Source organism: Pseudoprevotella muciniphila (genome assembly GCF_003265305.2).
GTDB classification, from domain to species: Bacteria; Bacteroidota; Bacteroidia; order Bacteroidales; family Bacteroidaceae; genus Alloprevotella; species Alloprevotella muciniphila.
In genome coordinates, this window is the sequence record NZ_CP033459.1 from 1,614,803 (window position 1) to 1,672,473 (window position 57,671).

Genomic DNA, 57,671 nt, shown 5'->3' on the forward strand with positions numbered 1-57,671 from the left:
GAAAAAGAGCAAGATACGGAAACAAAACATAAAACGACCAATATGGAACATATCTAAGGCCTATAAACAAATGTCAGAATTAACAGAACATACCTAAAACAGAAACGATTATGATAACATATTCTTTTTTACAGCATTATTGGTGGTTCCTTATCGCCCTGCTTGGCGGATTGCTCGTGTTCCTGCTGTTCGTGCAGGGTGCCAACTCGCTCGTGTTCCGCATGGGGCGCGATGAGTCGGAACGCGAACTGATCATCAATTCCACAGGACGCAAGTGGGAGTTCACATTTACCACGCTCGTTACGTTCGGCGGTGCATTCTTCGCATCTTTCCCTTTGTTCTACAGTACGAGTTTCGGTGGAGCCTACTGGGTATGGATGCTTATCCTCGTCAGTTTTGTGCTTCAGGCTGTGTCCTACGAATACCAGGCGAAGAAGGGCAATGTGCTCGGCAAACAGACTTTCCGCTGGTTCCTGGTATTCAACGGCGTGTTCGGACCGTTCCTGCTCGGAGCAGCAGTAGCCACATTCTTTACCGGAAGTGCCTTCACCGTGGACCATGCAGCGATGGGAGAAACACAACTGTCGCCCGTAGTGAGCCAATGGGCATCACCATGGCACGGACTTGAAGCATTGGCGAATCCATGGAACTGGGTGCTGGGCTTTGCAGTACTCTTCCTCGCACGCATGAATGGCACGATGTATATGCTCAACAATATCAACGACGATGCACTGCGTCCCCGTCTGCGCCGACAGATTCTCGTGGATGCCGTACCTTTCCTGCTGTTCTTCCTCGCCTTTGTGGGCTATCTGCTCACGGCAGACGGCTTCGCAGTTGACGAACAGGGAGCGGTAACACTGGTGTCCGGCAAATACCTGCTGAACTTCCTCGACATGCCGCTCGTACTGGTGGTATTCCTCGTCGGTGTGGTGCTGGTCCTCTCGGGCATCACCATCCCGCTGCGCTGGAAAGAGTCGCGCAAAGGCATCTGGTTCACCGGCACAGGCACAGTACTCGCTGTATTGGCTCTCTTCCTCGTTGCAGGCTATAACGGCACGAGTTACTACCCCTCCACCGCCGACCTGCAGAGTTCACTCACCATCGAGAACAGTTGCTCAAGCGAGTTCACACTCTACACCATGGCTATCGTGAGCCTCCTCATCCCCTTCGTCCTCGCCTACATCTTCTACTGCTGGCGAGCCATCGACAAGAAAGAACTCGACAAGGAAGAACTTGCCACAGAGGAACATAAGTATTGATAAAACCAGCATATTCATAAACAAACTCGGGCGAAGTGCAAAACAAGGCACTCCGCCCGAGTTGTTTGAGCAGAGCCTACGACGGCTTACTTCTGTGGGAAGATGAGAAAAGATGAGGTTATAGCGAAGAAGATACTCTCTAAATTAGCCTTGTATCAACAGAAAAAACTCTTGCGAAATTTTTCGTTGCGAAATTTTTCGCATTGGGGCTCAGGTTTATTTTAGGGGCTGTGGCATCTGTCCGCTTTCTTTTACTACCAAAAATTTGGCATTTCCTGCAAGTTGGCGTAATTTTGCACCAGAATGAACCCCGACGGTTATACTGACCGGTTCGGGCTAAAAAGTCTTGAATATGAAGAAGTTGTTATTGAGTATATGTCTGCTGTGTCTGTCGCTGACGGCTATGGCGCAGGCGCAGACCAAATATGGCTATCTGAGTTACAATGCCCTGCTCCGTGCCATGCCGGAATACAAAGAGATGCGGCTGTATATGGACACGCTGCGGATGAAGTATGAGAAGGAGGCGCAGTATAATCAGCAGGAATTTGAGAAGATGTTTGGCGACTACCTGCAAGGACAGAAGGATTTCCCAAAAAATATCCTTGAGAAGCGCCAGCGCGATCTGCAGGAGGCTATGGAAAAGAACCTTGCCTTCCGCCACGATGCCGACAGTTTGCTAAAGGCAGCAGAGGAGGAAATGACCGAGCCCATACGCAAGAAACTGAATGCCGCCATACACGACGTGGGCATAGAGCGCGGCTACGAATGTATCATCAACACGGACATCAATGTCTATCCCTTCGTCCATCAGGCAGTGAGCGAGGATGCCACGCCGTTTGTGGAAGAAAAAATCATGCCTAAGAAATGACAGCACAACCGAGCGGTAAAATAGGAATCTTCGATTCGGGCTATGGCGGACTGACCATATTGCGCCAAATCAGGCAGCACATTCCCCAATACGACTTCCTGTATCTGGGCGACAATGCACGTGCACCTTACGGACCGCGATCGTTCGAGGTGGTGTACAACTATACACTCCAAGCCGTAGAGGCACTGTTCGAGCGTGGTTGCGAACTGGTCATCCTCGCCTGCAACACGGCATCTGCCAAGGCATTGCGCACCATTCAGAAGAACGACCTCAAAAGGTTGAGCAGCAGCAAGCGCGTGCTCGGTGTAATCCGACCCACAGTGGAATGTCTCGGCGAAATCACAAGAAGCCGGCACGTCGGACTGCTTGCCACACCAGGAACTGTCAATTCCCATTCCTACGAACTGGAAATCAAAAAGTTATATCCCGACATCCACCTCACGAGCGTGGCTTGCCCCATGTGGGTGGCACTCGTGGAATATGGCGAGTTCGATTCCCCCGGTGCCGACTACTTTATCAATAAGCGCATCGATACCATCATGCAGAAAGACCCCGAAGTGGACACACTCATTCTGGGTTGTACACACTTCCCGCTCCTTATGGAAAAAATCACGAAATACACACCGCCCGGTGTACGCCTCGTGTCACAAGGAGAATATGTGGCAAAAAGTCTCGTAGATTATCTGCAAAACCATCCTGAAATTGACAACCGCTGCACCAAGAACGGGTCATACAATTTCCTGACTACGGAAAATGCTGAAAGTTTCTGCCAGACTGCCAACATCTTCCTGTGGGAAAAGATTTCATGCGTTGAAAAAATAGAATTGTCTTAAGTCAGACACACAAAAGAAATAAAAATGAAAAAATATTTTATTCTTTTAGCCGCACTTGCAGTCACACTTTCTGCCTGCAAAGGCAAACCCACCGACATGTCAAAAGAAGGCATCGAAGAGGACTCGCTCCTCTATTCTGAAGATGCCGAAAAGCGCTTCCTGGAAGAGACGGGCGAAATCACCACTGAACCCCAGAATTACGACATGGAGGGAGAAGGCGAGGACACTTCCACCAACCAAGGGTATATCGACGGCGATGACTTCGGCTCAAAAGAAGGCCATACGCTTCCCGATGAGGTACCCGCACCCACACCGGCTGAAAAGCCTTGAGGCATCACCGCCACTACTCTTTTTCTCCCCTTTTATGGGGTGCTCTGTAAATTAGGACTAAATTCTATATTTTAGAACACCCTTTATATCTCGCATTTTTGTCCATGCCGCTTCCGTCAGAGCCTACAGCCCTGAACGTAGCAGCATCGGCACCTTCCACCAGTTTCCCATAGTACCACACATGACGGTTGTCCTTGGCATAGCCGCCATCCATTATGGTGTAAGTTGAGGGGTCGGCACCGTCGAGCGGCTTGCCGAAATAATAGACATGCATACGGTCTTTCGCCTCGTAGGGTTTGATGACCTGGAATGTGCCGACATCAGCACCGCTGATGGTCATGTTGTCAAAATAGACATTTTGCCTATCCTTTGCCCAAAGGTGGCTGTCGTCCATACGCAGGACCTGAAACGTGCCCATATCTGCCACATGGAGCGCCTCGCCTTTATAGTAATAGTCCTTGCTGTCAGCACAGAGGGGCTTTTTCTTTGCCTTCAGCGTTGCAGGGTCAGCACCTTCCACGAGTTTGTCCTCATAATAGACATGGTTCTTGTCGCGACCGAGCCAACTATTTACCTTTCTGAAAGACGAGGCATCGACATCAGGCAACTCATGGCGCACAGTACCAAAACTGAATGTCCAGTAACTGTGGTACACATTACTGCCGTCGTTAACGTATTTCGGACCGCTGCAACCTGTCGTCAAGGCGGCCGCCAGCAGCACGACTATGAGTTTCAGACCTTTCTTCATGGCTGATGTTCGTTTGATATATTCTGTTTGAAAATGCTGTCCATTATTACTGCAATGGCACCGTCGCCCGTAACGTTGCATGCCGTTCCGAAACTGTCCATCGCGATGTAGAGGGCTATCATCAGCGCCTGTTCCTGTTCTCCGAATCCCAATATGCTGCCCAACACCCCAAGTGCTGCCATTATGGCTCCGCCCGGCACTCCCGGTGCTGCCACCATGACAATGCCCAGCATCAGGATAAAACCTATAAAGAGTGGCATGCTGTACGGCATGCCCTGCATGATCATCAGCGCCAGCGCGCATGCCACGATTTTCAAGGTGCTGCCGCTCAGGTGGATGGTGGCACATAATGGTATTACAAATCCGGCTATGCCATGGCTTACACCGTTTTTCATGGTCTGTTTCAGGGTAACCGGAATCGTAGCAGCCGACGAAGACGTTCCCAGCGCCGTGAAATAGGCAGACATCATATTCCAGAGCAAACGGAAAGGATTCTTTCTGCTGATGAGTCCTGCTATTGTGAATTGCAGGATGAGCAGCAGAATATGAAGTCCGAAAATTACCCCGATGATACTGACGAAGGTGGTGAGCACGTGTGCCACTTGTCCCGTAAATGTCATATCGAGGAATATGCCGAAAATGTAAATCGGCAATAGCGGGATAATAGCAGATTCTATCGTCTTGGAAACGATGTCCTTAAACTCATCGCACAACATCTTGAGGCGTTCCTTTCTCAAGGAGGCAATGCCCAACCCAACGGTGAACGCCAGCACCAAAGCCGTCATAACGCCCATAAGTGGCGGAATTTCTACCTTGAAATAAGGCTCTGAAGCCTGAGTCTGCGCTATTTGAACAACAGAAGCCGTATCTAAGAGGTGAGGAAATATTGCCACACCTGTGAAATACGAAAGACAGCCTGCAAAAACGGTATCACCGTATGCTATCAGGGTTGTAATGACTAACAACTTGCCCGCATGCTTGCCTATTTCTGCTATGGCGGGTGTTACTAACCCTGCTATGATGATTGGGATAAGAAATTGCAAAAACTGACTGAAAAGGGCATTGAAGGTAATGAAAACCCTTACCACAGGGGCTGTGGCAAAATGTCCTGTCAGCACACCAAGCGATATGGCTATGATGACGCGGACTAACAAGGGTACTTTTATCTTCTTCATATCAACTTTTGCGCACTTTCGGTTGCTTTCCCGTGGTCAACAGACCATCAGTTCACGATTTTCTTACCACCCACGATATAGATGCCGCCTTTCTGCATCTTTGTTACACGGCGGCCCTGCAGGTCGAAGATTTCACTGCCGCGCTGTGTCTTGCCTTCAGTGGCGGCATTGATGTCAGTTGTGGTGCCTTCTTCTCCTACTGACAACAATAACCGCGAAACGCCTGCCGCTGCCAGAACCTCTGCCGACAGATAGGCCTTGAAGGGCGCAAGTTGGTCTGCCGTATATTTATAGAAGCCAGGAGTGTTGTTGTCGTTGTCCCAAACCACATATACATTGTTGGCGCCTACGGTTGTCAGCATGTCAGGAGTACCCTGAAGCAAGTTTGCTGCAGGTGCTGTGCCTTCGGTATCCGTAGCATTCAGCGTGAAGTCTCCGCCGCCCTTGGCATAAAGCACTACAGGGGTCGCTGCAGGCACCACCCCGCTTATTGCCGAGAGTGTGGCAATTCCGTCTTCTGATGTTGGTGGTGTAGCACTTTCGATGGCAAATACTTGCAAGCCACTTGAAGGAAGCGCATTGAACGGCAGGCAGGTCGTGGCAAAGCCTGAAGCAGAAACTGTTACGGGGAACTCATCCACCGGCAATATCTGCCAGCGGTCACTGGCATCGGCACCGGTCCAACCTGTCAATATGTTCGTTGCTGCCTTATAGTTCAGATAACTGCGGTTTGCTGTACTGGCATTCTGATCATGCAATAGCCATTGTGAGAGCGTTGTGCCGTAGTTTGTTATTAAATATGGATGTGTCGGGGCTGATGTCGTCAAATATATTTTGCCACCACTTGATGCGTCCAGGTATCCTCCTGCATAAGGACTTAACAGATAGTATTCTCCGCTGTTGCCGAGTTGCAAAATGCGCCAGTACTGGTTGGTGTTTGCCATATCTTTTGCCACACCGACAACTTGCGAAGCGCCTGTTCCCGATGGCCTGATTGATTTTCCGGAAGTGCCCACGGAGGCTATGACGTAGAGCCGGTCGTTGCGCAGTGTTACACGTTCGGCATTGTTCATGAAGTTGTTGTAAGCGGTCTGCAGGTTGCTGAACGTTGTTGCCGTTGGCGATGCTGTGGTGTATCCCGATGCCGCTGCAGTCAGAGTAGATGTGTAGTTGTTCTCCTTGAACATACCCACATAGTTTCCCATTTCGTTAGCATATAGTTCGGCATTCGTTTTCATCGTTTCACCAGCGGGTTCTATCGCAACATTTTTGTATGAAGAACTCTTATACAGGCTTACTTTTCCCTGTCCGTCGTTGCAGAGATAGAAGCCGTCTTCGGCAGTAGTGAGATAACAAGCACTTCCATTCTGCGAGACCACCCAGAGGTTTTCTTCATTGCCTGTGTAAGGCACATCGCCATTGACGAGGTTGGCTGTATAGGTCAAAGGCTGAACTGCCGCACCCGCCTTCTTGTTATACAGCACATATCCTGTGACGTTGTTACCGTCGAAGCACCATAAGTCGGCATCATTAAACGTTGCTTGCGCAGTACGGTTCAGTGTGTAGTAACGCGCTGTCTTCTCGTCATAGCACAGGAGTTTCCCGTTCACATAAATGCGGTACCACGTGGCATTGTCGGCAAAAGTGCCGTTGCTGACCGTTGTGGGAGTAACCAACGCTGCTGCATTGCTCGTATAGAGTGCTTTTACTGCCACTGATGATGTGTATGTATTACTGCTACTCACCGTTGCGCCTGTGGCAAGGTTTGTCATCGACGAAAGTGTTGCTCCGCTGAATGTGGGTGCAGAATAGGTATTGCTGTTGTTGAAAAGCACCTGTGCGCCCAGACTCTTTTCATTGGTGCCGTCTGTAAGATAACAGTCATAGACAGCACTATATACCGTACTTGAAGCAGTTATGGTTACGGGAATAAACTTATACAACGAATTTTCTTCAGAAGAACTCCAACCCACAGGCTTGTCGGGATTGGCATTGAGGTAGGTGCCGGATGTGGTGCTGTAGAGGTTGAAGCAATTTGCCGTTCCGGAACTGGCAGTAATGGTGAACGACCCTTCATTAGTACTGCTCGTATTCACTATAGTTCCATTCTGCAACGTGTAGATGTAATTGCCGGCACCCGACCTGAACGTATAGTTCGTACCATCTGTGCTGACAGTAAATACATACTTCATGGCATCGATATCATTCGTAGATGGTGTACTGCCAAAATAGAGATAACTGCCGTTGTCATAGGTGTATTTACCCTTGCCGTTGCTGTAGAGCAGAACTGTCGAACCGTCGGTGAGGGCAGACAGGTCGCTGATGGCACTGCCTATACTCGATATGACATTAACGGTTTCTCCGCCTGATTCATAGACGTACACTTTTGCGGCTACTGCATTTTGCTGTGCTGCTGTCAACGCTCCGCCTTCCGTGAAACTAAAGGCGGGTACCTCATAGTTGGCGATGGAGTTGGTCAGCAACACGGCATTTGCACCTGCCGCAGCATTCTGACCGATTACGTAACTTGCACTGTAGGCATACCACTCGCCCGCCGTTTCGCCCGGCAACAGAAAGACGGGCACTGCATCGCTCTGCAAAGGACAGGTCGATCCATTCGCTGTCATAAACTTACCGGTCGAGAGGTTATAGAAATAGTAGTTCCCGCTATTGGTTGATTTATATACAGCCCACTGGTGAGTGGTGCCGGAAGAGGCGGTGCCCATGGTGTACGAAGTGCTGCTGTTGGCATAGACATATTGATTGTCCGAAGCCTGCTGTATGTAGTAGTACTTCGTGTTGTCCAGTTCATCGAGCGAAGTTATGCCGTTAGCCATCCCCGCCAGAGAGATGAGCAGACTTACTATTGATAATAATATTCTTTTCATGATTTTCTTTGTTTACGGGGATTGCTGTCAGGGTTGATAAATGATTTCAGTAGAGTCGTCGTACCCCACAGCGCGGAGGTATGCCGGTGTTTCTGTGTCGCCGGAAAGTTTCCAGATGGCGTAGGTATAACGGTCGCTCGCCACGGCATCACCCAGTCCGAATGTTGTGGCGTGCAACACATTTCCTTCAGCATCGCAAGCCTCATAGCCTACGGCACCTTCCCAAACGTAATTGTCCACCTTGATGACACTGTGACCGTTGAGCGTCGTGGCAGTGCAGCCGGTGTTTACGGGGAGTTGGTTCGGGTTGATGACTACCTTGTCGCGGAAGCGCTTGTAATTGTAGTTGTTCATAAATACGAGCGAGGACGGCACTTTTTCATAATTGTATGCCTCTATCGTTGCCCTTACCTGATTGAGTTGCGACTGTGTGATGGTCATATAGCCGGAACTGTAGTCGTCGATGAACACGTTGTCAAGCGGTTCGAACATGTTGGCTTTCTCGAAGAACGGTATGAAGTTGAGTTGCGCCTGCTCACAGATAACACGGAAAAAGTTGAGTCGCTTCTCAGCAGCACTCAGCGCGTTGTATGTGGAGTAGTTCTGGCGCATATCCGTGTACATGCCCGGGAATGCGTCAGGAGCATACCCTGCGGCATCGCCCATGGTATAAAGAATCATTTGCCAAAGCGGAACGAGTGCCACGAAGTGGTCCGTATTGGCATTATTGTATTCCGTTTCGTTCTGCCAGTGATAGTTCTCTCCTGCCGCAGTGTGATACGCTTCGCTGTAGAGTGTCTTTACCGTCTTCGTTACGTCCATGTCCACGAAGTTCTGAATGCGACCGCCGCGCACTGAACCCACAGAACAGTTGATATATTCGTCCTCCAGACGGAAGGGCTGGTCCCTATTTTTCGGCAAGGCATATTGCACCCATGCCGAGCAGACATTGTTCGATACCTCCGTCATACCCGTCCAGGTGAAAGGACTGATCTGATTGTTGTGTCCCAACTCGTGGGCTATACCCCATGTAGGCAGGAAGACGGGTACTACCCATGCGCCGAAACCGCCCCAGTTCAGATAAGCACCTTCGCCACCGGCAAAGATACCGCTCGCAGCAGGACGACACACCTGATGGTTAGTGCTCACGTCAACACCTTGCTTGTAGTAGCCCAGAATTTCCCATTCACGATAGACTATACTGTCAAGTTTCTCTGCCAACTCGCTGCCGCGGGCAGGACACTGTGCTTTCAGTGCATACAGTGGTGCAAGCATGTGCATACGCGGTGTTACGATGTCGATGACTTCGCTCTTGGCATTGGCAAGGAGTTTTTTCCATTTTTCGTTGCTGTCGCTCTTTGCAGGGTCGTTGGGATAGGCAGGGTCGTACTTGAAATAGCCGTTCTGCTGACCATAGATTATATGCAGACCTACTGCAGGAGCATTCTTATAGTTATCAGAATAGTAGTCTATGTACACATTGCCTGCAACACTTGAAGTGAAGGTGTTTACACCATTTTTCAGTTGGATGTTTGATGTAGCACTACCTCCCGGATGACTGCCATCCAGCTGCAATACCTTTACCATTACAGGATAACTGCTACTGATGTTTTCTGCAAGAATTACCACTGTCTCGCCCTCGTCCATATAAATACCCGTGCTGTTTTCGTAGCGGTCGTACTGATGGGAGTTGTGCAACTCACTTTGCAGGTTGCTCAGGCTTCGGTGGCAGATGTAGTTGCCCACACGATACTCCGTGTCATAGTTGTTGTTCAGAATGTCGGTAGCCAGGCGCTTGGCAACGACATCTGTTGCTGCAGCAATTTCTGTCGCTCCTATGCCGCTTTTAAGTTGTGTACAAAGATTGTCTTTGAACAAGGTTGTATAGTCGCTTAAAACCTTTCCTTCATTAGGTTTTAAAAATTTCACTTCTGCTATCGAACAGAATGAACTGCTGTAAGAAGATTTTATCTTCAGAAGCACGGTACGCACCCCTCTGTATGTTTGTCCGAAATCATAAGTCTGTTCGTTCACATTATCTGCAAAGACGGTCGTACCTATTTTTGTATAACCTGAAGTGTTCAGGTTTGTCCTCGCTGAGGTGGAATACCACACTTCCACTTCTTTGAGGTGTCCGTTGGTGTTGTTGACGTAGCGCCCTTGATAGAGCATCTTATAAATGTCCGTTGCCTCTTCAAAGGTGAACAGCACATAAGTGGGGAAAGTGGTGGCAGAAGTCCATTTGCTGTGCCATACCGTACTGCCGTTGCCATCGAATGCTTGTGTTATAGGGTCGCCGCTTTCTGTACTCGCTGCCAATCCTGAAGCGATATTGACTTGATAATCGCCATAGTCGGCTGCCACATTGCTTTCCTGTACGATGTACACGTGCGAAGCGTTACTGGTTACTTTGTTGAACTTCAACTCAGCGGCACATACCCAGTTGCCCCACATGGATGTTACCACTGCCTTTATGCGCTTTGCAGAAACGGTGGAAGGGAAGTCGTATGTCTGGGATGATGTGAACTGCTCGGCAAGTTGGGTACTGCCTATCACCTGCCAGTCATCACCGCTTGCCGCCGCACTGTAATAGAACGTGATATCCTTAGGATTGCGCTGATATTCAATGGCTCTCGGAATATACACGAACTGATTGACTTGTGAAAGGTCGGTCAGTGTGAATTCCCACGTTATGGGCATCGACGTTGAGCCGCTCTGCCAGGGGCTGTGATAGTAGGTGCTTGTATTGCCGTCGATGGCAGCCGACGCAAAACCACTGACAGTGCCTTCGCCAGTAGTTTCCTCCTGATTGGCTGTAAGACTACTGATCTGGACACTGCTGGATGAAGTACTGGCTGCAAGGTCGTCATTTGTAAATGTCAATGTTGCTATGCGCTGCGAGCCGGTATTGTTCCTCGCTACATTGACATTCACACCACCTGTGGTTTTCTTAATGGTCGCCCAGTCTGTGTTGCTGCTCACAGAGTAGTTCGGTGTGCCTGCCACTCCGATGAAATCTGTCGTTCCGTCAACGCCTGCTGTGCGTGTTGCAGCGGAAGCCACGAACAGCGGAGCGTTTGCCGAAGGCAAGACAGTCTGTGCACAAACCGGCAGAATGCTGAAAATCAAGATTATGCCGATGACATATAAACTCCTTAATGCTGAATTCTTACTCATAATAGTTATGTTGTTTTCTATGGTATTATTTCAAAAGTACATGCTGAAAACCATAATATAAATACATAAAGCCTTCAAGTATGTCGCCGTCAAGTATGTCGCCGTCAAGTATGTTGCCGTCAAGTATGTTGCGACTGAGTCGCAACTCTCATCAAATATCAATGCCTAACACCAACTCCGAATGCGAAGCCTTCCCGGCATGTGCCTTCACGTTTATGCCTAAGAAGAGACCTGTCTTGCCGGGTATATTGTATTTCATGCCGATGCGCTCATAGAATTTTCTGGTTTCTTTTGCATCAGTGGGACCCATGTGCCGCAACGCATAAAAACCGAGCGCCAATGTCATCGCCACGTTGCCATAATGCACCTCGTGCTTGCCTGCTATACCGATCTGCCAGGGTATGTGGCGCGTGCCATGATAGCCGTGCATACGGTCGATGTAGTGCAGACGGAAGGCTTCTTCGGCAAAGAGCACGTCCACACCGATGCCGGAAGACCAACGCCGCGCATAACGGCACATCAGGTCAGTCTGCCAGCCATAGCACATATAGAACCTGTTCTTACCGCCATGGCTGTTTATTTCCGGCACACCGTCAGCACCCGTGCTTTCCATGATAGCCTTGAAGCCCATCACGCCGGAGAGTCTGAGATATAGCGGAGCACCGAACAGGGTCGGGCGGTGGAAGTTCTTGCGCGAATCTGCGGCATAACGTCCGCCACCGATGGTACGGCCACGGGGACGGTTGTGGTTGCTCCACGACAACTCATGCTCACGCATCCGCGTGTCTCGGTAAATCAAACCCACCATAGGGGAAAAGAAATTGATACCTTTGTTGGGCTTGTACATGGCGCCACAGGAGTTGTGGGTATATTCTGCACCTATGCGCGCACCCCATTCAGGCGCAAAGAAGAAAGTATAGTGAACACCTGCGCCGAAATAGAAATTCCAATTGGAACCTATCATCACGTTGTCAACGTTGTCTTCCGTGTTATAGGTCCGAAGGGCGTATGAAGCACCTATGTTGATGCGATAGTCCACCTGCCAATGGTTCTTACGCACGATAGGACGCTCAAAGAAACCATATACCGACACGATGTTGCCCAACTGCGACTTGTAGTCTGCCGCTTCCCATTTTTCACCCGCTTCAGGGGTTGGCATGCGGTGCAGCGTCACCGCATCATAGTCGCCCTTGCGAACACCCACACCGAAAGCAGGATAGTTGTAGTCCTTGGCGTAGGGGTCGTTGTCGCTGGGACTCGTCTGGTACCTCAATTCTCCGCCAAATGTTACTGCATTGTCGTGAATTACCCAGTCTTTCCCGTATTTCGATATGTGCATCACCTTGCCGGGGGCTATGTCGGCACCTATGCCCCAATGCCCGAAAGTAGAGTCGGGAGGAGTGGCACACACCGCGGAAGCCATGCCAAACAACATGACTGAAAGCACAAGAAGCGCCATGGCTGTACCGCTTTTCGGCAGGAGAGTCCTCTGAAATGTCATAAACCTCAAAAGGGAAACGTAATTCAAAGGGCAAAATTAACTTTTTTACTCAAAACAGCCAACACTGCCCGGACGATATTTGAAAAGTCGTCCGAAAAAAACTAACTTTGCACCACCATGATTCTTATAGACGAACACATCGACCGGATAGACATTTCCTCCTCGCTGGAACTACTTCCGCCAGAGCGCCGGGAAAAGGCTTTGGCATATCGCGACGAGTTGCAACAGCGACAGTGCATCGGTGCATGGCTGTTGCTCAGAAAGGCGTGCAGCGAAGTGTTCGGACTGAACGAAGTGCCGCCCGTAGCAGTAGGTCAGCATGGAAAGCCTTATTTCCCCGCCATGCCCCGGCTGCATTTCAACCTGAGCCATTGCCGCGTGGCGGTGGCTTGTGCAGCAGACCATGTACCGGTAGGCATCGACATAGAGTGCCCGCGAAATTTTTCAGACAACTTATTGTCATACGTCTGTTCGCCGGAGGAACGCAGCAAAGTGTTGGCAGCAGAAAATCCCCAGCTCAGTTTCGCAGAACTGTGGACAAAAAAGGAAAGCCTCTACAAACTTACCGGAGAAGGCATCCGCGACAATATAAAGACCATATTGGCAGAACGCACCGACATCTTTTTTGAAACACACACCCACACCGCAGGCAAATACGTCTGCACACTTGCCAGATACGACAGAAATAAAGTTGAGAGTTGAAAGTTCTCACCACTATCCGCGTCATCGCCGAGCGAAGCAATGGCATAAATTGGCGAAATAGAATTATTGGTGTCCGGTAAAAGTTTTATGGACATAGTCATAAGCCTTTCTGTTTGGGTGTTTTATGGGTGGTGTAATCTATGGGGGCTTACTCTTTGACTTTGTTGCGTCCGTTTTAGTGCTCTGAATTAGGCTGAAAGCCTTACTGCTCATAGCCCAAGGCAACGCCTTGGGTATATGGAAGTATGAGTATTTGCGTCCTGAAAGGACAAAAGCCATATTATTAAATAAATGCTAATCTCGTTTCTGCTTTTGCACTTACAGTGCGCCATTGCCATTGACCTTATCCCCCAGGGCGTTGCCCTGGGCTATGGGCTTTACGGACTTTCAGCCCGTTTTAGCGGACAACAATGAAATAGAATAATATGACCATAAGCGACTAAGCCTTCGCGTTCATTAGCGTCCTTCGCGTTTAAACCTCGCCACAACTTGTATTCACATGCCTCTATAAGAGTTCTTTCTCCGCTCCTATTTTTTTACCGGACACCCCTAAAAACAAAAGAACAGCGTTTCACAACGCCGCTCTTTCTGCGGGAAGTCCTCTGAAAACTTCCCTAAAAAAACATAACTTATTTAAACTAATAAACTAATTAACTAATTAAAAATATAGTAATAATTGAACTTCTTCATTTTTTACAACTTAAGGGGTGTTCTAAAAATTAGATTTTTGCATTTGATTGCTTTGATGCAAAGATAGGCTACGGTAAGTTAAAAGGCTGTAACATATGTTACATTTACGCTTTTTTAACAATTTTCCGGAGTTCTATGCCGTCTGTCGTACGTTCAATCATGCCTTCCGCCTTAAGTTCGGACAACACCCGCGAAAGCGAGGTGCGTGCCACACCCATAAACCTGGACAGCGCTTCCACGTTTTTGATCTTCTTGTGCACCTTCAGATACTCCGTCACCCGCTCTTTCAGCGAGAGAAGCGCCACGTCGTTGAGAAGCCTGCCAAGGTGCTGACAACGGTTGGATATCATGCTGATGTAGTTAAACATCAGTTGCTTGTCGTGGTGAAGCCAACCAATGAACGTGGCGCGGTCGATATACAGAACGGTACATTCCGACTGTGCAACCACATTGACGGGGAACTTGTTTACTTCTGAAAAAACAAAAGCGGCTGCAAGAATAGTTGGTCCGTCGTAGGTGTCAATAATCATCTCCTTGCCTTCCTGATTCGACATGGTGGTATGCACTGTGCCTTTAACAAGCATTGTGAGGTTTATGCAGTCGTCGCCTTTATGCGCAATAATGGCTCCTTTGCGGTGATTGCGCAACTGATATGGAGAGCCTGTCATGAATTCCTTCAGGTCGTCTAAATCAAAGCCCTCGAAAAGCGGAGTCGGCTTTATCTGTTCTATCAACTCTTCCTTCATTTCCTGATTGCTTTTTATTTACCCTTTCTTTACTCTATATCCTTGAGAAAAAGAATAAGCCCGCCCCGCATTTGAGGCGGGCTTATGAAAACCCCAACCGTTATAGCGCCTCACAAGATTAGACTGAAAAGTTATTGGTTATAAAACTATGACAAGTCTAAAAAAATGATTGGGGTTATTACCTTTTGTCTTATTTGTCTTCTACTAACAAAGGTTGAATCCTTTTTACTTGTTAATACTGAATTTCGAGAAATTCTTGCTTTGCAAGCGAGCAAACTCGGTTACGTGGTTTGTTTTTTCAGAACATATTCGTGGTTATTTTTTCAAAAGAGAAGGGCGTTTCACAACGCCCCCCTCCTGAGGGGAATCACTCTGAAAAATTCCCAGAATAAACATAACTCTAAAAAATATTTATATAGTAACTTATGAGAAATACTCGTTTCCTGTGAAAGGACTTTCCTGTTGTCAGTCCCAATAGCCGAAGCGATTGGGAGTATTGTCTTCTTCTTCTTCCCAGTCTGCTTCCTTCTTGCGGGAGAAGAAGTCGCCTGTGTCATAACTGAATGACAATACTTCGCTCGTCGTCATAGGAATGATGCGGATTGCAGGGCGCTGATATATCTTCTTTTTCATCGTATTACCTCCTTTCTGCCATTATGAATGTAAATACCTTTTTCTGTGGGACGACCGTTCAGACGGACACCATTGATGGTGTACCAACCGTCGTTCCTGTTTATTACTGCGGTGCGTATGTCGGTTGTGGTGTTCTCGTCGATGTCGTTGGTGAACGAGAAGAGCAGACCCGGGCTGTTGCTGTTTACACCGGCGTTTTCAAGTTCACCTATCGGAATGAACACACGGTGTGCGGGGATTACCGTACGGCTGGAGGGCCAGAAACCGATGCGCGACTGTGTGGTATAGCCTTCATCGCCAGAACCTGCGGGACGACCACGGCCGAGCGCAAGTACACTGTATTTTGTTACGGCAGAGTCGGTGAGCGCACCCTTGAAGATGTTGTCTGTAATCAGATGGCTGCCGTCTTCTGCCACACCGAGAGGTTGTGCCACACCGCCGTGGTTGTTGCGGTCGAAGGAGAACAGGCCGGTTTCTGTTGCACTCTTCACATATACGGGAGTATAGGCCGGGATGACTACTTCCGTGGCGCCTTCGCCAGGCACAAGGGGAACCAACTGCAACTGGTCTGCAACGACTTTCTCGTGTCCGCCGGAGGGCGTACTATAGATTTCTTCCTTCCTTATCTTTATTTTCTTGGCAATATAGACGGTCGTACCTTCGGGAACGATGGCATCATAGTCCAAATAGATCGTACCGGAGTAGAAAGGTGCATTACCTTCTCCAACAGAATGATTGTCTGCACTTGTCGGGTTCACGTACATCACGTAGGGGTAAGTCGTTACGGTTACGTTGTCCCTCTTCTTGCCGTTGGCAAGGCTGCCGCCGAGTGTTTCATCCCAGTTATCGCCGAAGAGCGCGTATTGGTATTTCATTTGTTTGCCGTAGAAATCCACATCCGCCTTGGTCTGTGCGCCGCCGCGGGCATCGTCGCTGATGTCGTGCAGTACCAGATAGGTCTTGCCGCCGCGCTTGATGACTTTATTGCGTGTCTTGTCGAAACCACTGCCGGTCCATGTGCCGAAGTAGTTGTCCATATCGGCATTGCTGATTGTGCTATTGTCTGTTATCGCTGGTGTTACACCATTGGGCAGTTCGATGCAGACTTTGTTGCGGTCGAACACTTTTACGTCCTTTACGGCACGCTGCATATAGGCTTTCACGCCGCTGGGCGTAAGGCTTGTGCAAGTGCTCAAATTCAAGGATGTCAAGGCATTGTTCTGACATTCGAGGGTTGTAAGAGCAGTACAGCCTGTGAGATTGAGTGTGTCGAGCAGACGGACGTTATCGCCACCTTGCGCGTTGCAGAGCAATTTCTTAACGCTTGAACATCCCGACATGTCAAGATTTGTCATCTTGTTGCGCGAGAGTTGGGCTTCCTGCAAATAGGTCAGGTTTGAGCAGTCAAGCGTGGTCAGGAGATTGTTGTTGGCATAGATTTCCTCTAACTTCCTGTTATTGGTCAAATCCAATGACTTTACCTTGTTGTTCGACATACGCAGACGCCACAGCTTCGTGCTTGCGGAAAGGTCGAGCGACGGAATTTTGTTGTTCCAGCAGTAGAGTTGCTTAAGTTCGTTTGCGTAAGGCAGTTCCAGATTAGTAATGATATTTTTTGAGCAATCAAGATAATTGAGAGACCGGATATTGTTGGTGCTGTTGTACGAAAGCGACGTGAGGTTGTTATTTTGACATTCTACACGTTCTAGACGTGAATAACTCGTATTCGAGTCGAATGTCAGGGTCTCCAACATATTATCGTTACAATATAGTTCTCTAAGAAGCGAACATCCCGTAAGGTCAAGTTCTGTGAGATTGCCACTATCGCAATTTAAGACTCTCAAATTCGAACAGTTCGTTACAAGCACGGCATCCAACTCCGGACAGCCTTTCGCTTCAAGAGTCTCTAACGTACGACTGCCTGTGGCATCTATTTCCTTTAAATTCGGGTTGCCTGTGCCATTCAACAGTAAAGTTTGAACAACATTGGAATTTCTTAAATACAAATATTCCAATGATGATGGCAAAGTAGGCATTTCTGTAGGTCTAAAGTGAACATAGGTATCTCTATACGAATTGTTATCAAATGAACCATTGATTCCTGACAAATCCAAAACCTTGAGTTTGGAAAAAGGGGTAAAATCCGGATAAAAAGAAGCAGTTCCATGATCGTTGTTTGTAAAATAATAATACATCATAGCAAAATGTCTGTTGTTTGCTAATATGAGTTCTTCTACATTCTGAAATATTTCAAGTCCGCGTATATTGCGGATACCAACGTAACTTGATGAAATTCCATATTCCTGAGGATCAAAATTGAGTGTTTTGGTGCTCAATACTTCGTCCTCAGTAAGAACAATCTTGTACAAATACCTGATTCTTTGCTGCAAAGTAACTGCATCCAGCGTACTAAAATACTCATGTTCTCTATTATATCCGTAACTCGAAATTCTTATTCTCGAAGAACAACTGAGTGCTGTTCTCATACTACCACCGTACGTGATGCGCAGATAATTATAGCCATAAATCCTCTCTGCAAGTCTCAAGCGGAGAGCATCATTATCAAAGTTTGGTATAATTATTAATCTGTTATATAAAGGAGTCAAATTCGGGTCACCAAAATCATAAGGACCATAAGAATAACCAGTATAAGTATTAATGTCTTTTATAGTACCTGAAAGAGAAGCATACATAGTAAAAACATGTTCATCACTGCTCCAAGCATTGACGTAAGGTTCATTTTCTAAAATTACTACTTGCTCATAGTTTGAATATCTATCCCTTTTAAGGCCACACATAATGCGCACAAACTTCGTCCCTGCAGGAATACGGACGGAGTCGTTGGGGTCACTTGGGTTGTTGGGATTGATGCGGTACTGCGTGCCGTCTGAGACCTCCCATTGCACGGCTTGCACACGTTTCGGCACAAAGAATAATGCTGAAAGCATTAATAGAGTAATGATTTTTTTCATATTGCTTTATTTTTTATTTGTTAATTTCTTCTATTTTTTTTCGCGCAGTTATGACTGTCGGAGCAGTTTGATTACTCCGAATTCCTGCAAATTATTAAGCGTTATGATACTTTTACCGCATACAAAAAGCTTTCTCTAATCCCTTGCGGAGCAACAGAGAACGGCGTGGCGGCAAGGGTAGCAGAGAATGCAACCTTGCAGGCGTTTTTATATCGCTGATAATCAGCGAGTTGTGTAAATTGGGGGGGGTAAATTTTGACCTTACCGGTTCAAAATAAACGCCGGAAACTTCAAAAGTGTCTTGATTTTGAAGCCTTTGTGCGCACAACTGTGGCGCAGCGGTCTGGTGGATGTAATTTGCGCGGGTCATAAGTATCTGCGGGGGTTGTAAGATGTCTGTTCAAGTCGTTGACGCATGGTGCAGTTTTCTAGAATGTGCAGCGGCTTCGTCTTGCAGCTCTCGTAAACCTTGTGGCTCTCGTATTTTTTTAGTTAATAATTATTCTGAATTCTCTTAAATCCTTTGATTTGTTTTACTGTTTGTTTTTTTAGTCTTTTTGTTACTATTTTGTTAAATTTTGGATTTCACGCTGCAAAATTAGATTGCCAAAAATTGAAAGTCCGTTACATATGTTACATTTAAGGTTTTTTAACACTTTTTAAGAAAACCAATTTACCGAGCATGCTAAGTTGCGTGGTTCTGAAATTCTTGCTTTGCAAGCGAGCAAGCTCGGTTACATGAAATTCGTGGCTGTTTTTTTAAAAAAAGAACAGCGTTTCACAACGCCATTCTGTCTGAGGGAATCACTCTGAAAAAATTCCCGGAAAAAAACATAACTCTCAAAATATTTATATAGTTTGCATCATGAGTCATGACAACTGATTAGTTTTACCGATGCAAAATTAGACCTTCATTTATTAACAGCGCGTAGCACATGTTACATTTACGCTTTTTTAACAAATTTTTTCTTTTGTTGCCCGGTAAAAAACAGGAACAGAGAAAGAAATTCCATAGAGGTATGTCGATACAGTTGTGAAGTTTTAAACGCGAAGGACGCTAATTTAACGAACATAGTCGCTTAGAAATAGAATAAATAATCATAAACGACTAATACTTCGCGTTCGCTCGAACGCTGTTCGCTTGCCTTGCAAAAATTCGCGTCCTTCGCGTTCCAAAATATTTGTATGATTTGAAAAGATTTGCAGGATTTCTCGCCTTTAGGCGACTTCTTTAATTATTGAGAATGGAGTGCGCTGTCGCGCAGAAATCACACAAATCTGCCCAAATCTGACAAATTGACTTTCAAACGATTTGTATGATTTGAAAAGATTTGAAGGATTTCTCGCCTTTAGGCGACTTCTTTAATTTTTTGATACACTTTCAACCCCAGTGCTACGGCAGTCCCGGAGGGACGTAACAAGTTAGGCAGGGGTGAAAGGAGCAAAGCGACTGAAACCCCTGTTATGGGTGTTGAGTGTCGTGAGCCCGGATATGGGCGGCACAGAGTATAGATAACGCCACGAATTGCATAAATCTTTGACGAGAGTGTATCAAAACGAATGGAGTGCGCTGTCGCGCAGAAATCACACAAATCTGCCCAAATCTGACAAATTGATTTTCATACGATTTGTATGATTTGAAAAGATTTGAAGGATTTCTCGCCTTTAGGCGACTTCTTTGATTATTGATACACTTTCCATGCTTGCGAGCAGAGTTATCTTTCAATCAGCACTATGCCCTCTGTCGTCCGTTCTATCATGCCTTCCGCCTTCATTTCAGACAACACACGTGAAAGCGAAGTGCGTGCCACACCCATAAACCTGGACAGTGCTTCCACGTTTTTAATCTTTTTATGCACCTTCAGATACTCCGTTACCCGTTCTTTAAGCGAGAGAAGGCCTACGTTATAGAGAAGACAGCCAAGGTGCTGGCAACGATTGGATATGATGTTAATGAAATTATACATCATTTGCTTGTCGCTGTGCAGCCAACCTATGAACGTAGCACGGTCAACATGAAGAATGGTACATTCTGTCTGTGCAACCGCATTGACAGGATATTTTGTTGTTTCTGAAAAAATAAGTCCCGCCACAAGAATAAACGGTCCGGTATAGGTGTCAATAATTATCTCCTTGCCATCCTGATTGGAAGTGCTGGTGCAAACTTGACCTTCAACAACCATTGTGAGGTTTGTGCAGTCGTCGCCTCGGCGGGCGATGTAGTCGTCTGCTTGCTTATGGCGAATCTGGTGTGGCGACTTTTTCAGGAACGCTGCGACGTCGTCCATGTTGCAACCATGGAAAAGCGGAGAGCATTTTAGTTTTTCGATTATCTCTATATTCATTTTTGTGTATTTATAATAATCATTTTAACCGGTTGAGAGTGGAGAGTTCGCCACGAATGACCATATAATTTGGAACGCGAAAGACGCTAATTCTTGCAAGGCAAGCGAACAGCGTTCGAGCGAACACGAAGGCTTAGTAGTTTTATGTTTAGGGGGAGCTATAAATTAGTTTTTTTCTTTTTTATCAGTCTTGATGCTTTCTTATTTATAGAACACCCTTTATTCTAAAATTTTTCGCATACGCTCAACAACACGTCTCAAATTCTTGAAAACTATATATAACTCATGCCATTGCGGCAATAACTGTACCGCTTCAGAAACCTGAATGAAACACCTGATTTTCAGAGCGCTTCGCCCAGGAGCGTAGCCGAACTGCTGTCTGTGATTCTCACGCGCACGATGTCTCCCGGGCGGTATGCCTTGTGGTCGAACACCACCATCTTGTTCTGCTCGGTGCGCCCGCAGAGTTGTTCCCTGCTGCGTTTTGACGGACCTTCTGCAAGCACTTCCACTATCTTACCCACATCCTTCCTGTTCGATGCTGCGGAGAGTTCGTTCTGCAGGGCGATGAGTTCGTTAAGCCGGCGTATCTTCGTCTCTTCCGGCACGTCGTCCTTCAGGTTTCGGGCAGCATACGTACCGGGGCGCTCACTGTATTTGAACATAAACGACGAGTCGTAGGCACATTCGCGCATCAGGCTGAGCGACTGCTGATGGTCCTCTTCCGTTTCGCCGCAGTAGCCGGCGAAGATGTCGGTGGAGAGTCCGCAGTCGGGTATGATGCGCCGTATGGCTGCCACACGCTCGAGATACCATTCACGCGTGTATTTCCTGTTCATGGCTTTCAGCACCGTGTTGCTGCCGCTCTGCACGGCGAGGTGGATGTGCCTGCACACATTGGGCTCTTCGGCTATGACATGGAGCGTATCGTCGCTCATGTCCTTCGGATGGCTCGACGTGAAACGGATGCGCAGTTCCGGCACTTCCCGAGCCACACGCCGCAACAGTTCAGGGAACTTGATGGCTTCGCCGTCTTCAGGCACGAAGTTGTAAGAATTCACATTCTGTCCGAGCAGCGTAACTTCCTTGTAGCCTTTGTCACGCAGGTCGCGCACTTCCTGCAATATACTCTGAATATCGCGCGAACGCTCTCTGCCGCGGGTGTAGGGCACTATGCAATAGTGGCAGAAATTGTTGCAGCCACGCATGATACTCACAAAACCGCTCAGATTCGAACCGCAGAAACGCTCCGGTATGATGTCGCGATAGGTCTCTGAGTTGGAGAGTTCGATGTTTATAGCCTTGTGCCCTGCCTCCACCTGTGCTATGAGGTCGGGCAGTGTGAGGTAGGCGTCGGGACCTGCCACGAGGTCGGCATAGTGTTCCTCAAGCAGACGCTCCTTCACACGCTCTGCCATGCAGCCCAGCACACCGAGAATAAGCCGCCTGCCCTGCTTCTGCTCTGCATGAAGCGCCTCAAGACGGTGGATGATGCGTTGCTCTGCCTTGTCGCGCACGGAGCACGTGTTGAGAAACACGGCATCAGCGTCCTTGATGTCATCACACAGTTCGTAGCCCGCCATCTTCATCACGCTTGCCACTACCTCCGAATCTGCCACATTCATCTGGCAGCCGTATGTCTCTATAAACAACAGTTTCATAGTGCAAAGTTAGACAAATCGGGGCATATCAGCAAATCATGCAAAAATAACAGACTGAAAATCAATTTGTCAGATTTGAACAGATTTGTGTAATTTCTGCGCGACAGCGCACTCCATTCGTTTTGATACACTCTCGTCAAAGATTTATGCAATTCTTGGCGTTATCTATACTCTGTGCCGCCCATATCCGGGCTCACGACACCCAACACCCATAACAGGGGTTTCAGTCGCTTTGCTCCTTTCACCCCTGCCTAACTTGTTACGTCCCTCCGGGACTGCCGTAGCACTGGGGTTGAAAGTGTATCAAAAAATTAAAGAAGTCGCCTAAAGGCGAGAAATCCTTCAAATCTTTTCAAATCATACAAATATAATCGTATGAAAATCAATTTGTCAGATTTTGGCAGATTTGTGTGATTTCTGCGCGACAGCGCACTCCATTCGTTTTGATACACTTTCTATTCAGAGCACTAAAACTGACGCAACAAAGTCAAAGCATAAGCCCCCATAGATTACCCCACCCATAAAACCCCATTTTTCGGTCTAATAACTGATTTGGGCTCAGGTGTTCACGCGTTCACGCTTTTGGAATGTGAACACCGTGAACACCTGAACACCGTGAACACCATGAACGCTGTGAACACCGTGAACACCATGAACGCTGTGAACACCGTGAACACCGTGAACACCGTGAACGCCATGGCTATAACAACTATAGTAACTACAGAAACTATAGCGGCTATAGATGCCATAGCGGCTGCAGCAAGGATGGTGCGCCGCAGGGCATTTCTCTATTTCAATTTCTTTTCCTACCTTTGCCCCAAATATGGCTTTTTGCGAAATATTCATAACTAAGCCATTTTAAATAAAAAGGAAATAAACTAAAAAAGGTACATACACTACTATGGAAGAAATGATTAACGGCACTCGCCGCCCCGACGTGACGATTGTCAAACCGAAGCCCTTGCCCGAAGAAGAAACACCCAGGCAAGAGCCCGAAAAGAAACCTAAGAAAGGTTGTCTGAAACGTATTTTCAAATTCCTGCTTATTCTGCTGCTGATGGCGGCATCTGCCGTTGGCGGTGGTTATGCCTACTATGCTTACGACAAGGGTCTCATCGACCTTCCCTTCCTCAAGCATGGCACAGCCGACGAGCAATACATAGCCGACCTAACACGCAAGGCAGAAAACGGCGATGTGGCAGCCATGACGGAACTTGGGCGCTGCTACCTCAACGGCGAGCGTGTGGAAAAGAACCCCGTACAAGCCTACACCTGGTGCAAGGCTGCAGCCGAAAAGGGTAACGCAGAAGCCATGTTCAACCTCTCCACCTGCTACGCAGAAGGCATCGGCATCACCAAGAATGCGGCAGAAGCCTTCAAGTGGTGCGAAAAGTCTGCCAACAAGAACTACGTCAAGGCACAGTCGCGCCTGGGCGATTGCTACTATGAAGGCTTAGGCACCGCTCAGGACTACAAGAAAGCCGTGGAATGGTACACCAAGGCAGCCCAGCGCGAAGATGCCCGTGCACAATACGGTTTAGGCATCTGCTACCTCAACGGACAGGGCACGGAGAAAGACGAGAGCCTTGCCATGGCATGGTTCAGCCGCTCCTCGAAACAAGGCTTCGGTCCTGCTTCGCGCAACATGGGCGACATCTACGTGGCACGCTCCACCTCCGACTCCCTGAAGACCGACTCCGCAAAACTCGACTCAGCCCTCTACTGGTATCAGATGGGTTCTGCACAGGGCGATGCCTTCTCGCAGAACTACGTGGGCGACTGGCGCTACAACAAGGGCGAATATGCCCAGGCAGTGGAACTCTACAAGAAAGCCGCCGCACAGGGCAACCACGAGGCAGAATTCTCGCTCGGCTACTGCTTTGAGAAAGGTCATGGTGTGGAGAAGAACGTGACGGAAGCCCTTGCTCATTACCGCGTGGCAGCCGACCACAACCACGCCAAAGCCTTCTTCAACATGGGCTGCGTGTATGAAGAACAGGGCAAGAAAGAAGAAGCCTTCAAGTGCTACCAGAAAGCTGCCGACCTGGGCAACGCCAATGCCAAGAACAACCTGGCGTACTGCTACCTCGACGGTGTCGGCACGGCACGCAATGCCGAGCGCGCACTGGCACTCTTCCGCGAAGCAGCAGCCGAGGGCAACGACCGTGCGCTCACTAATCTTGGCGACTGCTATCTGAACGGCAAGGGTGTTCCCCAGGACTACAAGCAGGCGCTCGAATGGTTCCTGAAAGCCGCAGAAGCCGGCAGCAGTGATGCCATGAACCGCATCGGCGACATGTACGACCATGGTCAGGGCGTACTGCGCGACGTAACTCAAGCCGCCCATTGGCACAACCGCGCCAACGGCATAGAATAACCTGCAACAACCGATACATTGCAATTCAAGTCAGAACTGAGGGGACGCGTGGTGCTCCCCTCTTCAAAAAGCATAACCAACCGTGTGCTGATGCTCTCTGCATTGGCAGATACACCTTGTACCTTGCTCAACGTGAGCGACTGCGACGATGCGCGCGTGATGTCCGCTGCCATGTCGGAACGCCCCGAGCGCATCGACATCGGCGCTGCCGGCACTGCCATGCGCTTTTCCACAGCCTTCTTTGCTGCCCAGCCGGGTCGCCACTACATTTTCGGCACCCCTCGCATGCACGAGCGCCCCATCAGTGTCCTGGCAGATGCGCTCAACAGCCTTGGCGCAGACGTGCGCTATGCCGACCGCACGGGCTATCCTCCCCTTGTGGTATTGGGCCGCACACTAACCGGCGGCAGTGTGGAAATATCTGCCAACGTGAGCTCACAATACATATCTGCCCTCTTGATGATTGGTCCCATCATGGAAAAAGGACTTCATCTGCGTCTTACGGGCGGTATTATTTCAAGACCCTACATCGACATGACCATCAGCCTGATGCAGGCTTTTGGTGCTGAGGTAACATGGATTGGCGACCAGACCATCTATGTGAAGCCCGGGCGTTACCACCACGAAGGTCCCTTCGCCATAGAATCCGACTGGAGTTCCGCCTCCTACTGGTATGAAATCATGGCACTCAGTGCAGACAGCGATGCCCGCATAGAACTGCCCGGGCTGCACCCCAAGAGTCTGCAGGGCGACAGCCGTGTGCGCGAATACTTCGAAATGTTCGGCATTCAGACCACGTTCGATGCCGAAGGTGCCGTCCTCACCAAGATGCACCGCCCTGTGCCCGAGACCATTCAGATGGACCTCAGCGAACAGCCCGACCTGGCTCAGACCCTCGTGGTTACATCCGCCATGCTCCACCGCCCGTTCCACTTCAAAGGGCTACAGACTCTGAAAATCAAAGAAACCGACCGCCTTGCCGCCATGCGCAACGAACTGCTGAAATTCGGCATAAAGGTGGAAGTGCGCAGCGACAGTGAACTCCTCTGGGACGGCAGTACTACAGCCATGCAGTTCCCCCTCACCATCGACACCTACGACGACCACCGCATGGCGATGGCATTTGCGCCGTGTGCCATGCGCTTCCCCGAAATCGTCATTAACCACCCCGAAGTGGTCAGCAAATCGTACCCCACTTTCTGGGAGACGCTGCGCCCCTTCGTGAGAAATTGAAGAAGTTAACGCTTCGCTCGAAGTTAACGAAGTTAGCGAAGTTAACGACGATACGGTGGTACGATAAATAACAAAAGAAGGAAGAAAGAAGACAAAGTCATCAGCATAACCTAATGTCGTTAACTTCGAGCGAAGCCATAACTTCAATAACTTCAAAGAGAAAGAGGTAACGTCGTTAACTTCAAGCGAAGCGATAACTTCAATAACTTCGATAACTTCAATAAATTAAGAAATACCATGCTTCCCCTGGCACTACTTCTCACAGGCCTGATTGCCGTAGCCGTCATTGCCCATTATGTGAGGCAATGGCTCTTTGGTGATGCACCGGAAGTCGATGGTAATGATACAGACAGCGGCACTGCCGAGCAGGCAAATGAAGCGGGAAAAGACATACCTGCGCCGGATGCCGCGTGCCGCGGTTGTGCTGTCGAGAGCGAAGCCTGCTATGCCGACAAGATGCTTGGCGAACATGCGCTCAACATCGTGTATTACGACGACGAGGAACTCGACCGCTACAAGGGTATGCCCGCCAGTGCCTACACACCCGAACAGACAGAAGAATTCCGCGAAGTGCTCACCACGATGCGCACCGGAGAAATCGCCGACTGGCTCCATTCGCTACAGTTACGGGGCATAGAACTCCCCGACGACCTCAAGGACGAGGCAATTATGCTGATGGGCGGTACGTGAATCATTTAACGCTTTCTATTTTTGGAACGCGTAATCGAACTTGTTCGCTTGCAAGGCAAAAATGGACGCGGATTTAACGGACATTATCACTCTGTCCTGAATTATGCCATTGCTTCGCTCGGTGAAGACACGAAGGTTTCGCCGTGATAATTGTTAAGGGTTTTTTTTATAAATTAGCGTTTTTTTCTAAAAAAATACGCCACACATTCTTTGAATATTACGCTTCCACTCAACCATAGTATAGTGCAATAGACGATGGCTACGGAGAAGAATTTCAGTACGAAAGCCAGATAGACATTGCTTATTCCGCTGAATGCAAAGAATGCTCCTGCACAGACTGCCATGCTCAGCAGTGCGTATGGCGCCATGTCGCGCAACATTTCAAAGAGTGAAATCCCTATCTCCCGTTTGGCGAAATAATGCCATACAAACATCCAGAGTATGTTGACGATGACGAATGCTACCAGCATATTCCACATGCCCGACTTCAGGTATGCCATGACGAGGACCGTAGCCAACGAGACGACTATCAGTCCTATCGTGCACCACATATAGGTGCCTGACCGCCCGCGACTGATGATAAGATTACTGAGCAGGCTATTGATGGGTATAAACGCGCCCCAGATGCAGAGCAGGCTGAGAATGGAAGCGCTGGTGAGCCATTTTTCTGTAATGGTAATGACTATAAGTTCGTTTGCTGTCAGGGAAAGACCGAACATGGCGGGAAACGCCAGCAGTGCCGTGAAACGTAGCAGTTTGCGGAACACTCGCTTCTGCCGCCCGCGTTCGTCGTCCACCTTGGTGAATACAGGCTGTGCCACCCCGTACAGCATGTTAGTAATCGTGCTGTGGCCAAGGTTGTTCCATTTGTTAGCCTGTGTGAAATTGCCCACGTCAGCACTTGTATAGAACTTACCGAGGATAACGGAGAAAAGATTATTGTTTACTACATTGCATATACTCGTAACGACGAGTTTCGACCCAAAGCCGAACATCTCCCTTATGGGTTGGAATGAGAACGTGAGTTTCGGTCGGAACCCACTGTAATAGTAACTCATTATAGTGATAACAAGAACGAAGACATTGCTCTGAGTGGCAAGTCCCCAGTAGGCAAACCCATTCGCTGCCATGACAATGCCCACAATGCCCGACACGATAAGCGCCACTAAGCCAAGTGTGGAATTCTCCTTTGCCTTGAGGTTGCGAAAGAGGTAGGCACGCGGTGCTATATTAAGGCTCGTGATAAAAAATCCGAGGAAACAATAGCGCGAGAGCCAAACGAGTTCCGGCTCACCATAGAAATCGGCTATCAGCGGTGCACAGAAGAACAGTATCCAATAACACACGAATGCCACCGTAACATTGAACCAGAACACAGAGTTATAGTCATCGAAGGTGATGTTTTTCCGTTTGTTGAGTGCTGAGACAAACCCACCGTCCTGCAGGCTGGCCGCTATGCCTGTAAAGACGGCAAGCATACCCACCATGCCATAGTCGTCCTGTGAGAGTTTGCGCGCCAAAAAGATGCCGAACACAAGGTTCAGCAGTTGCTGAAGGAAAGTGTTCAAACCGCCCCAGAGCAACCCTTTCGCCGTCTTATCCTTTAACGTATCTGCCATTCTACTTTTTGAGATATCCGTGTAGCCAAGATGCGCTACACTTTTCCCGACTTGCAAAAATAGGAAAAATCTTTTTGGCATGTCCTCCAAGTTGTACGTTTTTTTTCATACCTTTGTGCAAAAGGAGCGTAAATGGAACTACTTCTGCATTACGTATGGCAACATCAGTTGCTGCCTCCGGGCACTCTCTGCGCGACAGACGGCCGTGCGGTAGAGGTGATTGATGCGGGGCTTCACAACCTGAACTCAGGTCCCGACTTCTTCAACGCCAAGATAAAGATAGACGGTATGCTCTGGGTGGGCAATGTGGAAATCCACAAATTGGCAAGCGACTGGCACAGACATTCTCATGACGACGACGATGCTTACAACAACGTCATCCTCCATGTATGCGAGCGGGTAGATGCAGACATCCGCACACCCGACGGCAGGCTGCTGCCGCAGTTGGAAATCAGTGTGCCACAATACGTCTCCGACAACTACAGGGAACTACTTTTGGCCGACACTTATCCTCCCTGCTACCGTATCATTCCCAAACTGGCAGACCTGATGATTCACAGTTGGCTGAACGCCCTGACCATCGAGCGCCTGCAGCAGAAGACAGAGCGCATCGAGCGCTATCTCTCCCTGGCTAACGGCGATTGGGAATATGCCTTCTTCATCGCTCTGGCGCGAGGCATGGGTTTCGGTGTGAACAGTGATGCTTTTGAGCGTTGGGCTTTCAGTGTGCCTCTGAATCAGGTGGGGCACCACAGGGACGATGCGATGCAAGTGGAAGCCTTCTTCTTCGGTCAGGCCGGACTGCTCGATGACCATGCAGTAAAGCCCGAACAGAAAGACGACTATTTCTGCCGACTTCAACAAGAATACCACTTCCTGAAGCACAAATTCCACCTCACGCCTATCGACTCCTCTTCCTGGCGTTTCCTGCGCATGCGTCCCCAAAACTTCCCCACCATCCGCATGGCACAACTGGTGAACCTCTTCGTCTCCCGTCGACTTACGTTCCGCAAGATTGTAGAGACAAAGGATGTGAGGCATTTGCGCAAATTGTTCGACACGGGTGTTACAGACTATTGGGAGACGCACTACACCTTCGGTCGCATGGGAGAAAAGAAGACAAAGACCTTGCAGAAGAAGAGCATCGACCTGCTTCTGGTGAACGTTGTGGCTCCTGTGCTATTCGCCTACGGTCGCGAAACGATGGACGACGCCATCTGCGAACGCGCCTTCTCCCTTCTGGAAAGTCTGCCTGCTGAGAACGACAACATCACGCGCCACTGGCAGCATGCCGGTCTGGAAGTGGACAGTGCCGCCGACAGCCAGGCACTCATCCAGTTACGCACCCTCTACTGCGACCGAAAAGACTGCATCCACTGCCGCATCGGACGCATCTATCTGAAGGAGTGCTCTATAAAATAGGGTTTAGTCTTATAATTAGTCTTGATGACTATTACGAAGAATCATTAAGCCTGATTTATAGAACACCCCTAAAATCATCGGAAAGATAAAACATAATAATCCTATATGGAATACGTTTTCTCACTAAACATGAAAGTTCGCGACTACGAATGCGACTTGCAAGGCATCGTGAACAATGCCAACTACCAACACTACACGGAGCATACGCGCCACGAATTCCTTCGCTCGGAAGGCGTCAGTTTTGCAGAACTTCATGACCGTGGCATCGATGCCGTCGTTGCACGCCTTCAGATGTCGTTTAAGACCCCTTTGCGTTCGGGCGATGAATTTGTTTCTCGCCTTGCAGTACGCAAGGAAGGCATCAAAATAGTATTTGTGCAGGACATTTTCCGCCTGCCCGATGAGAAAGTGGTGCTACGCTCCACAGTGGAAACCGTCTGTCTGGTCAACGGACGGCTGCAGGACAGCGAAGAACTGAACAATATATTTTCCAAATATTGGCAATAAGAAGCGTCGCCTGCTACTCCCACAATAAAAACCACATCTCTCTCGTTTTAATAACAAGATAAAATCATGCCTCTATACACTCTCGCCTTGTCCCACCTGCCAGGCATCAGCCTTGCTAACGCTCTGTTGATCTACCGCACATACGGTTCGGCAGAGCCACTGCTCAGGGACAAGCAGTTACCCGAAGGCATGACACCGCGAGCGCTCCAAAGCCTGAAGTTAGCCCTTTCACATACCGATGAAGCCCTCGACTGGGCTAAGCGCGAGATGGACTGGTGTCAGGAGAAGAATATCCGCATCCTCACACTCAACGATGCAGACTATCCCTTCCTGCTCAGCCAATGCGACGATGCTCCATTGTCGTTGTTCTATCGCGGCACCACCAACCTGAACTCTCCCCACATTATTTCGATGGTCGGCACGCGTCACATCACTGAAAAAGGCAAGGACATCTGCCGCCAGTTTTGCATCGACTTGAAAAAACTTGTTCCCGATGCCGTGGTTGTTTCAGGTCTTGCTTACGGTGTGGACATCCATACCCATCGTGCCTGTCTGGAGCAGGGAATTGAGACAGTGGGTGTACTGGCACATGGTCTCGACAGCATCTATCCTTCCGTCCATCGCAGCACAGCATCGGAGATGGTCCGGTGTGGCGGTCTGCTCACGGAGTATCCGCGCCACACGCAGCCTAAGAAGGAAAACTTCGTCCGACGGAACCGTATCGTGGCTGGGCTGTCGTTTGCCACCATCGTTGTGGAGAGTGCCCATCGGGGAGGTGGTCTCATCACGGCGCGTCTTGCGCAGGATTACAACCGCAGTGTGTTTGCCTACCCAGGGCGAGTTTCCGACCAGTATTCCGAAGGATGCAACCGTATCATCAAGGAGAATGTGGCAGGTCTTGTTACCTGTGCCGAGGATGTGGTCAACGCCCTTGGCTGGGAACACCATTCTGCACCCGTTCAGCGCGAACTCTTTCCGGACCTGTCGGAAGAAGAATTGCTCATTTGCCATTCACTCATGGAGTTCGACCGCAAACCCATCAACCAGATAGTGGTGGAAACGGGTCTTCCCATACAGAAAGTGACAAGCCTGCTTTTTGAGTTGGAACTCAAGGGTGTGGTGAAGCCCCTTGCAGGCGGTTTTTACAGGATTATCAAATAAAACCCAACAATAAAGAAAGACTATTATGAAGAATTATTTTGATTTGACAGGCCATGTTGCCATCGTTACAGGCTGTTCCGGTGGTCTCGGCGTACAGATGGCAAGAGCCCTTGCCAATCAGGGTTGCAACATTGTTCCCATCGCCCGTCGCATGGAAAAACTCGAAGAAGTGGCAGCAGAAATCCGCAAGGACTTTGGTGTGGAAGTACTTCCCCTTCGCTGCGACGTTACTGACACGGCTATGGTAAACGACGTCGTTGCCAAGGCTCTGGAACACTTCGGCCGCATTGACATCGTCGTGAACAACGCTGGCACAGGCGCTGTGGCACCGGCAGAAGACATCACCGACGAGCAGTTTGACAACGAGATGCAGATCGACCTTTTCGGCACCTTCAAGGTGGCACGTGCTGCAGCAAAGCAAGCCATGATTCCTGCCGGCTACGGGCGTATCATCAACATTGCATCCATGTATGGCCTTGTGGGCAACAAGATAGCACCCTGCACTCCATATCATGCTGCCAAGGGCGGTGTGGTCAACCTTTCGCGCGGCCTGGCTGCAGAATGGGGTAAATACGGCATCACGGTGAACACCATTTGCCCGGGTTACTTCTGGACACCTCTCACCAAAGACACACTCGAGACAGACTGGTTCAGTGAATATGCAAAGGGTGCCATCCCGGTGGAGCGCTACGGTAAGGAAGGTGAACTCGACAGTACAGTGATTTTCCTTTCTTCGCCTGCGTCAGGCTATGTAAATGGTGTGGCTCTGGCTGTTGACGGGGGCTATACCTGCGTTTAGAGTTGAGAGTTTTCGGAATATTCGGAGTATTCAGAATTATCTGAGTACTCCGAGAATCCGACATATCTCGATATATTATTTTTCAATCGCAAATTAGTTGCTATCTTTGCGCGAAATTACGAAGACATGAAAACTTGTTCTCATTGCCATGCTTTGATAGAGGACGACTCTAAGGTCTGCTCACAGTGTGGTGTGCCCGTAGATGACATGCCTGCTGCTTTGGATGACCAGCCCTCTGAAGTTCCGCCCCCTGCTTCGCCTAAAAAGAAGAAAAAACGTAAGCCCATCAATCGTAAGGTATGGACAAGAAGGGTCATCCGCGGTTTGCTGCTGCTCATCTTGTTGGGCGGCTGCTATGCCATGGCCAAAATCATGATAGACAATGCGCGTACAGAAGGCAAGGAACTGAAAGACGCGCAAAACAAGATGCCAGAGGTGATTAAGTCGCTGGAAGACTCCCTTTGGCAGACCCGCCAGATAGAGATGCAACTGGCGGCAGAAAAAGCCGCTGAAGACTCGCTAAAAACCGCTACGGGCAAGAAAGAAGCAGACCATGTCATAGCCAAGAAAGCGGACCTCGTCAAACGCATCTATCGCGCTGTAACCAACCAACGCACCGACAACGGCAAATATGCTGTGTTCCATCGCAACGCAACAAAGCGCTTCCAGCAATATCTGGAGTCGCACCGCGAGTCGCTTCCCACAAGCATCTATCCGCCCGACAACAGTTTTGAAAGCATTAAGGTCTGGAACTATGAGGATGACTGGTATGCCGTAACCTTCAGCAATGGTAGCGGTCTGGCTTTTCGCGTGGTACCCGGTGGCAACTTTTATCAGATAGACGACGTTACCTTCTCAGTTTCTTCTGCTTCTGCGAACAATGCAGACGACGACGGCGATGCTTCATCTTACGAGAATTAAGTTTTACAGAACATTTCTCTAAACGGCGAACAATAACAAAAGTTCGCCGTTTTTTCTGCTTTTTTTGTTTTTTTTCTGTAATTTAGCGGCGAAAAAGGAATTAGGAACATAATTATTTGATTTTAAACACAATAAAACGCCTTCTGTGGTGTTTAAAAAAAACCGCGTTTTGTCGGCAGCAGTGCCGGCAGATTTGTAGGTCATTATTGTAGTTTAATATGATTTTCAGACGCTTCCGCATATTGCGCACACTTCTTCCTGCCGTATTACTATGGCTGGGAGCATGCTTTGTGTCTTACGCGCAGCAGGAACCTGATTACATCCATTACTACGAACTGGAGCCTCAATTCAACCCCGCCACTGTGGGCAAATCTTCGCAACTGCTCATCAATGCCGGTTTTCAGAGCCACCCGATGGGTGTAAAACAGGGCGGCAGCACACTCTTCACGGGTGCCAACACCGCTTTTGCGGTACAGAAGACGCGTCATGGTGTGGGTGCCTACTTCCAGAACGATGCCATAGGTCTCTTTACCAAGCAACACTTTGCCATTCAGTACAGTTATCAGTTCCGCCTCTTCGGCGGCACGCTGAACGTTGGTGCTGAGGCTGAGATGCTGAACGAAAAGGTTGACGGCTCGAAGGCCAACCTTGCCGAGGGCAACGATTTGGCATTCCCTTCTGGCGAAGTCAGCGGTTCGCGGTTCGATGCCGGCGTGGGCGTGTACTATCAGCGCAAGAACCTCTATGTGGGTCTCTCCGCTATCCACCTGATGGCTCCTACGATAAACTTGGGCGAGACCTACCAGATGGACGTGAAAAGACACTATTATCTGACAGGTGGATACAATATCAAACTGAAAAATCCGTTTTTTAAGATAGCACCTTCCTGTTTTGTGCGTTACGATGGTACAGACATTCGCGCCACAATTACCGGCAGGTTGTGCTACGAGAAAGAAGACAAGTTTATTCATGGCGGTGTGGCATACACTCCGCAGCGTTCGGTGGCTTTGATAGTGGGTGGCCGGTTTCATGGCGTAAACCTGAGTTACAGTTACGAAGCCTTCACTTCCGGTCTTGGTCTGGAACGTGGTCAGCACGAAGTAACCCTGGGCTACTCCATGGATCTGGACTTTGGCAAGAAAGGGCGCAACCTGCATAAGAGCGTCAGATGGTTGTAAACCTTATAAACAAAAGACATTCAGAAAAGAAAACAAACGAAATATGAAAAGAAAATCTATAATTTACCTTTCGATTGCTTTGATTTCAATGTACGTTTTGGCATCATGTGCATCCCTGAAAGGCGGTATGAGCAATGGTGGCGAGGTTACAGGTACACGCGGAGCCTCCGTTTCTGAACCAACTCCCTACGGCATGGTAGAAATAAAGCGCGGTTTCCTCAAGACCGGCCTTGAAAAGACCGACACGCTCTGGGGTAAGAACGTGCCTGCCCGTGCTATCAGTGTTGACGGTTTCTGGATGGACCAGACAGAGGTTACCAATTCGATGTACAGACAGTTTGTGAACTATGTCCGCGACTCCATCATCCGCGAGCGCCTTGCCGATCCCACCTACGGCGGCGACGAGACGTTCAAGGTTGAAGTGGATAAGAATGGCGACCCCATCACACCTCATCTTGACTGGTCGCGTGCCATCCCATGGCGCAAGCCCAACGAGGACCAGGAGCGTGCCATTGAGAGTGTGTATAAAATCCACCCCATCGACGGCACGAAGATGCTCGATGCAAGCCAGATGAACTATCGCTACGAAGTGTTCGACTACGAGAAGGCGGCACTACGCAAATACCGTCTCAATCCTGCTGAGCGCAACCTGAACACTGACATTCAGACCGACCCTAACGCTGTGGTGATGATATCAAAGGACACCGCCTACATTGACGACAATGGCACTATTGTCCGCGAAACCATAGAGCGCCCACTGTCGAGCCTCTACGACTTCGTGAACACCTACATCGTCAACATCTTCCCCGACACCACATGCTGGGTGAACGACTTCATAAATGCCAACAATGGTCCCTACATGAAACTCTATTTCTCCTCCTCGGCTTACAACGACTATCCCGTTGTGGGTGTGAGTTGGGAACAAGCCACGGCGTTCTGCAACTGGCGCACGGAATTCCTGCTGAAAGGTCTGGGCGGTCAGGCACGCTACATCCAACGTTTCCGCCTGCCCACAGAGATAGAATGGGAATATGCTGCCCGCGGCAAGGAAGGCAATCCTTTCCCCTGGGAAAACCAGGCGGACGGTGAGAACACCAAAAACAAGAACGGTTGCTTCTATGCCAACTTCAAGCCCGACCGCGGCAACTACACAGAAGACGGCAATCTCATCACGAGCCGTGTGGGCACATACGGCGCCAACAGCAACGGGCTTTTCGACATGGCAGGCAATGTGGCAGAATGGACCAACACGGTATATACAGAAGCCGGTGTGAATACCATGGCGGACATCAACCCGGAACTGGACTACAAGGCTGCCAAGGAAGACCCGTATGCCCTGAAGCGCAAGAGTGTGCGCGGTGGGTCGTGGAAAGACCCCATCAGTTACATCCGTTCGGCATGGCGCACATGGGAATACCAGAACCAACCCCGCTCGTTCATCGGGTTCCGTTGCGTACGTTCGAAAGCCACAACAGAAACGGGGAAACAAAAGAGAAAATAACATCATAAAGAAACAGAATCAGGCACTATACGCATCGGTCAACGCACGTATTGACAGCGGAAAAGCCTGCATACATCAATCCTGAGACTTAAAACAAAAACGATATGCCAAGAAAGATAAATTTCGTAGTCCGCCTGCAACACTGGATGGACAGCGTACCGGGTCAAACGTTCTTGAACTATGCCTACAGTTGGGGTGCTTCTATCGTCATCCTGGGTGCATTGTTCAAACTGACCCACTTGCCCGGCGGTAACCTGATGCTCTTCATAGGTATGGGTACTGAAGTTGTGGTATTCTTCATCTCCGCCTTCGACCGTCCGTTCGACAAGACGGAAGTGGGCAAGGAACTGCCACCTGACTACCAGACCGACGAGGAAATAGCCGAGTCGCTGCGCAAGGCAGAAGAGAAAAAATATGGCATCCGGCCCGTTGCTGTGGATGACGATGACGACGATGATGACTACGACGATGATGATGATGATGACGACGATGTTTCTTCGACCGAAGAAGTTGCCGCTTCCGCCGAGCAGACCCAGCAGCCTGTGCAAGTAGGCCCTGCCATTGTCGTTACGCCTGCAGCACCTCAGCCCGCCGCTCCTGCAACACCTGCAGCCATCAGCGGTCAGACTGTTACCGTTCAGGTTCCGCCTGCTCCTGCCGCAGAAGGCCCTGCTGCTCCTCAGGAACAGCCCGCACAGCCAGAATACCTGCCCAATACCGAAGAAGCCGGTCTGAGCATACCGAAGGACGCCAACGCGGAACAGTTGACTACCATCATCCGCGAAGCCAACAACGAGTTGCTGAAACGCGCACAAGCCGTGCTATCACCTGAAATGGAGGCTGTTACGAAGACCTATATCGAGCGTCTGCGGACTTTGACCGACACCCTATCGAAGGTTGACCAACAGAGTGCACGCCTCTCTCAAGACAACGAAGAGATGGAGCGCCTGAGTCGTACACTGACGAGCATCAACAGTATCTACGAACTGCAACTCAAGGGTGCCAGCGCCCAGATTGTAACCATCGACCAAATCAACGAACAGACCCACCATCTGGTGAAACAGATAGAAGAACTCAATGGTGTATATTCGCGTATGATCAAGGCGCTCACCATCAATGCTAACGCTGCCGGCGGCACCACTGCCCCGCAGGAATAAAAAAACTTTGACATTCCGGATGCGCTCTGCAACTAAGGCTTAGCATGACTGCAGGTGCGTCATCAAAGAAATACAAGCAATGGCTGTAAAGAAAAGACCGATTTCCCCACGTCAGAAGATGATCAACCTGATGTATATCGTGTTGATGGCTATGCTGGCGCTAAACGTCTCGAGCGATGTGCTCAAGGGCTTCACGCTGATGAGCGAGAGCCTGAAGCGCACCACTGAGAAGGCGGGTGAGGAAAACAAAAACATATACGACGACTTCCAGCGCGAATCGGGCAGCAATGCCAAGATGCAGGAAAACTTTGCTCACGCCAGAGAAGTGAAGAAACAGGCGGACGAACTGTACAACCTTATCAGCAACCTGCGCATTGACATAGCAAAGGAGGCTGACGGTGCTGACGGCGACCCTGACAACCTCGATGACAAGGAGACGTTGAGCGCTGCCGAAGCCGTGATGCTCGGTCCTACGAGTCAGAAAGGCAAGCAGTTGCGCGAAAAGATAGAACAGTTCCGCAATACGGTGAACAACTACATCAGCGACCCCCGCCAGAAAGTCATCGTCAATGCCATTCTGAGCACCGATGTGCCCAAAAATACGGAGGCTGTGGGTCAGAACTGGGAAGAATACATGTTCGAGCAGATGCCTGCCATCGCTGCCGTAACGATGCTCTCTAAACTTCAGAGCGACGTTCGCAAGGCAGAGAACAGTGCGCTTCGCGACCTGCGCTCAAATGCCAATGTGCAGGACATCCGTGTGAACGACGTGAGGGCTTATATGCTGCCCAACAAGACGGTGTTCCAGCCCGGTGAAGAGTTCGTTTCTTCTGTCATCATGGCTGCCATCGACACAACGAGCACTCCCGAGGTTTACGTCAACGGACAGCGTGTGGACAGCCACTACCGCTTCAGGGTGAGCAACGAGCCCGGCAACTATACCATCAACGGCTATGCCTTGATGCCCAATATCTTCGGCGACATGATTCGCCGTGAATTCACACAGCATTACACCGTGCTGCCACCGATGGTAGCCCAGAAGCCTAACGACAACACGACGAAGAACCCTGTTACTAACATTTCTCCGCACAATGCTCCTGAACTCGGTGCTGCCACACTTGCCGCCGACCTCATGCAAGTGCTCTATGCCGGTATCGACAACCCGCTGAGCATCAGTGTGAGCGGTGTAAGTCCGGAACATATCAACCTGACTATGACAGGAGGCTCACTGACGAACAAGGGTGGAGGCAAGTATTCTGCCCGCCCAAATGCTGTGGGACAGAACTGCGAATTCACGGTAACAGGTACGTACAAAGGTCAGCAGATGGAATTTGGCAGGTTCTCCTTCCGCGTTCGCAAGTTGCCCGACCCGACCGCCTACATCAGCCATGGCGCCGACCGTTTCAAGGGTGGAGCCGTGAGCAAGGGCGAAGCCATCGGATTCAGTGCGCTGAGTGCTGCTATAGATGACGGATTGCTCGACATACAATTCAAAGTTACGGGCTTTGACATCTCAAGTGTAACGGAAGCCGGTGTAACGACGCGCGTGTCCTCTTCCGGTTCGGGCTTCACCGATGCTCAGCGCAACATCTTCCGCAGTCTGGAACGCGGTCAGGGTTGCGAAATCAGGAATGTGCGATGCATCGGTCCGGACAATGTACCTCGTGTGCTGAAACAAAGAATGGGTATTGTCATCAGATAAGAAGCACCCTGATTAAACGACTATAATAAACAACAGTATTCAAGCAAATAAAGATATATGAAACCAACTTTTGCATCCCGCTTAACGAATATGCCCTCTTGCAGCCGCCTTGCAGCCCTGCTGTTCCTCTGCTGCACAGTAAGCATGGTAGCCCAACCTCCCAAGCGTCGTGCACAGCAAGAAGAGAAAGAGAAAAAGACACAGACCACCACGCAAACAAAACCCGGCGGATCTGTATATCGCGAGTTTCCTGCTGCACAAGTCATGCCCGATGATGCTGAATGGCGCAGAGATGTATACAGGGAAATCGACCTCACCAAAGATGAGAATGCACCACTCTACTACCCTGTTACACCGCAGGGCAACAAGATGAGCCTGTTCACCTATATCTTCAAACTCATCTTGCGTGGTCAGGTGCCTGCATATAAATACAACAACTCCGATATTGAAAACTTCTCAGAAAGCAACAAAGTGCGCATCATCGACGTGATGAAGGACTATGAGATTTACTACGAGGTGAAAGACAAGAAGATGCGTATCAACGATGCCGACATCCCAAGCCGCGAAGTGAAGTCGTACTACGTGAAAGAAAGTACGTATTACGACCAGCACACCGCCACCTTCCACTCGCGCATCACAGCACTCTGCCCACTGCTGCACCGCACAGATTTCGATGAGGAAGGCAATATCTACGGCGATGTGTCGAAATATGCACTCTTCTGGGTGAAATACGATGACTTGGCACCATACCTCGGAAAACTGATGTTTGCCTACAGCACACTGAACAATGCTGCTGAAATGTCTGCCGACGACTACTTCAACCAAAACCTCTACAAGGGCGACATCTACATGACAACCAACATGCAGAAGAAGGAAATCATCAGGACAAGAGGCCTCAAGAGCGACTCCACAGTCATCAATAAACGCAACATCATAGAAAAACAACTGACCGACTTTGAAGACCACGTCTGGCGCGGCGACACCGTTGCAACAGTTCCCGCTGACTCGGCAGCAGCCGCCACGGCAGCCCCGAAAGAAGAGAAGAAGGCCAGAACTTCGCCCAGCCGCCGCACAACTACCGCCAGCCGCCGCACATCATCAAACTCCGGCAAGCAAAAGACTACGAAAGTGCGCACAGGCAGCGCATCGAGAAGCGGCAGCGGATACAGCGTCCGCAGGCAACGACATTGAGAGTTGTGAGTGGATAGTTGTGAGTGGATAGTTGAGAGTGAACATTGGTCGCTCTTGTACGCTTATTCTGTAAAAAATCGCTATAACCAGCGGAAACACGCCAAAAAGCAGTCATTTCCGCTGGTTATAGCGTGTTTTTTGCCTTATTTTCAGCGGAAACATTGAAAAAAGTACATACTTCCGCTGGTTATAGCGCATTTTTTATATTTGCAGCGGAATTAACAAAGAAGAATTATCAAAAGATAAGCATACCCTTCACTTAGTTATGATAACGACAAACAGCGTTGCTCACAACAGTTACTATAACATTATCCAAAAGGAGATAACCATGGATAATTTGTTTGAATAAATGGGTGCTCAACAGCACTTTTTCCCTTCCTCCGCAGAGAATCTCAACAAAACATTTTGGTATTTTCGGAGGATTTTGTTGAAAACATTTCGGTATTTTCGGAGGATTTTGGTGAAAACATTTTGGTATTTTCGGAGAATTTTGGTGAAAACATTTTGGTAATTAAAATTAAATGGCAATCTTTGCAACCAAAATCATACATAATACTTAAAATATGGAACGCATATTCAAAAGAAAACTATATGCCCGGCTTCTTGAATGGAAAAGAGTACAAAACGGCAAAACTGCTATTCTGATAGAAGGGGCACGACGTGTGGGCAAATCTACACTTGTTGAACAGTTTGCAAAAAATGAATATGAATCCTATATACTAATAGACTTCAATGAAACTTCCGAAGAAGTTAAATCCCTGTTCAACAACCTAATGAATAAGGATTTTATCTTCCTTCAGTTACAAGCGCTCTATAACGTGGTGCTGAAAGAACGAAAGTCTGTTATCATTTTCGACGAAGTACAAAAATGCCCACTTGCCCGACAAGCTATAAAGTATTTGGTCAAGGACGGACGCTACGATTACATTGAAACGGGGTCTCTCATCAGCATCAAGAAGAACACGAAAGACATTACTATCCCAAGTGAAGAGGAACGTCTTACCATGTACCCGATGGATTATGAAGAATTCAGGTGGGCTTTAGGCGACGAGACCACAACCTCTTTACTTCGCACGTTCTACGAAAAACGACTTCCTTTGGATAAAGCTCATAGGAACGCCATGCGCGATTTCAGGCTATACATGCTGGTAGGTGGTATGCCGCAAGCAGTAAACACATATATTGAGACTAACAATTTCAGCTTAGTGGATCACGCGAAACGCGGTATTATTCAGGTTTATAAAGACGACTTTCAAAAACTCGATGAATCAGGGCGATTAGAGACTCTTTTTATGCAAATTCCGTCGCAACTCAATCAGACAAATAATAGATACAAGCCTTATAATGTGCTGGGCGATGTTGATGACGATAAGCTATTGGAACTTCTCAAAAACCTTGAAGACAGCAAAACAACTCTTTTTTCCTACCATTCTAACGACCCCAATGTTGGCATGTCGCTGACCAAGAATGTTTCCAAGTTTAAAATTTTCTGTGCTGACACAGGGATTTTTGTTACACTTGCTTTTTGGGATAAAGACCACACCGAGAACATCATCTACAAAAAGCTGTTGAATGACAAGCTTAACACTAATCTGGGGTATGTTTATGAGAATGTCATAGCGCAGATGCTGGCTGCCAATGGAAACAAACTATTTTATTACACATGGCCTAAGGACAAAAGCCACAACTATGAGATAGACTTCCTGCTGTCGCGGGGAACCAAGCTTCACCCCATTGAGGTTAAATCTTCCGGTTACAAAGCTCACAAATCGCTTGACGTCTTCTGTCAGAAGTTTTCTCATATAATAGAGAGGCGTTACCTGATTTACACAAAAGACCTAAAAAAGGAAAACGAAACTCTGTTGTTACCTGTGTATATGACACCTTTCTTGTAAACTTCGTGGGGATTTAAAATTAAAAGTGTATATTTGCAAAAAAAAGAATGAACTTTAATAAAAACTACTATATCATGAGAATACATCTTTTTTTGACGGCTACGCTAATTCTATCTTTCTTTTGTTGTGAGAGCGGGGCTAATGATAAAAAGAATAATACTATCTCTGAACAATCTGAAGAAAGAGCGCCAGCACCTGACGACTATATAGTTGATCGCTCAAAGCAAGCGTATTCATATAGTGAAATGCTTGAAGACTTAAAAGAGATGCAGAACAGATGGCCAGACTATATTAGTTTCGAAATGAGAGACAAGACTTGTCAAGGACGCGGCATTCCTTTGGTTTATTTTGGTAATAAAGAAGCAGAGCATTACGTTCTGATACAAGCATCCATTCATGCACGCGAATACATGTCGACCCTCATAGTTATGTCTATGTTAGAACACTATTTAGTAAACTTCAAGGATGGTAGTTTTCACGAACTTAAGTTGAGTGATATTTTTGAAAAAGTGTGTTTGGTCATTATGCCGATGGTCAATCCCGATGGTGTTGAAATAGCGCAACGCGGAGAGCAGGGTGCTGTGACGGAAGATGTTAAACAATGGGTAAGAGCAAATACAAAGGCAGGAACGAAACACGACCAAATAAAGTCGAACGCACGCGGCGTTGACCTCAACCGCAATTTCAACAATGGTTTCGGCAAAGACCGTAACAGGAAGTCTGTTAAAGGGTACTCACACTATCCTGGCGCTTCTCCGTTGTCTGAAGTGGAGTCAAAACTACTGATGAAAGTGGCTAAAGAGCGAAAGTATGCATGCTTCCTCAATTACCACACAAGCGGCAACCTTATTTATTATGGTTGCGGCAATGCCCCGCAAAATGTCAATGCTCGCGCACTCAAAATTGCAAATATCATAAAGAACCATACAAAATTTGAACCTCGTGGGTCTGGTCATTCTGCACCATGCGGCTCATGGGCTGATGAAGTTGAAGTGCGTTTCAACACTCCCAGTGTCACAATAGAATTGGGCACGCGAAATCCCGTTCCACTCTCTGAATTCAACCGTCTCTATCAGAAAAATCTTTGGGTATGGGCAGATTTGGCAATACAAATAATGAATAATAAGATTTCCTAACAAATAAACATCTTTAACTTTTTAATTTTTATATCATGAAAAAAATCATTCTTTCATTTATTTTGTGCATGGTAACAGGTTTCGCATTTGCACAATCTTACGTTACAGTTGCTGGTGATAACGTTTGTCTTCGCACTTGTGCTTCTGAAAGTTGTAAATGGACTGGACGTAACGCCCCTCATTTTGATACTGGAGACAAATTAACTTATTATGGACAAAGCGGTAATTACTACAGAGTAGGATGGAATGGTGGAACATACTATCTTCCTAAGAAATATGGCCGCTTAAGAGGACGTTATGAAAATACAGACGTATATTCAGGTAATTATAATGGTCGTCGGTCTGTGATTATTGCTGGTGATAACGTCTGTCTGCGTACTCGTCCAAATGAAAATTCCAAACTTGTAGGACCTGGATATTATCACCTCGACACAGGAGAAGTGGTCTCTTATTATGGTTCTGTAGGCAACTATTACAAAATAGGAGTTAATGGCGGAGTTTACTACATTCCAAAAAAATATGGAAGACTGAGATAAACCGTATTGCAAATTATATAAAAGCGTTTTTTAAGGATGTTGGTAAATGAAGTGGTTATCTTCATTTACCAACTTTTAAACAAAAATCACGATAATTTGACTTAATACAATAGTTCATAGAAAGAATAAAGTTATGATTAATCAAGTAGAGAAACCCATTCAACGAAGTCGCTTACGGCGTATGCTCGGACGGGAATACTATATTTTCCGCCGTTTCTTGAAATGGCATTTCTCTAATGTGCATTATGCAAAGATAGACAAGCGTTTTCCCGCTGTTCACTTGTGGAAGGAGCATCGTTCCACACTATTACGCAAACTCAAGGAGGTGGATATGCATCTACAATACAATAAGATAGAGAATCTGCGCCTTGCCATCGCGAAGATAGACGGTGTGGTTATTCATCCCGGAGAAACTTTTTCAGTATGGCGCATGGTGGGTCGTCCTTCTAAGAGAAAGGGCTATAAAACAGGCATGATGATACACAACGGCCGCGTATCTACTGCAACGGGGGGTGGACTTTGTCAACTTGGTAATTTACTATATTGGATGGCACTACATACCAATCTAACTATTCAAGAGCGTTGGCGCCATAGTTTCGATGTCTTTCCAGATGTAAACCGCACAGTCCCCTTTGCTTGCGGAGCAACTTTGGCATATAACTACATTGACCTACAACTCTACAATGCATCCGACATAACTTTCAAAATCAATCTCTGGCTCGACGATGAATATCTTCACGGCAAAATTACAGCAGATAAGAAACCTACTGCAAAATACGAAATTCTTGAGGACGATCATCGCATAGAACATCAATGGTGGGGTGGCTACACTCGCCACAACCGCATCTACAAGCGCATTACCGACCTTGCCACGGGTAGCGTCACAGAGGAACATGTGGCAGAAAACAATGCCATAATGATGTACAATCCCCTCTTACCAGAGTACAAACCTTCTAAGTATGAAGGCGATTGATTTAAATCATAAAATCCCTCGTTTGAGGAATTTTTTGGTAGTACAATAATTCTTTGAAAACTCAATCATAGCCATAACCCACACATTCTCTTTGAGTTAACCATGTTTTATGCAAATTTGAAGTTGAATTCTTAATTTGCATAAAATTGAATGTGTTATATAAACAGAGAATTAGAAATATGCTAAAAAGGTACACAAACTATTTATAGCCCGCTCCTTCGCAGTTTTTGCAAGGCATGTAGCCGTTTATACAGAAGATGGCAAGCTCCCCGTCACATTCCTCTCCATTGCAAAAAATCGCAAATGATTCCTGTGTGTCCTTTTCCTTTACATGTAGCGCATTTTTTGCAGGAGTTAAATATTTAAGACTAACCCAACCGATTTCCCCATCCTCCGAAAGGTCATCGTGAGCATAAGCAAAGCGAACTTTAACAAAACCTTTCTTGGGTGCAAACTTCGTGCAAACCACAGTTCCTTTTTGGAAAAAGTCTAACATGCCCTCGCCCCAGTCTTTCACCACACGATAATTTGTGCCAGGTCCTGTTCTTACATTCAATCTATCAGCGGTAACGCGATAATATGTTACTTTTTGAGCATTAGTGTACTCTACACTCATAATTAGGCAGAGTACAATAAGAATAAATCATTTCTTCATAATTTTATGATTTATACAGATTTGACATCGACTTTATCATATCTACTCAGATCGTTGCCCTGAACTATGGGATTTCTGGGCTTTAAGACCGTTTTACCAGACTCCAAATAATAAAATTCTATCTAAGTCTCCCATATTGTTGAGGGATATAATAACTTTCACCATAATAACTTATTTCGTAATAATCCCCAACAGTTCCTAAATAGTCATACATTTCACCTGTATTAAGATGAGGATTACTAGATCCCATCATTTTTCCACTCTCGTCAGGAATAGAACGTAAACAAACATTATCACCTGCTATAATAACTTTGCTGGCCATGTTACTATTTACAGAGTAGTCCCTTGATTCAACTTTCTTCACAACCGTCTTGGGCTTACTCTTTTCCTCTTCAAGTGCCTGTTTAAGAGAGTCGTTCGTCTCTTTGATTTTTTCTTGCTCTTGCTGTAATCTGTCCATTTGTACTTGCTGATTAACGGCAATTGTATCTCCTTTGTCATAAACGTCTTTGGCATCACTTTTTCCTACAAACATTCCCAACAGATAAACCAAGAGACCGATAATAGCAACGCCTAATACAGCAGCCAGAACAATAAGCGCTATCTTCAGACTAGAATTCCCATTTTTTTGAGTATAGGGCGACATGGTGCCATAATTACCTGGGGCTTGGCTGTTAGGCGGGTATTGCTGATAATTCGCCTGTTGCTGAACCGTTTGATTTGCTGGTGTACCACAATTTGGACACACGTTTTGATCTGGTTGGAGCGGAGTTCCACACGTTGTACAAAATTTTGACATGGTATTTAGGTTTTCTTGTTATTATATATCTTGTTGAATTGCAAACATACAAAATTCCCAAGATTTTCAATACAAAATTCCCAAGATTTTCAATTCAATTTCTTGCAAAATTAATATTTTGTGGCTTTTTTAGAATGTTTTTGAAACGCGAAGAGGCACAAACATTGTTGCTCTGGATTGGATTTATGCGCTTGCTTCGCTTGGCGATGATACGGATTTCGGCTGAAAACTTTATCTTCAACTTGCAGAAATCAAAGTTGCGTTATGAGTAACTATTTCGTACCTTCGCGTATCGTAAAAAGGCGAGAGGCATGAACATAGTACGTTTTCTGAAAGATTGGACGCTTCCGGTGTCAATGACCGTAGGCAGCTTGCTCTATGCGCTTTTTGCATTTGTTCCCGCTCTTGAACCTGCTGGTGATTTCTTCGCGCCTATCATCTACACGCTGTTCCCTATAGCGTTGTTCGTTACTTTACTGACTACTTTCTGCAAGGTGGATTTCCGAAAGATGATGCCCACACGTTGGCAACTGGGTGTCACGCTGACGCAGTATGGGATAGTAGGGTTGTTACTTGGCATGATTCTGCTTTTTGACATTCAGGGTATGCCTCGCCTGCTTCTTGCGAGTCTGCTGACCTGTGCCATTGCGCCGTGTGCGAGTGCCGCGCCTACTGTAACGAATAAACTTGGCGGCAATTTGCACCAGATGACGTTCTACGTCATCGTGTCGAGCCTATTGAGCGCGATAATAATCCCTCTGGTATTCCCACTCGTGGAGCCTCATGCCGACATATCTTTCCTTGCCGCTTTCCTCTCTATCATGAAGCGGCTCTGTCTGGTGTTGGTTCTCCCGTTGATTTTAGGGTGGATTGTTCATCACGACATACCTCACATTTATAGATGGATAAAACGTCATTCTAATCTCCCTTTCTATACATGGGCATTCAATCTTGCTATAACAAGCGGCATAACAATCCGCAACATCTTCCATGCCAAGACCTCCGCCTTTGTGCTTTTGATTATTGCATTTTCATCTCTCCTTCTGTGCTTGACTCTCTTCTCGCTTGGATGGGCACAAGGCAAACAAATGGGGCATCGTATTGAAGCAGGACAGGCGCAAGGGCAGAAAAACACAGCACTCGCCATCTGGATAGCCTCCGCTTACCTGCACCCCGTTGCAGCACTCGGTATGGGCTTTTACGTCCTTTGGCAAAACATAGTAAACAGCATTGAACTTTGGCGGCAGCGGAAACTCACAGAATAATTTACTACCTTTGCACCATGAGTTTGTACTACTCATCGCAGCGCAACGCAATAAATAGTCAAAACAAAGATATGCTAACACTCGACATCATCTACAAAGCAGGAACCGTTCTCAAAGATGTGATTCACCCCACTGCACTTATCCATACTGAGAAACTCAACCCCGAAGCCACTATTTTTCTTAAACCTGAAAATCTGCAAGTTACTGGTTCTTTCAAGGTGCGAGGTTCTGGATTCAAGATTTCTCAACTTACCGATGAAGAGAAATCGCATGGTGTGTTAGCAAGTTCTGCCGGTAACCATGCACAGGGTGTGGCTCTTGCCGCACGTCGTTTCGGCATAAAAGCCACTATCTGCATGCCAGCCGGTGCTCCCATATCAAAGGTAGAAGCCACGCGCGAACTGGGCGCAGAGGTGAAACTCGTTCCGGGCGTTTACGACGACGCCTATAAGTACGCGCTGCAGATGCAGGAAGAAACGGGTATGACATTCATCCATCCCTTCGACGACGAACAGGTCATTGCCGGGCAAGGCACCATCGGCATGGAAATTCTCGCAGAGCGCCCCGACATCGACGTAATTTTCATTCCTATCGGTGGCGGTGGTTTGGCAAGCGGTGTGGCATACGCAGTGAAGATGCTTAAACCAAGTGTAAAAATCATCGGTGTGCAGGCTGCGGGTGCTGCCAGCATGCAAGCCAGCATAGAGAGCGACAAGATAGAAACACTGCCCGAAGTGCTCACCATAGCCGACGGCATAGCCGTGAAAGAACCTGGCACTCATACTTTCGAGTTATGCAAAAACTACGTTGACGAGGTGGTTACGGTGACAGAAGACGAGATTTGTGCTGCCATCCTCGCCTTGATAGAACACCACAAACTAACAAGCGAAGGTGCTGGAGCTGTTAGTGTGGCTGCTGCTATGTTCAACAAATACCCCATTGCAGGCAAGAAGGTATGCTGTATCGTCAGTGGCGGCAATATAGACGTTACCATTCTCAGCCGTGTCATCAACCGCGGCTTGATGAAGAGCGGCCGTACCTGCGAAATGCTTATCGAACTGCCCGACCGCCCCGGTTCACTGCTTGGCCTGAGTTCTGTCATCGTGAAATATGGTGCCAACATCATTTCTCTCCACCACGAGCGTAACGGTGAGAGCCCCGACGTAAACTCGTGCAACCTCCGCATGGTGCTTGAAACCCGCAACAGCGAGCACATTCAGGAAATCCAGAAAGGCATCAATGCTGCAGGCTACATCATCCTCGACACCCGTGCTGCCAACTGATTATAATTGAAAGTATGCAAGTTTTAAAATTCTAAAAACATGGAAACAACAAGACAACAAAAGATAGAACGCCTCATTCAGAAAGAGTTGAGCGACATTTTCCAGAAACAGACTCAGGCGCACCATGGCATTCTTGTGAGTGTGAGCAAGGTGCGCATAAGTCCTGACCTCAGTGTCTGCCGTGGCTATCTCAGCATTTTCCCCTCCGATAGGGGAGAAGAATATCTCAAAAACATCAATGAGAACGTTCGCGCCATACGCTATGAACTCGGTACACGCGTGCGCCACCAGTTGCGCATCATTCCCGAACTGAAATTCTTTATCGACGACTCGCTCGACTATATTGAGCACATCGACGAACTCCTGAAGAAATAAAATCTGCATTATCCACATTCATTCTGCACCCTTGGGCAAATTCTCATCCTTCGTGGCTCGCCGCTACCTCTTTTCCAAGAAGCGACACAATGCCATCAACATCATCAGCATCATTTCCGTGATAGGCGTAGCGCTTGCCACGACAGCCTTGGTGTGCACAATGAGTGTGTTCAACGGTTTTCAGGACCTTGTTTCTACACTTTTCACCGCCTTCGATCCTCAGTTGGAAGTAACTCCTGCCAGTGGTAAATTCGCCAAGAGCAATGACCCTATACTGGAGCAAATCAGGAAACATCCGCAAGTGGCCTCTGCCACCGACTGCATAGAAGACAATGCCATGATACTCGTGAAGGGCCATCCTCTTGTTTTCCAACTCAAAGGAGTGGGCGACAACTATACTGAAAGCACTGACATATCGGACATAATCTACGTGCAAGAAGGCGTTCATGGCCAGTTTAAGTTGCACAGCGGCGAAAAGGACTACGGCACCCCCGGCATAGGCCTGGCTTCCACCCTTGGCAGCATCAACTTCGACAATCCTCAGCCACCGGAGGTCTATGTCCCCAAAAAGGGCAAGCGCATCGACATAGCCAACCCTATTTCGAGTTTCAACTATGGCACCCTCTATGCCTCGGGAGTTTGTTTCCAGGTTCATCAGCGCAAATACGATGAAAACTACATGCTCACCTCGCTTAAGTTCGCCCAGCGCCTCTTCGACCAGAACGGCATGATTTCATCTTTGGAAATATGCCTTAAAGACGGAAGTACCACCAGTTCCGTAAAAAAGGAATTGCGGAGGCTGGCAGGCGATCGGTTTGTCGTTCGCGACAGGATGGAGCAACAAGAGGACACTTTCCGCATCATGAACATTGAAAAGATGGTGGCTTACCTCTTCCTCACATTCATTGTCCTCGTGGCATGCTTTAACATCATCGGCTCTGTTTCGATGCTCATCATCGACAAGCGTGAAGACGTTGGCACACTCCGTCATCTTGGTGCCACGGACCGCGACATCAGCAGAGTATTCTTGCTGGAGGGTCGCTTCATAGCCCTCTTGGGTGCCGTCATAGGCGTTATTGTTGGTGTGTCACTCTGCTATGCTCAGGAATACTTTGGCTTTATCAAAATAGGCAACGGTGATGGCAATTTCATTGTAGAAGCCTACCCTGTCAGTGTGCATCTGCTCGATGTGCTGATAGTATTTATCACTGTTTGCGTTGTAGGTTTTGTGAGTGTGTGGTATCCTGTTCGCTTTCTTAGCAAACGTCTCACTTCTGAAGACTAAAAAGGGGGTGTATTTATCAGGGATTTACTTTTGATTAAGAAAATCGCTAAAAAACTGCATTTTCCTTTATTTTTTAAGTTTTTGGCCTCGTTTTTTTTCATTATTTCCTTATTTTTGCTTACTTTTGTACTGATAAATACAAATAAAAACTTTTAAGTCAGATTAAGAAATGGCAAAAATTGACGCTCTTGACCAAAAGATTCTGGAGAGCATATCCACAAATTCACGAATTTCGTTCAAAGAAATAGCAGATGCCTGCAATGTTTCCCGCGCAGCCATTCATCAACGCGTGCTTCACCTTATAGAAGCAAACATCATCAGCAACAGCACCTACCTCGTTAATCCCAAGAGTCTGGGTTACAACACTTGCACATATATCGGTGTGGAACTGGACCGTCCTTCGCGCTATGACATAGTATCAAAAGAACTGGAGAAGATTCCTGAAATCGTGGAATGTCATTTCACGACAGGTCCTTACACCCTACTCATCAAGTTATACAGCCACGACAACGAGCACCTCATGCAGTTGCTCAATGGTCAGATTCAGCAAATTGACGGCGTGACGTCAACCGAGACCCTCATATCGCTTGCAGAGAGTTTCCATCGCACCGTTCCTATCATCTTGGCTGACGAAGTGAAGAAAAAGCCCAAGAAATCCCGCAATACACGCAAGGCGTCGAATGTTGAAGAAGAAACGGAAAACTGATGACCATCTACTTTGAAGGACTGCTGACAGGTCTGGCCACGTTTCTTATCATCGGTTGCTTCCACCCCATTGTCATTAAGGCAGAGTACTATTTCGGCACGGGCATTTGGTGGGTCTTTCTCATAGCAGGCATCGGTTTTATAACGGGTGCTTTGTTTACGGGAAATGTGTGCTTCAGCAGCATACTCGGTATTCTTGGTTTCTCCTGCTTCTGGAGCATCCTCGAAATTTTCGCGCAGAAGAAGCGTGTGCAGAAAGGTTGGTTCCCCATGAATCCAAAGCGAAAGAAGTATTACGAGGAATAAACTTTTCTAAAAGATATCAAGACGGCACATAATATCCACATATTTATGCCGTCGTTTTTTTATATCCATAGTTTCTTCTCACAGGGTTATTTTGTACTTTTGCAGAAATAAAGACAAAAACAGGCACTATGGCTATACGTTACGACTACAAAGCGGACTACGACCGCATCAACGGCAAGATGCTGTCGTATGAGGACCGCCCGGTGATAGGCATCAGCGGCAATTTCGGTCCTGCAGGTTGTGAACTTGCTGAAGTATATTACAAGAGCATTGAGGCAGCCGGTGGCATTCCCTTCATTCTTCCTCCGACAGATGACGAGCGTGTCATTCTTCCTTTGCTTGAGCGGATTGACGGACTGATGCTTTCGGGCGGAGCCGACGTGAACCCGCTATGGACAGGCGAAGATCCTGTTCCTGCCCTTCATGGCATCAATGCCAAGCGCGACCGCGGTGAACTGCTTATGGTTCAGTTGGCTTTCGACCGCCAATTACCCATTTTCGGCATCTGTCGCGGTATTCAGATACTTGCCATAGCCCTTGGTGGTAGTGTGCATCAAGACATAGCCACCAGTTTTCCGAAACAGCGCATCATCAAGCACAGCCAGGATGCCCCACGCTATGAAGCCACCCATCTTGTGGAAGCAGAAAGCGGTTCTCTCATAGCCAACCTCCTCGGCGAACATTTCGCTGTCAATTCGTTCCACCATCAGGCAGTGAATGATGCTGGTCCTCATCTGCGCATCACGGCATGGGCTGACGACGGCATTGTAGAAGCAGTGGAAAGCACCGAAAAGAAGCCTGTTTTCGGTGTACAGTGGCATCCCGAGTGCTTCATCGGCAACAACGACGACTGCATGATGCCTCTTTTCAGGAAACTGGTGCACGAAGCCTATTTGCATCGCCGCGCGCGCACTTTCCACAATGATGTCTCCATCGTAACGCTTGACTCCCACTGCGACACCCCCATGTTCTTCGACCAGGGTGTGGACTTCAATTCGCGCGACGAGAAAGTGCTTGTTGACTATCATAAGATGGTGGAAGGATACCTTGATTCATGCATCATGGTGGCTTATCTGCCGCAAAAGGAACGTACCCCTGAGGGTTTGGCAAAAGCCACGGCAAAAGCAGATGAAATCCTCACAGAAATCCGCCGCATGGTGGACGATTGTGAAGGTGCTGCCATTGCCATCACACCCGATGACCTCTACATCAACAAGCGCGACGACTTGAAGAGCATCATGCTCGGAATAGAGAACGGCTATGCCATCGGTCGAAACATAGACAATGTGGAGCGCTACCGCCGCATGGGTGTATGCTACATGACCCTATGCCACAACGGCGACAACGACATCTGCGACAGCGCCAAGCGGTCGAATCAGGAAAACGGCGGACTGAGCGACTTCGGACGTGACGTGGTACACGAGATGAATCGTGTGGGTATGATGGTGGACCTTTCTCACGCGGCAGAGAGCAGTTTCTACGATGCCATAGAAGCCAGTTCGCTTCCCATAGTATGTTCGCATGCTTCCAGTCGCGCCCTTTGCGATCACCCGCGTAATCTGACCGACGACCAACTCCGCGCACTTGCCGAAAGTGGCGGTGTGGCACAGGTAACACTCTACAATGGTTTTCTGCGTCTGGACGAGAAGTCGGACATAGATGATGCCATGCGACACCTGATGCACATGATTGATGTGGCAGGCATCAACCATGTGGGTATCGGTACCGACTTCGATGGCGACGGTGGCATACCGGGCTGCAATGGTGCCAACGAAATCATGAACATCACAAAACGCCTTTTGTCAGAAGGACTCTGCCATGACGATTTAGAGAAAATATGGGGTCTGAACTTCCTTCGCGTCATGCGACAGGTGCAGGCTGCAGCAGAAATAGATTTTTAATAAACCGTATGAAAACTATAAACAAAACACTGATTATCATGCTTTCTTTGCTCAGTCTTATCGGGTGTAAAAAGCCAAAGACAGATGTGCCTATAGGCGAGGATGCGAAAAAATGTGAAGTGCAGTTTGATGCCGACAGTGCTTTCAGGCACATTAAAGCCCAGTGCGACTTCGGTGCCCGCACTCCGGGCAGCGCAGCCCACAAGCAATGTGGCGACTACATTGTAAAGTCGTTTCAAGCGTTAGGGCTGAACGTCATTGAACAGAAGGCACCCATCACGATGTGGGACAAGAAACAATTCGAGTGCCGTAACATCATTGCGCAATACAAGCCTGAAGCAAAAGAACGCATCATTATCTGTACACATTGGGACAGCCGTCCTTGGGCTGACGACGATCCTGACGAAAGCAAGCACAACGAACCTGTCATGGCAGCAAACGATGGGGCGAGCGGTGTCGGCGTGATGCTTGAAGTGGCAGCAAAACTCAAAGAAGTAAACCCGAAGGTAGGCATCGACTTCATCTGCTTCGACCTTGAAGATTACGGCAACCACGACAGCAGCGATGAATCGAGTTGGTGCAAGGGTTCCGCTTATTGGGCAGCGCATCCACATGTGGAAGGCTATCAGGCGCTTCACGGCATATTGCTTGATATGGTAGGCGGCAACGGCGTCGTTTTCCGCCAGGAGATTTTTTCCACACAATATGCTCCACAGGTGCTTTATCAGGTTTGGGATGCCGCTCGTGTGGCAGGCTATGAAAACTACTTCCCAAGCGAGCAGGGCGGCATGATTACAGACGACCACATCCCCATGAACCAAGCCGGTATACCCACTATCGACATCATATCGAGCAACCGCTCGGGAAATGGTTTTTGCGACACATGGCACACCACCCGTGACACCCCCGAAAACATTTCCACCGCCACACTCAAAGCCGTGGGACAGACCTTGCTGCAAGTCCTCTCACAAGAACCTCTCTAAAAATTCATCAGAAAAATGACGATAAACGAAATACAAGACGAAGTCATCGAGGAATTTTCCGAACTCGAAGACTGGATGGACCGCTATCAACTCCTCATCAGCCTTGGCGAGGAACAGGAGCCTTTACCGGAAAGCGAGAAGACCGAACAGAACCTGATTGACGGCTGCCAAAGCCGTTTGTGGCTCTGTTGCGATGAAAAAGACGGCAAACTATACTACCGTGCAGAAAGCGATGCACTCATCGTGAAGGGTATCATCACTCTGCTCATCCGTGTTCTCAACGGGCATACCCCACAGGAAATTCTCGATGCCGACCTTTACTTCATCGACCGCGTGGGATTGAGCGAGCACCTCTCTCCCACCCGCTCAAATGGCCTTTTGTCGATGAAAAAGCAGATGCGCATGTACGCCCTCGCTTATAAAACCAAACAGGAAGGCTAACAGAAATAAATAGTCGAAAAATAATTATGACTGAGTCCATTTATAAATGGACTCAGCATTTATCTACTCGTATGGCTGTCCTATAGGGGCGTTACAGCATAGACAGGGGTGCAATTCACTATGCTATGCTACATTCATTCTACCCCTGCGTATGCTGTATCATCCAGTTTCGTTGAATTATATCTGTTATTATGTGATAATTCAATTTTTTTGCTATTTTTGCAGACATTTTGTAACAAAATGTAATAAAAATCCTTAAAAAAGTTAATTTAAACAAAAAACCAACATACGCAAATCTCATTATTACGTTCAAAAACCATGAAAAAAGATATCTCTTTATTCCTAATCACTTTGCTGGTTTGCAGTTTTGCTCAAGTTCAGCAACTAATGGCAATCCCTGAGTTTTCTTCAGAAAAGTGTTACAAGGTAATGCATGTAAATTCCGGCAAATACCTTCTTTTAAAGGACAGTTACGAGGAATCGAATACCGTGAATGCCACAACTCTGGACAATGAAGGTTCTGTGTTTACCATCACGCAGAGCGGTGGTGGCTACGTTTTCACCAAATACGACACAGAATATACCCTTGGTATCTCCACCTCTACTCAGGGCAATTGGGCGAACTGGAACACGGCGAACAATGTGGCTACTGTATGGACGATTGAAGACGCGGGAGGAGAGGATATATACATTACATCTGAAAAAGGCTACCTTGGTCCAAATGACAACGCAACGAGTAGCGGTTCTTATGTATATACAAACAAGACACAACAAAATAACGCAAAGTGGCAGATTATAGATGCCACAGCAGAACTTCCGAACTATGTCAGTAGTATTACAAGCGGCAAATACTACCGCTTGGTAAGCAATGCATACGATGGCAAGACTATGGCAGTGAATGCCAACGGCGGTCTTGTCCTGACTAATACAGAAAAGGGAAAAGGAAGTTTTGCATATTATTCACAACTATGGCAGATTACAGGTACTAATGGAAAGTATAATTTCAAGAATTTAGTATCCGGTAAATCCATTCAGGCATGGCCGGGACAAAGCCAACAATGGCAAACGGGCAGTAGTGCTGCAAACTTCTATTCCGGCACGACCACCTCCGGCGACAACAAGTTGTTCTGGTTTGCCACAGTAAACAACACGAGCGAACATAAGTCTCTGCATGCTGCAGGTGCTGCAAATCAGAACAACACTGTAGTGGGTTGGCAAGCCAGTTCAGACGCATCAAAATGGCTCTTATGGGAAGTGGATGTAACGGAAGATGATATTGCAGCCGCAGAAGATTGGCGCAAGACACTCAACAGCAATATAGGTAGCGAGTTCGCTAAGTTCTTCACAGATAAGATCTGCACACAGTTGAAAGAAGAATATGTTGCTATGAGCGATGATGATTTGCGTGCTGCCATGAGCGAACTGCCATCGATGATGATTAACGAGGCGATTAGTATAAAAAACGACATGTGGGGCAACAACGCCACATGGAGTGCTTACGAAAAGGATTTTCGCATCCATGAGTATGAGGCATATTCTGCCCCTGGTGTGTGGGCTTCCAAACTCGGTTTTGGCGACTTCGGTCGTCTTACACAACCCACCGGAATCAGGTTGAAGGCGGGAGAAATAGCCTTTCTTTACGTCGAAAGAAGTGCTGCCAGAAATGGTACGCTCAAAGTTGAAATGCCGGTTGGTGTAAACAACACAGGCCCTCAGCAAGATTTGACCAGTGGTCTTAATAAAGTTATAGCAAATGGCGACTGTGAACTGTTCATCACCTACCAAAACACTGATACTGAAACGCCATTATCTGCACATCCTAAAATAAGAATTCATATTGTTGGCGGCACGTGCAACGGTACGTTCGATATGAGCCGCGGCCATACGGACAGAGATTGGCTGTGGCTGAAGCAAAATATGTTCAAAGACACATATCTGCACATGAGGTCCAACTTGCATGTTTTTTGCACTTACCTTGATAATATGCGCTCAGCGCAGAAACTTACAAGGGGTATGCAAATGATTGATTTTGTGTTTGAGGCGCAGGAAAGAGCCATGACCACACGATTCAATGACGGCTACTATCGCCCTATAATGACCGTATGGGACAAAGGTTCCGGCAATCCTTCCGCCGGTAATGGACGCGTTTCTTGGCCAGGTATAAATTACGAATTATTTAATGAGGAAACTTTCCGCGATGGTGGCTGGTGGACAAGTTGGGCTTATCCGCACGAGGTAGGCCATCTTCACCAACGTCCACTGTGGCTTGCCGGCACACGCGAGGGAAGCAATGAAGTTCTTATACAGATTTACACACACCTTTGGGGAAAGAAGACTGCGAAGGGAGCAGTCAGCATTTTGGCAGACCGCTTCAACAAAACAGATGGAGCAACAAGTTGGATTGACAATCTGAAAAATGCAGGCGAGATACAGTCATTTACTCAGAAGATGTGGTACCAACTTTGGCTCTATTTCCATCAAAAGGGCGACGATGAGTTTTTCCCACGATGGATAGAGTGTATCCACAAACGAGGCAACATGCAGAACCGCTTTTATTCCAATGACAATCCGGCAGGAATTGATAAAGACTACATGCGTGCCGCTCTTGCTGCATGTGAGGCTTCGCAGACAGACCTCTATGAGTTTTTCAAAGTGTGGGGATTCTTCAACTATGCTGAGACCATCAACGGAGCAACAGATGCAGGAGTCGCAAGTATTAGTGACTATGAAAGTTTCTATCTCAAAGTTCCGCGCCAATCTGTCCAAGAAGAAGTGGCTCAGATGGAAGCCTGGAAAGCAGAAATGCAGAGTTATGAGAAAAAAGCGCCGGGCATCATGTTCATCAACAGTACTGCTGAGCAGGGACAAATAGGCGAAGATGCTGAAGTTGTCAAATATTTCCCTGATCTTCTGGGTGCAAATATCGTAAATTTTGGCGCAAACGATGATTCGGGTTGCACCGGTTATTACACACACTTTGGTAAGAATGAGGCAGACAACATTGGTTTTAAGCGTAGTGGGGCAAACTTTACCATAACAGGTACCGGCGCCGTGGGTTATAAGATTTATGACGACAAGGGCGAACTTGTTTTTATTAGTTTCAAAAATACATTCAAGACAAGCAATGCTATAGCAAGAGGCATAAAC

The 57,671-nt window shown here is 47.8% G+C and carries 47 protein-coding genes (1 of these 47 cut by a window edge); 34 read left to right on the plus strand and 13 right to left on the minus strand.

All coding sequences use genetic code 11. The features are described from left to right. The first annotated feature begins 113 nt into the window (after positions 1–113). The 4 genes from cydB to C7Y71_RS06550 all read left to right on the plus strand — a co-directional run bounded on the left by cydB (position 114) and on the right by C7Y71_RS06550 (position 3,290). Positions 114–1,259, plus strand: a complete 1,146-nt coding sequence (gene cydB, locus C7Y71_RS06535) for a cytochrome d ubiquinol oxidase subunit II (protein WP_111899052.1) — start codon at positions 114–116, stop codon at positions 1,257–1,259. A 352-nt stretch (positions 1,260–1,611) separates the two neighbouring features. Continuing rightward, positions 1,612–2,127 (plus strand): OmpH family outer membrane protein, encoded by a 516-nt coding sequence (locus C7Y71_RS06540; RefSeq protein WP_111898976.1) that lies wholly within the window; start codon positions 1,612–1,614, stop codon positions 2,125–2,127. Then, the gene (gene murI, locus C7Y71_RS06545) at positions 2,124–2,960 is read left to right on the plus strand and encodes a glutamate racemase (RefSeq protein ID WP_111898975.1); all 837 of its coding nucleotides are present in this window, start codon (positions 2,124–2,126) and stop codon (positions 2,958–2,960) included. Before C7Y71_RS06540 ends, murI begins: the two co-directional genes overlap by 4 nt. Positions 2,961–2,984: 24 nt before the next feature. Next, positions 2,985–3,290, plus strand: coding sequence for a hypothetical protein (locus C7Y71_RS06550; RefSeq protein WP_111898974.1), 306 nt, complete (start codon positions 2,985–2,987; stop codon positions 3,288–3,290). A gap of 64 nt (positions 3,291–3,354) precedes the next feature. Here the strand turns inward: C7Y71_RS06550 and C7Y71_RS06555 are convergent, their stop codons facing one another. From C7Y71_RS06555 to C7Y71_RS06575, 5 genes are all read right to left on the minus strand, one after another. Continuing rightward, the gene (locus C7Y71_RS06555; protein ID WP_193215860.1) at positions 3,355–4,038 is read right to left on the minus strand and encodes a DKNYY domain-containing protein; all 684 of its coding nucleotides are present in this window, start codon (positions 4,036–4,038) and stop codon (positions 3,355–3,357) included. Next, positions 4,035–5,213 carry a dicarboxylate/amino acid:cation symporter gene (locus tag C7Y71_RS06560; protein WP_111898972.1) on the minus strand — a complete coding sequence of 393 codons (1,179 nt, stop codon included), beginning with the start codon at positions 5,211–5,213 and terminating at the stop codon, positions 4,035–4,037. Before C7Y71_RS06560 ends, C7Y71_RS06555 begins: the two co-directional genes overlap by 4 nt. A gap of 47 nt (positions 5,214–5,260) precedes the next feature. Continuing rightward, complete coding sequence (locus C7Y71_RS06565; RefSeq protein WP_146739464.1) at positions 5,261–8,101, minus strand: RICIN domain-containing protein; 2,841 nt, start codon at positions 8,099–8,101, stop codon at positions 5,261–5,263. 27 nt (positions 8,102–8,128) lie between these two features. Beyond that, positions 8,129–11,278 carry a M60 family metallopeptidase gene (locus tag C7Y71_RS06570; protein WP_111898970.1) on the minus strand — a complete coding sequence of 1,050 codons (3,150 nt, stop codon included), beginning with the start codon at positions 11,276–11,278 and terminating at the stop codon, positions 8,129–8,131. Between the two features lie 151 nt (positions 11,279–11,429). Further along, positions 11,430–12,779 carry an acyloxyacyl hydrolase gene (locus tag C7Y71_RS06575; protein WP_111898969.1) on the minus strand — a complete coding sequence of 450 codons (1,350 nt, stop codon included), beginning with the start codon at positions 12,777–12,779 and terminating at the stop codon, positions 11,430–11,432. 117 nt (positions 12,780–12,896) lie between these two features. Between C7Y71_RS06575 and C7Y71_RS06580 the strand changes: the two genes are divergently transcribed. Further along, complete coding sequence (locus tag C7Y71_RS06580) at positions 12,897–13,481, plus strand: 4'-phosphopantetheinyl transferase family protein (RefSeq protein WP_111898968.1); 585 nt, start codon at positions 12,897–12,899, stop codon at positions 13,479–13,481. A gap of 794 nt (positions 13,482–14,275) precedes the next feature. Here C7Y71_RS06580 and C7Y71_RS06585 read toward each other — a convergent pair. From C7Y71_RS06585 to miaB, 5 genes are all read right to left on the minus strand, one after another. After that, positions 14,276–14,917: a Crp/Fnr family transcriptional regulator gene (locus C7Y71_RS06585; protein WP_111898967.1), complete on the minus strand. Its 642-nt coding sequence runs from the start codon at positions 14,915–14,917 to the stop codon at positions 14,276–14,278. A gap of 465 nt (positions 14,918–15,382) precedes the next feature. Further along, positions 15,383–15,550, minus strand: coding sequence for a hypothetical protein (locus C7Y71_RS11825; protein ID WP_193215861.1), 168 nt, complete (start codon positions 15,548–15,550; stop codon positions 15,383–15,385). After that, positions 15,547–18,522 (minus strand): leucine-rich repeat domain-containing protein, encoded by a 2,976-nt coding sequence (locus C7Y71_RS06590; protein WP_151908890.1) that lies wholly within the window; start codon positions 18,520–18,522, stop codon positions 15,547–15,549. Before C7Y71_RS06590 ends, C7Y71_RS11825 begins: the two co-directional genes overlap by 4 nt. 1,715 nt (positions 18,523–20,237) lie before the next feature. Next, complete coding sequence (locus C7Y71_RS06595; RefSeq protein WP_111898388.1) at positions 20,238–20,867, minus strand: Crp/Fnr family transcriptional regulator; 630 nt, start codon at positions 20,865–20,867, stop codon at positions 20,238–20,240. Between the two features lie 341 nt (positions 20,868–21,208). Next, on the minus strand, positions 21,209–22,528 hold the full coding sequence (gene miaB, locus C7Y71_RS06600; RefSeq protein WP_111898387.1) for a tRNA (N6-isopentenyl adenosine(37)-C2)-methylthiotransferase MiaB: 1,320 nt from the start codon (positions 22,526–22,528) through the stop codon (positions 21,209–21,211). Between the two features lie 615 nt (positions 22,529–23,143). Here miaB and C7Y71_RS11830 point away from each other — a divergent pair. The 5 genes from C7Y71_RS11830 (at position 23,144) to C7Y71_RS12120 (ending at position 26,975) form a co-directional block, all read left to right on the plus strand. Next, positions 23,144–23,380 (plus strand): hypothetical protein, encoded by a 237-nt coding sequence (locus tag C7Y71_RS11830; protein ID WP_193215862.1) that lies wholly within the window; start codon positions 23,144–23,146, stop codon positions 23,378–23,380. Positions 23,381–23,429: 49 nt separating this feature from the next. Further along, positions 23,430–24,905 carry a tetratricopeptide repeat protein gene (locus C7Y71_RS06610; RefSeq protein WP_111898386.1) on the plus strand — a complete coding sequence of 492 codons (1,476 nt, stop codon included), beginning with the start codon at positions 23,430–23,432 and terminating at the stop codon, positions 24,903–24,905. A gap of 18 nt (positions 24,906–24,923) precedes the next feature. Next, a complete protein-coding gene (gene aroA / locus C7Y71_RS06615; protein WP_111898385.1) occupies positions 24,924–26,138 on the plus strand; it encodes a 3-phosphoshikimate 1-carboxyvinyltransferase in 1,215 nt (404 codons plus the stop codon). 237 nt (positions 26,139–26,375) lie between these two features. Next, the gene (locus tag C7Y71_RS06620) at positions 26,376–26,828 is read left to right on the plus strand and encodes a phospholipase (RefSeq protein WP_111898384.1); all 453 of its coding nucleotides are present in this window, start codon (positions 26,376–26,378) and stop codon (positions 26,826–26,828) included. A gap of 21 nt (positions 26,829–26,849) precedes the next feature. Further along, positions 26,850–26,975: a hypothetical protein gene (locus C7Y71_RS12120; protein ID WP_262883947.1), complete on the plus strand. Its 126-nt coding sequence runs from the start codon at positions 26,850–26,852 to the stop codon at positions 26,973–26,975. Positions 26,976–27,001: 26 nt separating this feature from the next. Here the strand turns inward: C7Y71_RS12120 and C7Y71_RS06625 are convergent, their stop codons facing one another. Continuing rightward, entirely contained in the window at positions 27,002–28,447 is a 1,446-nt protein-coding gene (locus C7Y71_RS06625) for a lipopolysaccharide biosynthesis protein (RefSeq protein ID WP_111898383.1), read from the minus strand. A 132-nt stretch (positions 28,448–28,579) separates the two neighbouring features. Here C7Y71_RS06625 and C7Y71_RS06630 point away from each other — a divergent pair, with 132 nt between their 5' ends. The 14 genes from C7Y71_RS06630 to C7Y71_RS06695 all read left to right on the plus strand — a co-directional run bounded on the left by C7Y71_RS06630 (position 28,580) and on the right by C7Y71_RS06695 (position 44,526). After that, on the plus strand, positions 28,580–29,869 hold the full coding sequence (locus tag C7Y71_RS06630) for a DUF2851 family protein (protein WP_111898382.1): 1,290 nt from the start codon (positions 28,580–28,582) through the stop codon (positions 29,867–29,869). Positions 29,870–29,974: 105 nt separating this feature from the next. Then, entirely contained in the window at positions 29,975–30,376 is a 402-nt protein-coding gene (locus C7Y71_RS06635; protein WP_111898381.1) for an acyl-CoA thioesterase, read from the plus strand. A 66-nt stretch (positions 30,377–30,442) separates the two neighbouring features. Further along, complete coding sequence (dprA, locus tag C7Y71_RS06640) at positions 30,443–31,537, plus strand: DNA-processing protein DprA (protein ID WP_111898380.1); 1,095 nt, start codon at positions 30,443–30,445, stop codon at positions 31,535–31,537. A 25-nt stretch (positions 31,538–31,562) separates the two neighbouring features. Then, positions 31,563–32,336, plus strand: coding sequence for an SDR family NAD(P)-dependent oxidoreductase (locus C7Y71_RS06645; protein ID WP_111898379.1), 774 nt, complete (start codon positions 31,563–31,565; stop codon positions 32,334–32,336). A gap of 126 nt (positions 32,337–32,462) precedes the next feature. Continuing rightward, the gene (locus C7Y71_RS06650) at positions 32,463–33,257 is read left to right on the plus strand and encodes a zinc ribbon domain-containing protein (RefSeq protein WP_111898378.1); all 795 of its coding nucleotides are present in this window, start codon (positions 32,463–32,465) and stop codon (positions 33,255–33,257) included. 218 nt (positions 33,258–33,475) lie between these two features. Beyond that, complete coding sequence (locus tag C7Y71_RS06655) at positions 33,476–34,435, plus strand: PorP/SprF family type IX secretion system membrane protein (RefSeq protein WP_111898376.1); 960 nt, start codon at positions 33,476–33,478, stop codon at positions 34,433–34,435. Between the two features lie 43 nt (positions 34,436–34,478). Beyond that, positions 34,479–35,936, plus strand: coding sequence for a T9SS ring complex lipoprotein PorK/GldK (gene porK / locus C7Y71_RS06660; protein WP_111898375.1), 1,458 nt, complete (start codon positions 34,479–34,481; stop codon positions 35,934–35,936). Between the two features lie 104 nt (positions 35,937–36,040). After that, on the plus strand, positions 36,041–37,093 hold the full coding sequence (gene porL, locus C7Y71_RS06665) for a type IX secretion system motor protein PorL/GldL (protein ID WP_111898374.1): 1,053 nt from the start codon (positions 36,041–36,043) through the stop codon (positions 37,091–37,093). A gap of 79 nt (positions 37,094–37,172) precedes the next feature. Then, the gene (gene porM, locus C7Y71_RS06670; RefSeq protein ID WP_111898373.1) at positions 37,173–38,795 is read left to right on the plus strand and encodes a type IX secretion system motor protein PorM/GldM; all 1,623 of its coding nucleotides are present in this window, start codon (positions 37,173–37,175) and stop codon (positions 38,793–38,795) included. 57 nt (positions 38,796–38,852) lie between these two features. Next, positions 38,853–39,986, plus strand: coding sequence for a type IX secretion system ring subunit PorN/GldN (gene porN, locus C7Y71_RS06675; RefSeq protein ID WP_111898372.1), 1,134 nt, complete (start codon positions 38,853–38,855; stop codon positions 39,984–39,986). 563 nt (positions 39,987–40,549) lie between these two features. After that, complete coding sequence (locus C7Y71_RS06680) at positions 40,550–41,881, plus strand: ATP-binding protein (RefSeq protein ID WP_111898371.1); 1,332 nt, start codon at positions 40,550–40,552, stop codon at positions 41,879–41,881. A gap of 245 nt (positions 41,882–42,126) precedes the next feature. Beyond that, a complete protein-coding gene (locus C7Y71_RS06685; RefSeq protein ID WP_193215863.1) occupies positions 42,127–43,017 on the plus strand; it encodes a M14 family metallopeptidase in 891 nt (296 codons plus the stop codon). 35 nt (positions 43,018–43,052) lie between these two features. Beyond that, on the plus strand, positions 43,053–43,553 hold the full coding sequence (locus tag C7Y71_RS06690) for an SH3 domain-containing protein (protein WP_111898369.1): 501 nt from the start codon (positions 43,053–43,055) through the stop codon (positions 43,551–43,553). Between the two features lie 133 nt (positions 43,554–43,686). Continuing rightward, the gene (locus tag C7Y71_RS06695) at positions 43,687–44,526 is read left to right on the plus strand and encodes a VanW family protein (RefSeq protein WP_226943408.1); all 840 of its coding nucleotides are present in this window, start codon (positions 43,687–43,689) and stop codon (positions 44,524–44,526) included. Between the two features lie 199 nt (positions 44,527–44,725). On the opposite strand, the gene C7Y71_RS06700 is transcribed toward C7Y71_RS06695, so the two are convergent. After that, entirely contained in the window at positions 44,726–45,142 is a 417-nt protein-coding gene (locus C7Y71_RS06700; protein ID WP_111898368.1) for an SH3 domain-containing protein, read from the minus strand. A 157-nt stretch (positions 45,143–45,299) separates the two neighbouring features. Then, positions 45,300–45,980 (minus strand): zinc-ribbon domain-containing protein, encoded by a 681-nt coding sequence (locus C7Y71_RS06705; protein ID WP_111898367.1) that lies wholly within the window; start codon positions 45,978–45,980, stop codon positions 45,300–45,302. Positions 45,981–46,291: 311 nt separating this feature from the next. Between C7Y71_RS06705 and C7Y71_RS06710 the strand changes: the two genes are divergently transcribed. The 10 genes from C7Y71_RS06710 to C7Y71_RS06755 form a co-directional block, all read left to right on the plus strand. Further along, positions 46,292–47,245 (plus strand): bile acid:sodium symporter, encoded by a 954-nt coding sequence (locus tag C7Y71_RS06710; protein ID WP_111898365.1) that lies wholly within the window; start codon positions 46,292–46,294, stop codon positions 47,243–47,245. 71 nt (positions 47,246–47,316) lie between these two features. Further along, positions 47,317–48,528 (plus strand): threonine ammonia-lyase, encoded by a 1,212-nt coding sequence (gene ilvA / locus C7Y71_RS06715; RefSeq protein WP_111898402.1) that lies wholly within the window; start codon positions 47,317–47,319, stop codon positions 48,526–48,528. Between the two features lie 39 nt (positions 48,529–48,567). Further along, entirely contained in the window at positions 48,568–48,903 is a 336-nt protein-coding gene (gene rbfA / locus C7Y71_RS06720) for a 30S ribosome-binding factor RbfA (protein ID WP_111898364.1), read from the plus strand. Between the two features lie 31 nt (positions 48,904–48,934). Further along, a complete protein-coding gene (locus C7Y71_RS06725) occupies positions 48,935–50,188 on the plus strand; it encodes an FtsX-like permease family protein (RefSeq protein ID WP_111898363.1) in 1,254 nt (417 codons plus the stop codon). Between the two features lie 169 nt (positions 50,189–50,357). Continuing rightward, entirely contained in the window at positions 50,358–50,894 is a 537-nt protein-coding gene (locus C7Y71_RS06730) for an Lrp/AsnC family transcriptional regulator (protein WP_111898362.1), read from the plus strand. Next, positions 50,894–51,199 (plus strand): DUF4491 family protein, encoded by a 306-nt coding sequence (locus C7Y71_RS06735; RefSeq protein ID WP_111898361.1) that lies wholly within the window; start codon positions 50,894–50,896, stop codon positions 51,197–51,199. Before C7Y71_RS06730 ends, C7Y71_RS06735 begins: the two co-directional genes overlap by 1 nt. A gap of 128 nt (positions 51,200–51,327) precedes the next feature. Continuing rightward, complete coding sequence (locus C7Y71_RS06740) at positions 51,328–53,100, plus strand: gamma-glutamyl-gamma-aminobutyrate hydrolase family protein (protein WP_111898360.1); 1,773 nt, start codon at positions 51,328–51,330, stop codon at positions 53,098–53,100. Positions 53,101–53,108: 8 nt separating this feature from the next. After that, positions 53,109–54,083, plus strand: coding sequence for a M28 family peptidase (locus C7Y71_RS06745; protein ID WP_111898359.1), 975 nt, complete (start codon positions 53,109–53,111; stop codon positions 54,081–54,083). A gap of 15 nt (positions 54,084–54,098) precedes the next feature. Continuing rightward, entirely contained in the window at positions 54,099–54,524 is a 426-nt protein-coding gene (locus C7Y71_RS06750; protein ID WP_111898358.1) for a SufE family protein, read from the plus strand. Between the two features lie 318 nt (positions 54,525–54,842). Further along, positions 54,843–57,671: the 5' portion of a M60 family metallopeptidase gene (locus C7Y71_RS06755; protein ID WP_146739407.1), read on the plus strand. The gene runs 225 nt beyond the window's last position; only the first 2,829 of its 3,054 coding nucleotides appear in the window; it begins with the start codon at positions 54,843–54,845; its stop codon lies off the right edge, out of view.

Bases quoted from the DNA above. Each gene is read 5' to 3' on its own strand.
- C7Y71_RS11825 (WP_193215861.1), bottom strand. From the start codon at position 15,550: ATGAAAAAGAAGATATATCAGCGCCCTGCAATCCGCATCATTCCTATG.
- C7Y71_RS06540 (WP_111898976.1), top strand. From the start codon at position 1,612: ATGAAGAAGTTGTTATTGAGTATATGTCTGCTGTGTCTGTCGCTGACG.
- C7Y71_RS06620 (WP_111898384.1), top strand. From the start codon at position 26,376: ATGCTTCCCCTGGCACTACTTCTCACAGGCCTGATTGCCGTAGCCGTC.
- C7Y71_RS06635 (WP_111898381.1), top strand. From the start codon at position 29,975: ATGGAATACGTTTTCTCACTAAACATGAAAGTTCGCGACTACGAATGC.
- C7Y71_RS06625 (WP_111898383.1), bottom strand. From the start codon at position 28,447: ATGGCAGATACGTTAAAGGATAAGACGGCGAAAGGGTTGCTCTGGGGC.
- miaB (WP_111898387.1), bottom strand. From the start codon at position 22,528: ATGAAACTGTTGTTTATAGAGACATACGGCTGCCAGATGAATGTGGCA.
- dprA (WP_111898380.1), top strand. From the start codon at position 30,443: ATGCCTCTATACACTCTCGCCTTGTCCCACCTGCCAGGCATCAGCCTT.
- C7Y71_RS06580 (WP_111898968.1), top strand. From the start codon at position 12,897: ATGATTCTTATAGACGAACACATCGACCGGATAGACATTTCCTCCTCG.
- C7Y71_RS06750 (WP_111898358.1), top strand. From the start codon at position 54,099: ATGACGATAAACGAAATACAAGACGAAGTCATCGAGGAATTTTCCGAA.
- C7Y71_RS06685 (WP_193215863.1), top strand. From the start codon at position 42,127: ATGCTTGAAGACTTAAAAGAGATGCAGAACAGATGGCCAGACTATATT.
- C7Y71_RS06565 (WP_146739464.1), bottom strand. From the start codon at position 8,101: ATGAAAAGAATATTATTATCAATAGTAAGTCTGCTCATCTCTCTGGCG.
- C7Y71_RS06595 (WP_111898388.1), bottom strand. From the start codon at position 20,867: ATGAATATAGAGATAATCGAAAAACTAAAATGCTCTCCGCTTTTCCAT.
- porM (WP_111898373.1), top strand. From the start codon at position 37,173: ATGGCTGTAAAGAAAAGACCGATTTCCCCACGTCAGAAGATGATCAAC.
- C7Y71_RS06745 (WP_111898359.1), top strand. From the start codon at position 53,109: ATGAAAACTATAAACAAAACACTGATTATCATGCTTTCTTTGCTCAGT.
- porL (WP_111898374.1), top strand. From the start codon at position 36,041: ATGCCAAGAAAGATAAATTTCGTAGTCCGCCTGCAACACTGGATGGAC.
- C7Y71_RS06710 (WP_111898365.1), top strand. From the start codon at position 46,292: ATGAACATAGTACGTTTTCTGAAAGATTGGACGCTTCCGGTGTCAATG.
- C7Y71_RS06730 (WP_111898362.1), top strand. From the start codon at position 50,358: ATGGCAAAAATTGACGCTCTTGACCAAAAGATTCTGGAGAGCATATCC.
- rbfA (WP_111898364.1), top strand. From the start codon at position 48,568: ATGGAAACAACAAGACAACAAAAGATAGAACGCCTCATTCAGAAAGAG.
- C7Y71_RS06560 (WP_111898972.1), bottom strand. From the start codon at position 5,213: ATGAAGAAGATAAAAGTACCCTTGTTAGTCCGCGTCATCATAGCCATA.
- C7Y71_RS06690 (WP_111898369.1), top strand. From the start codon at position 43,053: ATGAAAAAAATCATTCTTTCATTTATTTTGTGCATGGTAACAGGTTTC.
- C7Y71_RS06610 (WP_111898386.1), top strand. From the start codon at position 23,430: ATGGAAGAAATGATTAACGGCACTCGCCGCCCCGACGTGACGATTGTC.
- C7Y71_RS06555 (WP_193215860.1), bottom strand. From the start codon at position 4,038: ATGAAGAAAGGTCTGAAACTCATAGTCGTGCTGCTGGCGGCCGCCTTG.
- C7Y71_RS06590 (WP_151908890.1), bottom strand. From the start codon at position 18,522: ATGAAAAAAATCATTACTCTATTAATGCTTTCAGCATTATTCTTTGTG.
- C7Y71_RS06645 (WP_111898379.1), top strand. From the start codon at position 31,563: ATGAAGAATTATTTTGATTTGACAGGCCATGTTGCCATCGTTACAGGC.
- C7Y71_RS06680 (WP_111898371.1), top strand. From the start codon at position 40,550: ATGGAACGCATATTCAAAAGAAAACTATATGCCCGGCTTCTTGAATGG.
- C7Y71_RS06740 (WP_111898360.1), top strand. From the start codon at position 51,328: ATGGCTATACGTTACGACTACAAAGCGGACTACGACCGCATCAACGGC.
- C7Y71_RS06655 (WP_111898376.1), top strand. From the start codon at position 33,476: ATGATTTTCAGACGCTTCCGCATATTGCGCACACTTCTTCCTGCCGTA.
- C7Y71_RS06650 (WP_111898378.1), top strand. From the start codon at position 32,463: ATGAAAACTTGTTCTCATTGCCATGCTTTGATAGAGGACGACTCTAAG.
- C7Y71_RS06700 (WP_111898368.1), bottom strand. From the start codon at position 45,142: ATGAGTGTAGAGTACACTAATGCTCAAAAAGTAACATATTATCGCGTT.
- C7Y71_RS06630 (WP_111898382.1), top strand. From the start codon at position 28,580: ATGGAACTACTTCTGCATTACGTATGGCAACATCAGTTGCTGCCTCCG.
- C7Y71_RS06705 (WP_111898367.1), bottom strand. From the start codon at position 45,980: ATGTCAAAATTTTGTACAACGTGTGGAACTCCGCTCCAACCAGATCAA.
- C7Y71_RS06550 (WP_111898974.1), top strand. From the start codon at position 2,985: ATGAAAAAATATTTTATTCTTTTAGCCGCACTTGCAGTCACACTTTCT.
- porK (WP_111898375.1), top strand. From the start codon at position 34,479: ATGAAAAGAAAATCTATAATTTACCTTTCGATTGCTTTGATTTCAATG.
- C7Y71_RS06695 (WP_226943408.1), top strand. From the start codon at position 43,687: ATGATTAATCAAGTAGAGAAACCCATTCAACGAAGTCGCTTACGGCGT.
- C7Y71_RS06585 (WP_111898967.1), bottom strand. From the start codon at position 14,917: ATGAAGGAAGAGTTGATAGAACAGATAAAGCCGACTCCGCTTTTCGAG.
- C7Y71_RS06735 (WP_111898361.1), top strand. From the start codon at position 50,894: ATGACCATCTACTTTGAAGGACTGCTGACAGGTCTGGCCACGTTTCTT.
- ilvA (WP_111898402.1), top strand. From the start codon at position 47,317: ATGCTAACACTCGACATCATCTACAAAGCAGGAACCGTTCTCAAAGAT.
- C7Y71_RS06575 (WP_111898969.1), bottom strand. From the start codon at position 12,779: ATGACATTTCAGAGGACTCTCCTGCCGAAAAGCGGTACAGCCATGGCG.
- C7Y71_RS06570 (WP_111898970.1), bottom strand. From the start codon at position 11,278: ATGAGTAAGAATTCAGCATTAAGGAGTTTATATGTCATCGGCATAATC.
- porN (WP_111898372.1), top strand. From the start codon at position 38,853: ATGAAACCAACTTTTGCATCCCGCTTAACGAATATGCCCTCTTGCAGC.
- murI (WP_111898975.1), top strand. From the start codon at position 2,124: ATGACAGCACAACCGAGCGGTAAAATAGGAATCTTCGATTCGGGCTAT.